43 protein-coding genes and 1 tRNA gene (2 of these 44 only partly in view) are annotated in these 57,671 nt (G+C 64.0%); 17 read left to right on the top strand and 27 right to left on the bottom strand.

The window, feature by feature from the left end; genetic code table 11:
• From ACFY5D_RS16055 to ACFY5D_RS16025, 7 genes are all read left to right on the top strand, one after another.
• Positions 1-1,314 carry the final stretch of an MMPL family transporter gene (locus ACFY5D_RS16055; protein WP_387531937.1) on the top strand. 2,304 nt of this gene lie to the left of the window's left edge, so the window shows 1,314 of its 3,618 coding nt (coding positions 2,305-3,618); the start codon falls outside the window, past its left edge; its stop codon occupies positions 1,312-1,314.
• A gap of 89 nt (positions 1,315-1,403) precedes the next feature.
• Entirely contained in the window at positions 1,404-2,087 is a 684-nt protein-coding gene (locus ACFY5D_RS16050; RefSeq protein ID WP_387532093.1) for a Maf family protein, read from the top strand.
• Positions 2,088-2,472: 385 nt separating this feature from the next.
• A complete protein-coding gene (locus ACFY5D_RS16045; RefSeq protein WP_387531934.1) occupies positions 2,473-2,679 on the top strand; it encodes a hypothetical protein in 207 nt (68 codons plus the stop codon).
• A complete protein-coding gene (locus ACFY5D_RS16040; RefSeq protein WP_387531931.1) occupies positions 2,676-3,119 on the top strand; it encodes a hypothetical protein in 444 nt (147 codons plus the stop codon). The genes ACFY5D_RS16045 and ACFY5D_RS16040 overlap by 4 nt, the downstream gene beginning before the upstream one ends.
• On the top strand, positions 3,116-3,424 hold the full coding sequence (locus ACFY5D_RS16035) for a winged helix-turn-helix domain-containing protein (RefSeq protein WP_387531928.1): 309 nt from the start codon (positions 3,116-3,118) through the stop codon (positions 3,422-3,424). The genes ACFY5D_RS16040 and ACFY5D_RS16035 overlap by 4 nt, the downstream gene beginning before the upstream one ends.
• A 172-nt stretch (positions 3,425-3,596) precedes the next feature.
• Positions 3,597-5,366, top strand: coding sequence for an acetyl/propionyl/methylcrotonyl-CoA carboxylase subunit alpha (locus ACFY5D_RS16030; RefSeq protein ID WP_387531927.1), 1,770 nt, complete (start codon positions 3,597-3,599; stop codon positions 5,364-5,366).
• A 147-nt stretch (positions 5,367-5,513) separates the two neighbouring features.
• Positions 5,514-6,050, top strand: coding sequence for a DinB family protein (locus tag ACFY5D_RS16025; protein WP_387531924.1), 537 nt, complete (start codon positions 5,514-5,516; stop codon positions 6,048-6,050).
• Positions 6,051-6,151: 101 nt separating this feature from the next.
• On the opposite strand, the gene ACFY5D_RS16020 is transcribed toward ACFY5D_RS16025, so the two are convergent.
• Both ACFY5D_RS16020 and ACFY5D_RS16015 read right to left on the bottom strand, forming a co-directional pair.
• Positions 6,152-7,549 (bottom strand): MFS transporter, encoded by a 1,398-nt coding sequence (locus ACFY5D_RS16020; RefSeq protein ID WP_387531921.1) that lies wholly within the window; start codon positions 7,547-7,549, stop codon positions 6,152-6,154.
• A 280-nt stretch (positions 7,550-7,829) separates the two neighbouring features.
• Positions 7,830-9,236: an NAD(P)H-quinone dehydrogenase gene (locus tag ACFY5D_RS16015; protein ID WP_387531918.1), complete on the bottom strand. Its 1,407-nt coding sequence runs from the start codon at positions 9,234-9,236 to the stop codon at positions 7,830-7,832.
• Between the two features lie 170 nt (positions 9,237-9,406).
• Between ACFY5D_RS16015 and ACFY5D_RS16010 the strand changes: the two genes are divergently transcribed.
• From ACFY5D_RS16010 to ACFY5D_RS15990, 5 genes are all read left to right on the top strand, one after another.
• A complete protein-coding gene (locus tag ACFY5D_RS16010; protein ID WP_387531915.1) occupies positions 9,407-10,216 on the top strand; it encodes a purine-nucleoside phosphorylase in 810 nt (269 codons plus the stop codon).
• Positions 10,217-10,322: 106 nt separating this feature from the next.
• A complete protein-coding gene (locus tag ACFY5D_RS16005) occupies positions 10,323-12,068 on the top strand; it encodes a phospho-sugar mutase (RefSeq protein WP_387531913.1) in 1,746 nt (581 codons plus the stop codon).
• 96 nt (positions 12,069-12,164) lie between these two features.
• The gene (deoC, locus tag ACFY5D_RS16000) at positions 12,165-12,854 is read left to right on the top strand and encodes a deoxyribose-phosphate aldolase (RefSeq protein ID WP_387531911.1); all 690 of its coding nucleotides are present in this window, start codon (positions 12,165-12,167) and stop codon (positions 12,852-12,854) included.
• A gap of 45 nt (positions 12,855-12,899) precedes the next feature.
• Entirely contained in the window at positions 12,900-13,145 is a 246-nt protein-coding gene (locus tag ACFY5D_RS15995; protein ID WP_387531909.1) for a hypothetical protein, read from the top strand.
• A 243-nt stretch (positions 13,146-13,388) separates the two neighbouring features.
• The gene (locus ACFY5D_RS15990) at positions 13,389-13,817 is read left to right on the top strand and encodes a universal stress protein (protein ID WP_387531906.1); all 429 of its coding nucleotides are present in this window, start codon (positions 13,389-13,391) and stop codon (positions 13,815-13,817) included.
• Between the two features lie 78 nt (positions 13,818-13,895).
• Here the strand turns inward: ACFY5D_RS15990 and mfd are convergent, their stop codons facing one another.
• Complete coding sequence (mfd, locus tag ACFY5D_RS15985) at positions 13,896-17,510, bottom strand: transcription-repair coupling factor (RefSeq protein WP_387531903.1); 3,615 nt, start codon at positions 17,508-17,510, stop codon at positions 13,896-13,898.
• A 172-nt stretch (positions 17,511-17,682) separates the two neighbouring features.
• Between mfd and ACFY5D_RS15980 the strand changes: the two genes are divergently transcribed.
• Positions 17,683-18,180 carry a DUF2505 domain-containing protein gene (locus tag ACFY5D_RS15980; RefSeq protein ID WP_387531900.1) on the top strand — a complete coding sequence of 166 codons (498 nt, stop codon included), beginning with the start codon at positions 17,683-17,685 and terminating at the stop codon, positions 18,178-18,180.
• Between the two features lie 272 nt (positions 18,181-18,452).
• Positions 18,453-19,784 (top strand): Na+/H+ antiporter NhaA, encoded by a 1,332-nt coding sequence (gene nhaA / locus ACFY5D_RS15975; protein WP_387531897.1) that lies wholly within the window; start codon positions 18,453-18,455, stop codon positions 19,782-19,784.
• 139 nt (positions 19,785-19,923) lie between these two features.
• Here the strand turns inward: nhaA and sufU are convergent, their stop codons facing one another.
• From sufU to ACFY5D_RS15940, 7 genes are all read right to left on the bottom strand, one after another.
• Positions 19,924-20,379, bottom strand: a complete 456-nt coding sequence (gene sufU, locus ACFY5D_RS15970) for a Fe-S cluster assembly sulfur transfer protein SufU (RefSeq protein WP_387531894.1) — start codon at positions 20,377-20,379, stop codon at positions 19,924-19,926.
• Complete coding sequence (locus ACFY5D_RS15965; RefSeq protein WP_387531892.1) at positions 20,376-21,692, bottom strand: SufS family cysteine desulfurase; 1,317 nt, start codon at positions 21,690-21,692, stop codon at positions 20,376-20,378. Before ACFY5D_RS15965 ends, sufU begins: the two co-directional genes overlap by 4 nt.
• A gap of 379 nt (positions 21,693-22,071) precedes the next feature.
• Positions 22,072-22,653, bottom strand: a complete 582-nt coding sequence (pth, locus tag ACFY5D_RS15960) for an aminoacyl-tRNA hydrolase (protein ID WP_387531889.1) — start codon at positions 22,651-22,653, stop codon at positions 22,072-22,074.
• Positions 22,654-22,674: 21 nt separating this feature from the next.
• Positions 22,675-23,235 (bottom strand): 50S ribosomal protein L25/general stress protein Ctc, encoded by a 561-nt coding sequence (locus ACFY5D_RS15955; RefSeq protein WP_387531886.1) that lies wholly within the window; start codon positions 23,233-23,235, stop codon positions 22,675-22,677.
• 297 nt (positions 23,236-23,532) lie between these two features.
• Complete coding sequence (locus ACFY5D_RS15950) at positions 23,533-24,513, bottom strand: ribose-phosphate diphosphokinase (protein WP_387531883.1); 981 nt, start codon at positions 24,511-24,513, stop codon at positions 23,533-23,535.
• A gap of 43 nt (positions 24,514-24,556) precedes the next feature.
• Positions 24,557-26,029, bottom strand: coding sequence for a bifunctional UDP-N-acetylglucosamine diphosphorylase/glucosamine-1-phosphate N-acetyltransferase GlmU (glmU, locus tag ACFY5D_RS15945; RefSeq protein WP_387531880.1), 1,473 nt, complete (start codon positions 26,027-26,029; stop codon positions 24,557-24,559).
• Between the two features lie 97 nt (positions 26,030-26,126).
• Positions 26,127-26,199, bottom strand: a tRNA-Gln gene (locus ACFY5D_RS15940).
• A gap of 126 nt (positions 26,200-26,325) precedes the next feature.
• Between ACFY5D_RS15940 and ACFY5D_RS15935 the strand changes: the two genes are divergently transcribed.
• From ACFY5D_RS15935 to ACFY5D_RS15925, 3 genes are all read left to right on the top strand, one after another.
• A complete protein-coding gene (locus ACFY5D_RS15935; RefSeq protein WP_387531878.1) occupies positions 26,326-26,985 on the top strand; it encodes a TetR/AcrR family transcriptional regulator in 660 nt (219 codons plus the stop codon).
• Between the two features lie 101 nt (positions 26,986-27,086).
• Positions 27,087-27,671, top strand: a complete 585-nt coding sequence (locus ACFY5D_RS15930) for an acyltransferase (protein WP_387531875.1) — start codon at positions 27,087-27,089, stop codon at positions 27,669-27,671.
• A 662-nt stretch (positions 27,672-28,333) separates the two neighbouring features.
• On the top strand, positions 28,334-30,874 hold the full coding sequence (locus ACFY5D_RS15925) for a WecB/TagA/CpsF family glycosyltransferase (RefSeq protein WP_387531872.1): 2,541 nt from the start codon (positions 28,334-28,336) through the stop codon (positions 30,872-30,874).
• A 54-nt stretch (positions 30,875-30,928) separates the two neighbouring features.
• Here ACFY5D_RS15925 and ACFY5D_RS15920 read toward each other — a convergent pair whose 3' ends face one another.
• The 17 genes from ACFY5D_RS15920 to rsmA form a co-directional block, all read right to left on the bottom strand.
• Positions 30,929-32,230, bottom strand: a complete 1,302-nt coding sequence (locus tag ACFY5D_RS15920; RefSeq protein ID WP_387531869.1) for a hypothetical protein — start codon at positions 32,228-32,230, stop codon at positions 30,929-30,931.
• Positions 32,231-32,238: 8 nt separating this feature from the next.
• Positions 32,239-34,152 carry an O-antigen ligase family protein gene (locus tag ACFY5D_RS15915; protein ID WP_387531866.1) on the bottom strand — a complete coding sequence of 638 codons (1,914 nt, stop codon included), beginning with the start codon at positions 34,150-34,152 and terminating at the stop codon, positions 32,239-32,241.
• Between the two features lie 51 nt (positions 34,153-34,203).
• Complete coding sequence (locus tag ACFY5D_RS15910) at positions 34,204-34,956, bottom strand: hypothetical protein (RefSeq protein WP_387531863.1); 753 nt, start codon at positions 34,954-34,956, stop codon at positions 34,204-34,206.
• A gap of 105 nt (positions 34,957-35,061) precedes the next feature.
• The gene (locus tag ACFY5D_RS15905; protein WP_387531860.1) at positions 35,062-37,434 is read right to left on the bottom strand and encodes a glycosyltransferase; all 2,373 of its coding nucleotides are present in this window, start codon (positions 37,432-37,434) and stop codon (positions 35,062-35,064) included.
• Positions 37,431-38,912: an oligosaccharide flippase family protein gene (locus tag ACFY5D_RS15900; RefSeq protein WP_387531857.1), complete on the bottom strand. Its 1,482-nt coding sequence runs from the start codon at positions 38,910-38,912 to the stop codon at positions 37,431-37,433. The genes ACFY5D_RS15905 and ACFY5D_RS15900 overlap by 4 nt, the downstream gene beginning before the upstream one ends.
• Entirely contained in the window at positions 38,912-40,042 is a 1,131-nt protein-coding gene (locus ACFY5D_RS15895) for a DegT/DnrJ/EryC1/StrS family aminotransferase (RefSeq protein ID WP_387531854.1), read from the bottom strand. Before ACFY5D_RS15895 ends, ACFY5D_RS15900 begins: the two co-directional genes overlap by 1 nt.
• Complete coding sequence (locus ACFY5D_RS15890; protein ID WP_387531851.1) at positions 40,042-40,719, bottom strand: acetyltransferase; 678 nt, start codon at positions 40,717-40,719, stop codon at positions 40,042-40,044. Before ACFY5D_RS15890 ends, ACFY5D_RS15895 begins: the two co-directional genes overlap by 1 nt.
• 4 nt (positions 40,720-40,723) lie before the next feature.
• Positions 40,724-41,890: a DegT/DnrJ/EryC1/StrS family aminotransferase gene (locus ACFY5D_RS15885; RefSeq protein ID WP_387531849.1), complete on the bottom strand. Its 1,167-nt coding sequence runs from the start codon at positions 41,888-41,890 to the stop codon at positions 40,724-40,726.
• A complete protein-coding gene (locus ACFY5D_RS15880; RefSeq protein ID WP_387531846.1) occupies positions 41,887-42,936 on the bottom strand; it encodes an NAD-dependent epimerase/dehydratase family protein in 1,050 nt (349 codons plus the stop codon). The genes ACFY5D_RS15885 and ACFY5D_RS15880 overlap by 4 nt, the downstream gene beginning before the upstream one ends.
• Before the next feature lie 33 nt (positions 42,937-42,969).
• A complete protein-coding gene (locus ACFY5D_RS15875) occupies positions 42,970-44,052 on the bottom strand; it encodes a Gfo/Idh/MocA family protein (RefSeq protein WP_387531844.1) in 1,083 nt (360 codons plus the stop codon).
• Positions 44,052-45,536 carry a sugar transferase gene (locus ACFY5D_RS15870; protein WP_387531841.1) on the bottom strand — a complete coding sequence of 495 codons (1,485 nt, stop codon included), beginning with the start codon at positions 45,534-45,536 and terminating at the stop codon, positions 44,052-44,054. The genes ACFY5D_RS15875 and ACFY5D_RS15870 overlap by 1 nt, the downstream gene beginning before the upstream one ends.
• A gap of 705 nt (positions 45,537-46,241) precedes the next feature.
• Positions 46,242-48,815, bottom strand: coding sequence for a LuxR C-terminal-related transcriptional regulator (locus ACFY5D_RS15865; protein WP_387531838.1), 2,574 nt, complete (start codon positions 48,813-48,815; stop codon positions 46,242-46,244).
• Positions 48,816-48,880: 65 nt separating this feature from the next.
• Positions 48,881-50,980, bottom strand: a complete 2,100-nt coding sequence (locus ACFY5D_RS15860) for a LuxR C-terminal-related transcriptional regulator (RefSeq protein ID WP_387531836.1) — start codon at positions 50,978-50,980, stop codon at positions 48,881-48,883.
• Positions 50,981-51,129: 149 nt separating this feature from the next.
• Positions 51,130-53,826 (bottom strand): LuxR C-terminal-related transcriptional regulator, encoded by a 2,697-nt coding sequence (locus tag ACFY5D_RS15855; protein WP_387531834.1) that lies wholly within the window; start codon positions 53,824-53,826, stop codon positions 51,130-51,132.
• 206 nt (positions 53,827-54,032) lie between these two features.
• A complete protein-coding gene (locus tag ACFY5D_RS15850; RefSeq protein ID WP_387531831.1) occupies positions 54,033-55,841 on the bottom strand; it encodes an ABC-F family ATP-binding cassette domain-containing protein in 1,809 nt (602 codons plus the stop codon).
• Between the two features lie 16 nt (positions 55,842-55,857).
• Positions 55,858-56,799, bottom strand: a complete 942-nt coding sequence (locus ACFY5D_RS15845) for a 4-(cytidine 5'-diphospho)-2-C-methyl-D-erythritol kinase (protein WP_387531829.1) — start codon at positions 56,797-56,799, stop codon at positions 55,858-55,860.
• Positions 56,796-57,671: the 3' portion of a 16S rRNA (adenine(1518)-N(6)/adenine(1519)-N(6))-dimethyltransferase RsmA gene (rsmA, locus tag ACFY5D_RS15840; protein ID WP_387531826.1), read on the bottom strand. Its footprint extends 6 nt past the window's final position; 876 of the gene's 882 nt are visible here — the last part of the coding sequence; its start codon lies off the right edge, out of view — the gene reads right to left on this strand; it ends in the stop codon at positions 56,796-56,798. The genes ACFY5D_RS15845 and rsmA overlap by 4 nt, the downstream gene beginning before the upstream one ends.

Here is a 57,671-nt window from a genome sequence, read left to right as displayed (position 1 = left end):
CTGACCCCGGCGCTGCTCGGCTTCATCGGCACCAGGCTGGTCTCCAAGCGCGCCTGGGCACGCAACGAGGCCGCGGGACGCGAACAGGCGGCCCCGAAGAACGACGCGGGCAACCGCGGCTGGGGCGCCATCGTCACCCGCAGGCCGTGGATCGCGACGATCGCGTCCATCGCGGTCCTGGCGATCGTGGCGCTGCCGGCGCTGCAGCTGCGCACGGCCCTGCCCGACGGCAGCGCCGAACCTGTGGATTCGGCCGCCTACAAGGCGTATGAGCAGATGAGCGACGCCTTCGGCGCGGGCTACAACGGCCCGCTGCTGGTCCTCGCGGACCTGCCGGCCGGGCTGGACGAGCGCGGGGCGGCGACCGCCAACCTGGACGTCGCGGACGAGCTGCGCAAGATCCCCGGCGTCGTGGCCGCGATCCCCGTGCAGACCAACGAGGCGCAGACCCTCGGCGCCATCCAGGTCATCCCGGTCGCCGGCCCCTCCAGCGCCGAGACCGAGGCGCTGGTGCACACGCTGCGCGATTCCGCGGGCGCCATCAAGGAGGCCACGGGCTCGCAGATCGCGGTGACCGGGCAGGTCGCCGCGCAGGTCGACGTCTCCGAGAAGCTCGCCGAGGCGCTGCCGCTGTACATCGGCATCGTCGTGGGCCTCTCGCTGATCCTGCTGCTGCTGGTCTTCCGCTCCGTCGTGGTGCCGCTGCTGGCCACCGCCGGGTTCCTGCTCTCCCTGGTCGCCGCGTTCGGCGCGACGGTCGCCGTGTACCAGTTCGGCTGGCTGGGCGACCTGTTCGACGTCAACGTGCCCGGCCCGATCATGAGTTTCCTCCCGATCCTGCTCACCGGCATCCTCTTCGGGCTGGCCATGGACTACCAGGTGTTCCTGGTTGCCGGCATGCGCGAGTCCTACGCGCACGGGCAGACGGCCCGCGCCGCGGTGCGCTCCGGCTTCGCCCACTCGGCACCCGTGGTCACCGCCGCGGCGCTGATCATGACCTCGGTCTTCGCCGGGTTCGTGTTCTCGCACCTGACGATGATCCGGGCGATCGGCTTCTCGCTGGCCATCGGCGTGCTCTTCGACGCGTTCATCGTCCGCATGACGCTGACCCCGGCGATCATGCACCTGCTGGGCCGGCACGCCTGGTACATCCCGCGCTGGCTGGACCGCATCCTGCCGGACGTCGACGTGGAGGGTTCGAAGATCGCCGCGCTCGCGGAGGCGGACGCCGCCCCGCTGCAGGACGGCGCCGACGGGGACGGCTACCCGCAGGATCCCCAGGGACCCGCGACCCGGGATACGGTGGATGCATGAGCGAGATGACGAGCAACACCGCCGACCTGTCGGAAGAGGCAACGGTTGAAGAGGCAACGGTTGAAGAAACGACGGTTGAAGAAACGACGATGGCAGAAGACCCGCGCGGGGAAATCGAGAACCCCGAGGAGCTCCCGCTGCTGGTGTTGGCCTCGGCCTCCCCCGGCCGCGCGAAGATCCTGAAGGATGCGGGGATCGACTTCGACGTGCAGGTTTCCACGGTTGACGAGGACGCAGCACTGGCCGCCGCCACCGAGCGCTTCGGCGCCCTGGGGCCGGCCGACACCGCCCTGCTGCTGGCCAAGGCCAAGGCGGAGGACGTGGCCGCGCTGGAGGAAACCGACGGGGCCGTGGTGCTGGGCTGCGATTCGGTCTTCGAGTTCGAGGGCGTCGCCTACGGCAAGCCGTACACCGCGCAGGTCGCCACCGAACGCTGGGAGGCTATGAGCGGGAAGTCGGGCATCCTGCACACCGGCCACTGGCTCATCGACAACCGCTCGGAGGACGAAGAGGACGGCGGCAGCGGCGCGACCATCGGCGCCGTCTCCTCGACGGTCGTGAACTTCGAGAAGGTCACCGCGGAGGAGATCGCGGCCTACGTCGCCACCGGCGAACCATTGCCGTGCGCCGGCGCGTTCACCATCGACGGCCGCGGGGCCGCGTTCATCCGCGGCATCGAGGGCAACCCGCACACCGTCGTCGGGCTGAACGTCTCGACACTGCGCGAGCTGCTGCACGAGGCAGGCCTGTCCATCACGGACGTCTGGGCCTAACCGAAACCAGCATTGTCCGGAGGCGGGGGGGGGGGGGGGGGGGGGGGGGGGGGGGGGGGGGGGGCGGCGGGGGGGGGGGGGGGGCGCGCCCCCCCCCCCCCCCCCGGGGGGGGGCGGGGGCGCGCCGCGGCGGGGGGCGGGGGGGTGGGCGGGGGTGGTGGGGTTTTTTTTGTTGTTGTTCTTCTCCCCCCCCCCCCCCCCCCCCCGGGGGGGGGGGGGGGGGGGCGGCCCCCCCCCCCCCCCCCCCCCCCCCCCCCCCCCCCCCCCGCCTCCGCGTTTAATCAGCCAGGCCGCGCGACCCTTGATCTGCATGCTTTCCGGAAAGTACTTGCCAAAGTGGAAAGTACTTTCTAGGCTGGGGACAACGACCACACGGGAGGCAAACGTGAACAACATCAAGCAGACCCAGTCCGGCGCGCGCTACGCATGGATCGGCTTCGCAATGGGCATCGCCTGCATGGCCGCGCTGTTCATCTACGGCCTGGTCATCCGCCAGCCCGGCCTGATTGTCATGAGCTCCTCCCTCGCGGCCGTCCTGGGTGCCACCTGGGGCGCCACCCGGGTTGTGTTGAAGAAGCGGGAAGCAAAATGAGCGAGGAACCCACGGGGCCTTCGGCCCAGACGGCCCGCGAGCTGCTGCAGGAGGCTGGAAGGCTCGGCGCGGCCTCCCGGGCGGGTGCCAGCTGGCCGCACATCGCCATGCTGCTCGGCCTCGGCGCCATCAGCTCACTGAGCCTGTTGTCCTTCTGGCTGGTCGGGCAGTTCAACAAATCCCTCATTGCGCTCCCGATGATGGCCATGCTGGTTTGGCTAGCAATCTTCATGGGTTTCATGCTTGCGAACGGGCGCACGACCAAGCTCGGCTTCACGCGCCGCTGGATGACCTTCATGGGAATCTGGGCGGGGCTCTGGATCGTGGGAACCGTCGTCGGACTCGTTTTCTTTCCGAGGTCCCTGTGGTTTTTCATCGCAGTCTCAACGGCCATCACCGCAAACTCGGTCATCGGCGCCTGGCGTGAGGTGCGCGCATGAACCATCCGGAGCACCCCAGGCACCAGCTCTGCGACGAGCTCGCCCATCCCGTCCGCTTCTCGCTGGTTGCCGCCATCGCGGGAACCGAGGAAAGCGAATTCGCCGCGGTGCGCGAACACCTGCAGGTTTCCGATTCGGTCCTCAGTCGCCAGGCCTCGGCACTGGAAGCGGCCGGAATCGTCGGGATCCGCAAGGGCTTTGTCGGGAAGCGCCCACGCACTTGGCTTTCCCTCACGGCCGAGGGCCGGGAAAAATGGGCCAAACACCTGGCCGCGCTGAACGCCATCGCGGGCGGCAACCCGTAGCCCGGCCCGCATCGACCCGGCCGCCAATACAGCGGCGCGGAAACCTGGCCCCATCTTGTAGGGTTCCTACAACAAAATCGCGACTTTCATCCGACACCGGGTGGTTTGTGGGTGCATATCCCACAACGACGGGTAGGCTCCACAAGAGCACATTTAAGGAGAAAACCCTGCCATGAGTCAGTTGACCAAGGTTCTCATCGCTAACCGCGGAGAAATCGCAGTACGCATCATTCGTGCAGCCCGAGACGAGGGCATCGGTTCGGTTGCCGTTTACGCCGAACCCGATCGCGACGCACTGCATTCACGCCTGGCCGATGAAGCCTACTCGTTGGGTGGCTCCACCGCGGCAGATTCCTACCTGAGCATCGAAAAGATCATCGAGGTAGCCAAGCGCGCCGGCGCCGACGCAGTCCACCCCGGCTACGGCTTCCTGGCCGAAAACGCAGTGTTCGCCCAGGCCGTCATCGACGCCGGGCTGACCTGGATCGGCCCGCCCCCGTCGGCCATCGACCAGCTGGGCGACAAGGTCCAGGCACGCCACCTGGCCGAAAAGGTCGGAGCCCCGCTGGTGCCCGGCACCAAGGACCCCGTGGAATCCACGGACGAGGTCCTGGCCTTTGCCGACGAGCACGGCCTACCGCTGGCCATCAAGGCCGCCTACGGCGGCGGCGGCCGCGGCATCAAGGTGGTGCGCAACCGCGAGGAAATCCCCGAGCTTTACGAATCCGCAGTGCGCGAGGCCATTGCCGCCTTCGGCCGCGGCGAGTGCTTCGTCGAACGCTTCCTGGACGCCCCGCGCCACGTCGAAACCCAGTGCCTGGCCGACGCGCACGGCAACGTCGTGGTGGTTTCCACCCGCGACTGCTCGCTGCAGCGCCGCAACCAGAAGCTCGTCGAAGAGGCTCCGGCCCCGTTCCTGACCGACGCGCAGAACGCGCGCCTCTACGAGGCGTCCAAGGCGATCATGCTCGAGGCCGGCTACGTCGGCGCCGGCACCTGCGAATTCCTGGTCGGCCAGGACGGCGTGATTTCCTTCCTGGAGGTCAACACCCGCCTGCAGGTCGAGCACACGATCTCCGAGGAGGTCACGGGCATCGACTTGGTGCGCGAGCAGTTCCGCTTGGCCCGCGGCGAGGAGCTCGGCTACACCGACCCGGAAATCCGCGGCCACTCCTTCGAGTTCCGCATCAACGGCGAGGACGCGGGACGCGGCTTCATGCCGGCCCCGGGCACCATCACCACCATGAAGCTTCCGTCCGGTCCCGGCGTCCGCCTGGACTCCGGCGTCGAGGCGGGGGAAACCGTCTCCGGCAACTTCGACTCGATGATCGCCAAGCTCATCGTCACCGGTTCCACCCGCCAGCAGGCGGCCCAGCGTGCCCGCCGCGCCCTGGAGGAATTCCAGATCGAGGGCATGCCGACCGTGCTTCCGTTCCACCGCGCGGTCATGGCCGACCCGGCGTTCACCCCGGCGGAGGGACCGTTCACGGTCCACACCCGCTGGATCGAAACCGAGTTCGCCAACGACATCCCCGCCTGGGATCCGTCCACCGCGGGAACCGCCGACGAGGATTCGGCCCGCAACGCCATCACCGTCGAGGTGGGAGGCAAGCGCCTTGAGGTGGTGCTCCCGGCATCGCTGGGTTCGTTCTCGGCCTCCGGCAACGGCTCGAAGTCCAAGAAGAAGAAGCGCGAGGCCCGCGGCGGCGCCGCCGCCGGCGCCTCGGGCGCGGACCTGGTCTCCCCCATGCAGGGCACCATCGTCAAGGTTGCCGTCGCCGACGGTGACACCGTGGCCGAGGGCGACCTGATCATGGTCCTCGAGGCCATGAAAATGGAACAGCCGCTGACCGCGCACTGCGCCGGCGTCGTTTCCGGACTCAGCGCCGTGGCCGGGGACACCGTCTCCGCCGGCACCGTGCTGGCCTCGATCGGCGAATAGCAACGCACCTTCACGCCTCCGACTTCGGAGGCCGGGGATGGCCGGGTTTCCCACGCGGGAAGCCCGGCCATCCCTTTGTGCGTCGATCCACAAGAACCGGCCGAACCCGTTGCCCTGCCAATGGGTCGTGTGCCTAAGCTGTAGCCCATGAGCACACCCATGTTTGCCTCCGCCGGGCAGGACCCGCGCGTGAACCCTCCGGCCTGCGGCAGCGAACGCGATACGCTGCTGGGCTTCCTGGCCTACCAACGGCAAACACTCGAGGCCAAGTGTGCGGGACTCGACCACGTGGCGATGTCCTCGCGCGCGGTGCCGCCCTCCACGCTTTCACTCCTGGGGCTGGTGCGGCACCTGACGGACGTGGAACGCTTCTGGGTCAGGTCGAACCTGCTGGGGCAACCCGATCCGCCGCTCTACTGGCATGAGGATGGCCGCGACACAGACTTCGAACACCCGGAAGCAACCGAGGCCCTGGTGCGCCGGTCCTGGAAGGCGTGGCGCAAGGAAACCGCGTTCAGCGACGCCGCACTGATCCAGGAGCCGCTCGAGCTGCGCGTGGGCGTTGCGCTCCACGGGGAGGTGTCGGTGCGCTGGATCATCACCCACCTCGTCGAGGAGTACTCCCGCCACAACGGGCACGCCGACCTGCTGCGCGAAAGCATAGACGGGGTCGTCGGGGAATAGCCCCCCTTAACGCACCGCGGCGCCCGCAACCCCTTGTGGGGGTGGCGGGCGCCGCGGCCTTGCCTCGCGAGCCGCTGGTCGGCGGCCGGGGCGTGTTCGAGCTACGAGACGTTGTTCTCGAAGTCGACGTTTGTGGTGTCCTTGGTCAGGAACAGGGCAAGCAGCGTCAGCACGGCGCCCAGGGCCAGGTAGGCGCCGACCCAGACGGTGTTTCCGCCGCCGAACTGCCACAGGGCGATTGCCACGAACGACGCGGGGGCCGCACCGATGACCGAGGACATGTTGTAGGCGATGGCCGAACCGGTGTAGCGCACGTTCGACGGGAAGAGCTCCGGCAGGTAGGCGGCCATCGGGCCGAAGGTCAGGCCCATCAGGGTGAACCCGAGGATCAGGCCGACCATGGCCGCGGCCTTGCCCGGGCCGAACATCAGGGTCCAGGCCAGGCCGAAGACCAGGATGCCGGCGGTGACGGCGATCAGGAACTTGCGGCGGCCGAACTTCTCGGCCAGCGGGCCCGAGACCACGGTGAAGATGCCGAAGAAGACGACGCCGATGATGAGCATGGTGAGGAACTCGGGACGGGCGATCCCCAGGCCGGGGGCGAATGCGGCCTCGGCGGCGGCATCGAAGACCTTGCCCTTGGCCTCGGCTGCGGCCCGCGCGGCCTCGACGGTGGCCGGGGCCGTGCCGTAGGTCAGCGTGAAGGAGGTCATCAGGTAGAAGAGCACGTAGGTGGCAAGCATGATGAACGTGCCGGCCAGCACCGGGCGCCAGTGGTACTGCATGGTCACCTTGAACGGCGACTTGGCGACCTTCTTCTGGTCGACGACCTTCTGGAAGGAGACGGATTCGACAAGCTTCAGGCGGACCCAGAGGCCGACGGCGACCATGACGGCCGAGAGCACGAACGGCACGCGCCAGCCCCACGCCATGAACTGTTCCTCGGTCAGCGTGGTCTGCAGGACCACGAAGATGACGTTGGCGATGATGAAGCCGATCGGCGCGCCCAGCTGCGGGAAGGTGCCGTAGATGGCGCGCTTGTTGGCCGGAGCGTTCTCGGTGGCCAGCAACGCGGCACCCGACCACTCGCCGCCCAGGGCCAGGCCCTGTGCGAAGCGCAGCAGCACCAGCATCAGCGGTGCAAGCACCACGAAGCTGCCCTGCGCCGGGGGCAGGAAGCCGATCAGGAAGGTGGCGATGCCCATCAGCAGCAGCGAGGCGACCAGGGTTCCCTTGCGGCCGATCCTGTCACCGAAGTGGCCAAAGAGAACCGAGCCGACCGGGCGGGCCACGAAGGCGACGCCGAAAATGGCAAACGACGAAAGGATCGCGTTGACGTTTGACGCGTTCGGGAAGAACAACGTCGGGAAAACCAGCACCGACGCGGTGGCGTAGGCGTAGAAATCGAAGAACTCGATGGTGGTGCCAATGAGGCTGGCGAACAGCACGCGTCCGCGAGTGTTCTCCTTTGGCGCTGTGACTGCTGACTTGGTAGACATGGCTTGCGACTCTCTTCGTGGAATAAAGCTGATAACAACTTTAGGCCGCTTGTTCACCAGATGGACGGTCGCGTCCAATATGTGGACACAATCCGTGGCTTGAATCGGAACTCTTGCCCAGCACTGAGGGGCAGGTCACAGGCCAGGTTCCCGAAAGGCCTGCACACCCGGAAAAGACTAAGGCGGGCCTGCCGCAAACGCAATGGTTTGCGGCAGGCCCGCCTTCGGGTTCCGGCACCTGCCTGCCTACGGCCTCACGGCTGCAGGCGGGCTTCGTCGATTAGAGGTGGACGTGCAGCCGGCGCGAGGCCTCGGAAATGGACCCGGACAGCGACGGGTAGACGGTGAACGTCTCGGCCACGTCGTCGACGTGCAGCTTGTTGTGTACGGCCAGCGCGATCGAGAAGATCAGCTCCGAGGCGCGCGGGGCGACCACGACACCGCCGATGACGGTCCCCGAGCCGCGGCGCGAAATGATCTTCACGAAGCCCTGGTCGATGTTCATCATCTTGGCGCGCGCGTTGGTGGCGAGGTCGAGCTTGATGATGTCGGCCTGGTACTTGCCCTCGGCGACCATCCGCTCGGTCACGCCGACGGTGGCGATCTCCGGGGAGGTGAAGATGTTGGAGGAGACCTCGGTGAGCTTCAGCGGCTTCACCGAGTCGCCCAACAGGTGGGCCATCGCAATGCGGCCCTGCATCGCGGCGACCGAGGCCAGCGCGAAGACGCCGGTGCAGTCGCCCGCGGCGTAGACGTTGGTGGCGGTGGTGCGCGAGACGCCGTCGACCTTGATGTGGCCGGATTCGGTGAGCTTCACGCCCGCTTCTTCCAGGCCGATGCCCGCGGTGTTCGGGATCGAGCCGACAGCCACCAGGCAGTGGCTTCCCTCGATGACCTGGCCGTCGGCCAGGGTCACGCGGACCACGTCGCCGTCGCGCTCAACGGCCTCGGCGCGCGCCTGGGCCACCACGTTGACGCCGTTGCGCTTGAAGGCTTCCTCCAGCACCTCGGCGGCGTCGGCATCCTCGCCGGGGAGCACGCGGTCTCGCGAGGAGACCAGGGTGACCTTGGTGCCCAGAAGGTTGTAGGCGGAGGCGAACTCGGCACCCGTGACACCGGAACCGATGACGATCAGGTGCTCAGGGATTTCCTTCAGGTTGTAGACCTGGGTCCAGTTGAAGATGCGCTCGCCATCCGGCTTGGCGGTGGGCAGCTCGCGCGGGTGGGCACCCACGGAGACCAGCACTGCATCGGCCTCGACGGTCTCGATACTGCCGTCCGCGCGGGTGACCTGCACGCTCTGTGCGTCGAGCAGCTTGCCCTCGCCGATGACCACGCGCACGCCGACGCGCTCGAGGCCCACGTGGATGTCCGAGGACTGGTCGCGTGCCAGCCCCAGAAGCCGGGCGTTGACCACCGAGAGGTCGGCCACGGCCGCGGTGGAGTCATCGCCGACCTTGATGCCGAACTCGCGTGCGCCGATCACGCGGCGCATGGCGTCGGCCGTGGCGATCAGCGTCTTGGACGGGACGACGTCGGTCAGGACGGCGGAGCCGCCCATGCCGGCGCGTTCGACGATGGTGACTTGCGCGCCAAGTTGAGCGCCAACCATGGCCGCCTCATAGCCGCCGGGGCCGCCACCTAGAATTACGAGCCTGTGGGAATTGAAATCGTGTTGTGCACTCACGATCACTTATTCTCCCCTACTGCGGCGCCAAGTGCACAACGGCCGGCGCAGTAGCCGTCAGGGGAACCGGAGATCCCAGTGAAGCCGCCGTTACGCGCTTGCCGCAGCTCACACCCGAAGACCGGCTTTGGCGGCTGACAAGCACGGTATCCGCCGGTAAGTTTAACCTCGTGATCGATAACGCCACTGACCCCTTTGCCCTGGCCTCAGCCGCCGCCGCCAAAATCGCCGAAATTACCGGCGTACCTGTCCACGACATCGCCCTGGTGCTTGGCTCCGGATGGGGCGAAGCCGCGAACCTGATCGGCGAAACCACCCACCGCATCCCCGCCACGGAACTGCCCGGCTTCCACGCCGCCGCGGTGCCCGGCCACGTCGGCACCATCTCTTCCGTGCTGACCAGCGACAACAAGCGCGTCCTGGTGCTCGGCGCGCGCACCCACTTCTACGAGGGCAAGGGCGTGCGCGCCGTGGTCCACGGCGTGCGCACCGCCGCCGCCGCGGGCGCCAAGACCCTGGTGCTCACCAACGGCTGCGGCGGGCTGAACCCCGCCTGGACCCCCGGCACCCCGGTGCTGATCTCCGACCACATCAACCTCACCGCCAGCTCGCCGCTCGAGGGCGCGACGTTCGTGGACCTCACCGACCTGTACTCTTCCCGCATCCGCGGCCTGGCCCGCGAGGTCGACCCGACCCTGGACGAGGGCGTGTACGCGCAGTTCACCGGCCCGCACTACGAGACCCCTGCCGAGGTGCAGTACGCCAAGGTGATCGGCGCCGACCTGGTGGGCATGTCCACCGCGCTGGAGGCCATCGCCGCACGCCACGCCGGCATGGAGGTCTTCGGCATCTCGCTGGTCACCAACCTGGCCGCGGGCATCTCCGCCACCGCCCTGAGCCACGAGGAAGTCATCGAGGCGGGCGCAGCGGCCGGCCCGCGCATCTCCGCGCTGCTGGCAGACATCGTCGCCAAGCTCTAGCAAAGACCGGAACCGGGTGGCCGGGTGCGCGCACGTGCGCCCCCCGGCCACCCGGGCCGCACCGCTTCCACTTCCCTCCTCCCCCATCCGACCTAAGGACACGCCCATGAGCCAGAACCTCCACCACACCGAGTTGCTGGATCGCGCAGCGGCCTGGGCGGACCAGGACCCCGATGCGCAGACGCAGGCACAATTGCGCGGCCTGTGCTGGCGCGTGCGCGCCGGGGAAGCCGAGGCGCTGGAGGAACTGGAAGACAGGTTCGCGGGCAACCTCGCCTTCGGCACGGCGGGCCTGCGCGCCGAGCTGGGTGCCGGCCCCAACCGGATGAACTCCATGGTGGTCCGCCGGACCGCCGCGGGCATCGGCCGCTTCCTGGTCGAACGCGCCGCCGGAAGCTACGTCCCCAGCGCCGTGGTCGGGTTCGACGCCCGGCACAACTCGGACAAGTTCGCCCGCGAATCCGCGGCGATCCTCACCGCCGCGGGCGTGCGGGTCTCGCTGATGCCGCTGCCGCTGCCCACCCCGGTGCTGGCCTGGGCCGTGCGCGAGCTGGACGCGGAGGCCGGCATCATGGTCACGGCCAGCCACAACCCGCCCGCCGACAACGGCTACAAGGTGTACCTGGGCGGACGCGTCGAGTCCGGTTGGGGCCGCGGCGCGCAGATCGTCACGCCCACCGACGCGCAGATCGCCGCGCAGATCGACCACGACGAGCCGATCACTGCCATCGCCCTGGCGGACTCCGGCTGGGACGTCCTGCCCGGCCGCGGCGAGGCCGGCGACGTCGAGGCCGCCTACCTGGGCAAGGTCACCGCGTTGCTCACCGCTCCCGGCGGCGAGACGACGGCGGACCTGGATGCGGCGCGCGCCGACCTGAAGATCGTGCTGACCCCGATGCACGGGGTCGGCGGGCACACCATGTCGCAGGGCTTCGCGTTCTCGGGCTTCACCCGGGTCTCGATCGTGCCCGAGCAGGAACACCCGGACCCGGAGTTCCCCACCGTCGCGTTCCCCAACCCCGAGGAACCAGGCGCCATCGACCTTGCCGTGGCGCTGGCCCGAGAAACCGGCGCCGACCTGGTCATCGCCAACGACCCGGACGCCGACCGCTGCGCCGCCGCCGTGGAATTCCCGGGCACCGGGTGGCGCATGCTGCGCGGCGACGAGGTCGGATGGCTGCTCGGCGCCCGCCTTGCCCCGGCCGCCGACGCGGACTCGGTCTTCGCCAATTCGATCGTCTCCTCCCGCATGCTGGCCTCCATCGCGGCGGCCAGCGGGCTGAAGCACGAGCAGACGCTGACCGGCTTCAAGTGGATTTCCCGCGCCCCGCACCTGGCCTTCGGCTACGAGGAAGCCCTGGGCTATTGCGTGGCCCCGGAACTGGTGCGCGACAAGGACGGCATTTCCGCGGCCCTGCTGCTGGCCGAATACGCCGCCGAACTCAAGGCCGCGGGATCAGGCTTTCCGCAGGTGCTGGACCGGCTGGCGCTGGACCACGGCCTGCACCAGACCGACCAGCTCTCGGTACGCGTCAAGGACCTCGGCCTGCTCTCGACCATGATGGATGCGCTGCGGGCCACCCCGCCGCGGACGCTCGCCGGGGAAGCCGTCGTCGACTTCGAGGACCTTGGCCTCGGCGCGCACCTGCCGCCGACCGACGGCCTGCTGTTCCTCACCGACGCCGGCACCCGGGTCATCGTGCGCCCCTCAGGCACCGAGCCCAAGCTCAAGTGCTACCTGGAGATCATCGCACCGGCCGCCGCCGGCGACGACCTGTCCGCCTTGCGCGCGCAGGGCCAGCGCCGGCTGGATGCGATCAAGGCCGAACTCTTGCTAATGTTGCGCGCCTAGCCCGTCGCGCGGATGCCTCCGGCGCCCGCGCCCCGCTCTTCACCCATTTCTTCACACCCGTTCCGCCACACCAGAACCACAGGAGTTGTCCCCCACATGAGCACCGAGACGAACATCGAGAACATCGCCTCCTACATCGACCACACCATACTGGCCGCCGACGCCTCCCGCGCAGACATCGAGCGCATCTGCGCCGAGGCCGCCAAGTACAACTTCAAGTCGGTCTGCGTGAACCCGCTCTGGGTTTCCACCGTGACAGCAGCGCTGGCCGGCTCCGGCGTGCTGACCTGCTCGGTGATCGGCTTCCCGTTCGGCGCCACCACCACCGCGTCGAAGGTCTTCGAGGCACGCGGCGCCATCGCCGACGGCGCCAACGAGATCGACATGGTCATCAACATCGCCGCGGCCAAGGCCGGGGACGAGGCCGCACTGGTTGCGGACATCGCCGCCATCGCCGACGCCGTGCACGAGGGCGGGGCCATCCTGAAGGTCATCATCGAGACCGCTCTGCTCACCGACGACGAAAAGGTGCTCGCCTGCCGCGCCTCCGTGGCCGCCGGGGCCGATTTCGTGAAGACCTCCACCGGCTTTGCCGGCGGCGGTGCGACCCTCGAGGACGTGGCCCTGATGCGCGCCACCGTGGGCCCGGATCTCGGTGTCAAGGCCTCCGGCGGGGTCCGCTCGCTGGAAACCGCCCGTGCCATGATCGCGGCCGGCGCCACGCGGCTCGGATCCAGCTCCGGAGTTGCTATTGTAGAGGGTGAACAAGGCACCGAGGGGTACTAAGACGTACTCTCCCGGGCACTGAAAACAGACTCAAGGAGAATCGCTGTGTACTCGAACGGCAAGAATGTGGCTCACTCGGGCCAGGGACGCTTCGTCGGCAACTTCATCGCAACCCTGGTGTTCCTGGCAATGTTCTGCGGCGCGATCTACGCACTGTCCTTCTGGACGCTGGACAACGCCTGGATCCCGGGCCTCTCATGCCTCGCGCTGACCGTCCTGGCCTTCGCCATCCCGCAGCACATCCTGGGCATGTCCGACCGCTCCCCGGCCAAGACCGCCTCGGAGCGCTAAACCAGGTCTTCAGCCAGGGCGCACGGTCCCCGGCACCCGCCACTGCGGCGGGTCCGGTAACCGCGCGCCCTGGTTTTTTTGTGCCCTCGCGCGGCCTCGGCCCGGGAACTCCGGTCCCGCGGCGACACGCTGCAACTTTTCTACGTGTTGTAGAAAAGACCATGTGGGAACCGGTACGATGGTGCATAACGGATCCCCGGAGATCCGAACAAGAGCCCCCGCTTGAAGAAATGAGAGCCGCACATGGAAAACGCCCCACGAACCAAGATCATCGTCGGAGTCGACGGATCCCCGCAGTCGATCGCAGCGCTTCGCTACGCGGCACCGCTGTCCAAGGCACTTGGCCATGAGCTGCAGGCATTCGCCTCGTGGCTGCCCCGCATCTCCCTCGAGGACTACACCCCCGAATGGGACCCGGAGGCAGACGCCCGCGCGGCCCTCGACGCGGCCATCGCCGAGGCCTTCGGCGACGACGTCCCGGACCACCTTGAACGCGAAGTCGTCATGGGCCCCGCGGCCCCCACGCTCATCGAGGCGTCCAAGGACGCGGCGATGCTCGTCATGGGCACCCGCGGCCGCGGCGGCTTCAAGGGCCTGCTGCTTGGCTCGGTCTCCAGCTCGCTGGCAGCCCACGCGCACTGCCCCGTGCTGATCCACCACGGCGAGAAATAGACGCAACAAACGCAAAATGCCCTTCCCGGTCCAACCGGGAAGGGCATTTTTCTTGCCGCCCGGGGCGGCTACCATCCGCTAGCTCTTCACCTTCAGCGGCTCGGATTCGAAGATGTTGGACAGCACCCCGGACACCCAGTCCAGGATCTCCTCGTCCACCAGGTCCCGCCCGCCCACGGCGGAGGTCTTCGGCTTGGGGACGAAGATGGCATCCAGCGCCGGCTTGTCCGCGGCACCCTTGTACATGCGGGCCAGGCGCAGCTGGCGCGAATCGGGCAGGTTCTCGATGGCGGCCGGGGCGAACTTGATGAAGTTGCCGACCATGCCCACGTCGGTGAGCCCCAGGGCGCGGGCGCGGATCCGGATGCGCGCGACCTCCAGCAGGTTCACCACCGCCGCCGGCGGCTGGCCGTAGCGGTCCACCAGCTCGGCGTGCACCTCGGCAAGCCCCTCGAAGTCGGTGGCGGCGGCGATCTTGCGGTAGGCCTCCAGGCGCAACCGCTCCCCCGGCACGTAGTCGTGCGGCAGGTGCGCGTTGACCGGGAGCTCGATCTTCATCTCCGCGGTCTTCTCGTCGGCATCGCCCTTGTATTCGGCCACCGCCTCGCCGACCAGCCGCAGGTACAGGTCAAACCCGACCCCGGCGATGTGCCCGGACTGCTCCCCGCCCAGCAGGTTGCCGGCGCCGCGGATCTCCAGGTCCTTCATGGCCAGCTGGTAGCCCGAGCCCAGCTCGTTGTGCGCGGCGACGGCCTTGAGGCGTTCCAGCGCCACCTCGCCCAGCGGCTTTTCCGCGTTCCACAGGAAGTAGGCGTAGGCGCGTTCGCGCCCGCGGCCCACGCGCCCGCGCAGCTGGTGCAGCTGGGACAGGCCGTAGTTGTCCGCCCGGTCGACGATCAGCGTGTTCGCGTTGGAGATGTCCAGGCCGGTCTCGATGATGGTGGTGGAGACCAGCACGTCGAACTTCTTCTCCCAGAAGTCCTGGATGATCTTCTCCAGCCGGGACTCGCTCATCTTGCCGTGCGCCACCTCCACGCGGGCCTCGGGCACCAGTTCGCGCAGCTCGGAGGCGATCTTGTCGATCGAGGAGACCCGGTTGTGCACGAAGAACACCTGGCCGTCGCGCATCAGCTCGCGGCGGATCGCCGCGGAGATCTGCTTGTCGGTGCGCGGGCCCACGTAGGTGAGCACCGGGTGGCGTTCCTCCGGCGGGGTCGCCAGCGTGGAGGTCTCGCGGATGCCGGTCAGCGACATCTCGAGGGTGCGCGGGATCGGGGTCGCGGACATGGACAGCACGTCCACGTTGGTGCGCATCTTCTTGAGCTGTTCCTTGTGCTCCACGCCGAAGCGCTGTTCCTCGTCGACGATCACCAGCCCCAGGTCCTTGAACTGCACGGTGTCCGAGAGCAGCCGGTGGGTGCCGATGACCACGTCCACGGACCCGTTCTTCAGCCCCTCGACGATGTCCTTGGATTCCTTCGCGGTCTGGAAGCGCGAGAGCGTCTTCACGCGCACCGGGAAGCCCGAGTAGCGGTCGGTGAAGGTCTGGTGGTGCTGGGAGGCCAGCAGCGTGGTGGGCACCAGCACGGCGACCTGCTTGGAATCCTGCACGGCCTTGAACGCGGCGCGCACCGCGATCTCGGTCTTGCCGAAGCCGACGTCGCCGGAGATCAGCCGGTCCATCGGGATCTCCCGCTCCATGTCCGCCTTGACCTCGTTGATGGTGGTCAGCTGGTCCGGGGTCTCCACGTAGGCGAAGGCCTCCTCCAGCTCCGACTGCCACGGTGTGTCCTTGGCGAAGGAGTGCCCGCGGCTGGCCATGCGCGCCGAGTAGAGCCGGATCAGGTCCCCGGCGATCTCCTTGACGGCCTTGCGCGCCTTGGACTTGGTGCTGGCCCAGTCCGAGCCGCCCATCTTGGACAGGCTCGGGGCCTCGCCGCCGACATAGCGGGTCACCTGGTCCAGCTGGTCGGTGGGGACAAAGAGCTTGTCCCCCGGCGCCCCGCGCTTGGACGGCGCGTACTCGAGCACCAGGTACTCGCGCTTGGCGTCCGCGCCGCCGGCGACCTTGCGGGCGATCAGCTCGACGAACCTGGCGATGCCGTGCTGCTCGTGCACCACGTAGTCGCCCTCGACCAGGGACAGCGGGTCAACCGCGTTGCGCCGCTTGACGGCCATGCGCTTGGCCCCGCGCGGGGCGTAGGCGCTGGAGCGGCCCAGCAGGTCGGCCTCGGTGAGCAGCCCGAGCTTCAGCGAATCGAGCACGAAGCCGCGGCCCGCCTGCGCCGTGGTGATCTCGATGAGCCCCTCGGTCGGCTCGCCCTCCAGGGAGTCGATCCGGTGCGTGGGGATGTCCGCGTCGTGGAAGAGCTCGGCCAGTCGCTGGGCCGGGCCGGGCCCGTCGGTGGCGACCACCAGGCGCCAGTTGTCCTTGATGCGCGAGGAGATGAACTGCATCATCTCGGCCACGTCGCCCTGGTAGCCGCGCGGCTCGCGGGCGTCGACGCGGATGGAGTCGACCTCCGGCAGCAGCTCGGCGTCGGTGCCCAGCGAGGTCAGCGTCCACCAGGACACACTTGCGGCCTGCGCGTCGAGCAGGGTCGTGGACAGGGAGGTGAAGTTGCCGGCCTCCAGCTCGTCGGCGGCGGCCTGCGCCTGCGCCTGGCTGAGGTCCAGCGGCGCGGCCCCGCCGTCTGAGGCCGTGGCCCAGGCCGCGGCGAGGAACTCGGCGTTTGTCGCCTCCAGGTCGTGGGCGCGGGCACGCACGCGTTCGGGCTCCATGACCAGGGCGATGGACTCGGCGGGCAGCTGGCTCAGCAGCGGAACCATGGAGTCGACCAGCAGCGGTGCGAGGGATTCCATGCCCTCCACCGCAACACCGCCGGCGATCTTGGCCAGCATGTCGCGGGCCGCCGGCATGTGCTCCTGCAGCTTCGCGGCCTTGGACATGACGGAGGGAGTGATCAGCAGCTCGCGGCAGGGCGGCGCCTGGATCTGCACGGGCGCCTCGGAGTCGAGTGAGCGCTGGTCGGCGATCGAGAAGAAGCGCATGGCCTCGATCTCGTCGCCAAAGAAGTCGATGCGCACCGGGTGGGCGTAGGTCGGCGGGAAGACATCGAGGATGCCGCCGCGGACCGCGAACTCCCCACGGTGGGTGACCATGTCGACCCGCGCATAGGCGGCATCAGCCAGGGCCCTGACCACCGAGGAGAACGGGTACTCGTCCCCCACCTTCAGGTCGACGGTCTCGAGCTTGCCGAGCCCCGCCACCAGGGGTTGGATGACGGCGCGGATCGGGGCGACGATGACCTTCAGTCCCGGGTCCTTCAGCTCGAGGCGGCGCAGCACTGCCAGGCGGCGTCCGACGGTGTCGGAGCGCGGCGAGAGCCGTTCGTGCGGAAGCGTCTCCCAGGACGGGAACTCGGCGATGGCGTCATCGGGCAGGTAGCTGCGCAGCCCGGCGCTGAGGTCCTCGGCCTCGCGGCCGGTGGCCGTGACGGCCAGCACCACGGCCCCCGGCACCTTGGACTGCAGGGCCTCGAGCGTTTCAGCCGTGATGACAGGTCGCATGCCCGTGGGCGCGGCGATCTCCAGCTGGTTGGCCCGCGTCGCGTAGCCGGTGGCCGCGTTGGAATGCACCCTGGAAAAAGACGTGTCGGCTCGCAGTGCACTGCGCAGACCATGAAGCGCCATCGACTAGCTACCTTTCGAAAAACCGGTTCCCGCGCACAACACAACTACCCGGAATTCCATGTGAATCCCGGGGTGCGCATATCCAAGCGTACAGCTCCTGTCAGGTGGCACGGGTACCCTTGGAGGCGCAAGAATGTTTGCTTCGGCCGATCTATTTTACGGAGTTTGCCTTATGGCACTTAATGCCACCACTGATTTGATGCACGCCCCCGAGGCTGTCATCGCCACGTTGACCGATCGCGCTTTCGCCGAACACCTGACCTCCATGGTCGGTGGCGAACTGAAGAGTTTTGAGCTGGCCGGGGATGTAGCAACAGCTTTCACCCTGACCACCGTCCGGTCCCTGCCGACCGATCGCGCACCCGAGATTGCCCGGAAGTTCGTCGGGCAGACCGTTGAGGTCACCCAGGTCGAGTCATGGTCGGCCCCGGCCGCCGATGGCTCGCGCGATGCAACCCTGAAGGTCACCGTCGGTTCCCTGCCGGTTTCGGTCGCCGGTTCCGAATCGCTGCGCGCAAACGCCGAGGGCTCCTCCCTGGGCCTCGAGGCAACGGTGTCCTCCTCGATCCCGTTCGTTGGCGGAAAAATCGCCGCTGCGGCCGAACCGTTCATCTCCAAGGCGCTTGCCTTGCAGGCCACCAGCGTCTCCTCATGGATCGAACGCGGCTAATCCAGCACCCGCTCGGCCCGGTGTGACCACCGGAGCCAGGCTCCCCGGACCCGTATCTTCCAGCCACTAGAAATAGGCGGGAAGATACGGGTCCGCTGTTTTTGGCACACCCCGATTTCTTTGACCGGCAAGGCCTGTACCCTGAGTCCGGCATAGGCCCCCATACAAAAAATGTGCGCTTGGCAGACTTTTTCCGATACTGTGGACTCTGGTGTGCCGGGAAGTCTGGTCGGCCATTATTCAACGTACCCGAAAAGAATTGGTATAAATCCATGACTCATTCACAGCCCCCCACACCTACGCCCAGGACGGTTCTGGGTCGCGGCAGTTACTCCGAATACCTGCGCATCGGTGAGATCCTCCGCAAGGAGACCGTCGGCGGCATGGTGCTCATTCTCGGAGCCGTCGTCGCCATTATCTGGGCAAACTCCCCCGCCTCGGCCAGCTACTTCGCGCTGCGCGACTTCCACATCGGCTTCGAGATCGCCGGCATCGACCTGAACCTTTCGCTCGGCCACTGGGCCGCGGACGGCCTGTTGGCCGTGTTCTTCTTCCTGGTCGGGCTCGAGCTGAAGAAGGAGTTCGTCGCCGGCGACCTGCGCGACTTCAAACGCGCCGTCGTTCCCGTTGCTGCTGCCTTTGGCGGCGTTTTGGTCCCGGCACTGATCTTCGTGGCCATAAATGCCTCCACCGGCGGGGAAACCCTCCGGGGCTGGGCGATTCCCACCGCCACCGACATCGCGTTTGCCGTGGCGGTCTTGGCCGTCATCGGCTCGAACCTGCCTTCCCCGCTGCGCATCTTCCTGCTGACCTTGGCAGTGGTCGACGACCTGATCGCCATTGTCATCATCGCCTTCGTCTTCACCGACGACCTGCGCCCTCCGTACCTGCTGATGGCCATCGCGCCGATCGCGTTCTACGCGTTCCTCACCCACAAGTGGCCCAAGTTCTTCGCTTCCAAGTGGTGGGCACCGTGGTTGATCCTGCTGCCGCTGGGTGCCGTCAGCTGGGCCCTGGTCTTCGGGTCCGGCGTCCACGCGACGATCGCCGGCGTTGTCCTTGGTTTCTGTGTTCCGGTGATCCGCAAGGACGCACCCGAGAAGCCGGGCCTGGCCGAGAAGTTCGAGCACCGTTTCCGCCCGCTTTCCAGCGGTTTCTGCGTTCCAGTCTTCGCCTTCTTCGCGGCAGGCGTCGCCATTGGCGGCGCGAACGGCATCGCCTCCGCATTCGGCGATCCGGTGCTCTGGGGCATCGTTTTCGGTCTGCTCTTCGGCAAGCCGCTGGGCATCATGGGCTCCACCTGGCTTGTGACCCGCAGCGTCCACGCGAACCTCGACCCAGACGTCAAGTGGGGCGACCTGCTCGGCGTCACCTTCCTGGCAGGCATCGGCTTCACGGTCTCGCTGCTGGTCTCGGAGTTGTCGTTCGGGCTCGAGTCCCCGCACTACGACCACGCCAAGGTCGCGATCCTTCTTGCCTCGCTGCTGGCCGCGATTCTCGGGTCGCTGTGGCTGCGTCCGCGCGACCGTCGTTACCGGCTGATTGCCGAACGCGACGCCGTGGACGAGAACCACGACGGAATCCCGGACGTCTACCAGCAGTAGCCGGGCGGCAAGCCTGCGGCACGGCAAAGGGCCATGGTCTGGTTTCCGATGAAGAATCGGGAACCAGACCATGGCCCTTTTTGAAAGCAGTAGACACCCTCCCGCAGGAGTCCCGGCCGCAACCGCGGCCGCAACCGGGTCAGGCTTGGGGGTTCGCCGCCAGCAACGCAGCCTCGGCAGCAACCCACGCGAGCATCGCGCACTTGACCCGAGCAGGGAACTTCGAGACTCCCGCAAACGCGGCCGCGTCACCGAGGATCTCCTCATCGGCCTCACGGGTTCCGCGGGATCGCATGAGTTCACGGAATTCCTCGAGAATCGCCAGGAATTCTTCGCGTTCCAGGCCAACCGCCATTTCAGCCAGCACCGATGCGGAAGCCATCGAGATGGAACATCCGTCACCTTCCCAGGAAACGTCTTTCAGCTTGGTTCCGTCCATCTGCACGCGCAGACGGATCTGGTCCCCGCAGACGGGGTTGTGCTGCATTGATTCGCCATGTGCGCCGGCAGGATCGGCTTCGATCAAGCCGTCCCCCTTGCGCGCCTTGGAGTGTTCCAGAATGATCTGTTGGTACAGCTGGTCTAGTTCGCTCATTTGCCGACTCCGAAATATCCTTGCACATCGGCAACCGCGTTCAGCAGTGCATCAATGTCGCTGGTGGTGTTGTAGATGTATGTACTGGCGCGGGTGCTCGAGTTCACGCCCAGCGCACGGTGCAACGGCTGCGCACAGTGGTGTCCCACTCGCACCTCGATTCCGCGGGCGTCCAGGAACTGCCCCACGTCGTGCGGGTGCACGCCCTCGACCGCAAAGGGTGCAACGCCGATTCGCGCGACGCCCCGCGCCGGACCCAGCAGGCGGACGCCCGGGATCTGCTGCAGGCCGACGAGCATGCGCTCGCCCAGGTGCTCCTCCCAGGCCGCGACGCGCTCCATTCCCACTTCCTGGAGGTATGACACGGCAGTGGCAAGTCCGTGGGCTTGGGCAATGCGTTGGGTGCCTGCCTCGAAGCGCATGGGGGCCGGCAGGAACTCGGCCTTCTCCATCGTGACAGAGGTGATCATGGAGCCGCCGGTGAGGAAGGGCGGCATTGCATCGAGCAATTCGCTTCGTCCGTAGAGGCCGCCGATTCCGGTGGGGCCCAGCATCTTGTGGCCGGAGAACGCCATGAAGTCCACGTCGAGCGCCTTGACGTCCACGGGCAGGTGCGGGACGGATTGGCAGCCGTCCAGGACCGTGAGCGCCCCGACGGTCCTGGCAAGTGAAACCATTTTCGGGACGTCCGTGACGGTTCCCAGCACGTTTGAAACGTGGGTGAACGCCAGCACACGGGTCCGTGGGGATACGATCTGCTCGGCGATGTCCATCCTCAGGACGCCGTGTTCGTCAACGGGAATGTACTTCAGCGTTGCCCCGGTGCGGAATGCCAGTTCCTGCCACGGAATCAGGTTTGCGTGGTGTTCGAGTTCCGTCACGACGATTTCGTCGCCCGGCCCCAGCGCAAAGCGCCGGGCAGCTTCTCCCCCGAGTCCCGCGCTCGCGTTGGCAAACGAGTAGGTGATGAGGTTCAGGGCCTCGGTGGCATTCGAGGTCCAGACGAGTTCGTTCTCGCCTGCTCCGATGAAGCCGGCAACCGTTGCACGTGCCTGCTCGAAAACGTCCGTCGCTTCAACGGATAGCGAGTGGGCACCGCGATGGACAGCTGCGTTGTAGCTCTCGTAGTAGTGCTGCTCGGCTTCGTAAACGCAAGTGGGTTTCTGGGAAGTCGCGCCGGAGTCCAGGTAGACCAGCGCAGAATCGTTGACCCTGCGTTCGAGGATGGGGAAATCCGCTCGAAGCCGGGATACCTCAACGTCGTCGAGGGGCTCGATGCGGGCATCTTGCGATTGGGGAGATGCACTGGACACTGTTGGATCCTCCGAAGTCTAATTTCATGCCGAAACGTCCCCGCGGGAGCTGCCAGTTTGGTTGGCTGCTTGGCCGGGACCGCGTCTTGATTACGGCATCAATTTCTTCGCTAATTGTCCCATGCCATGGCGACGTGGGCACCTAAGCCAAACCTTACCCAGGCTCCCAGGGCACAAAAAAGAGGCCGGTAGCAGGATGGGGGTGGCCCAGTCTCGGAGGCCGCCCGCTACCGGCCCCTAGTCTTTGGGGCCAAAAAGGCACTAGATCATTCTAGGAGCTACACGATGGTTGAACAAATTGATGAATCATCATTCTAGGTACTACTATTTCCGTCAACCGCTGTCAGCGCCGGGTACCGGTCCGCCCGGCCCGCTCTTGTTACGAAGTGTGAACCTTCAATTGGGCGGCTTCAAGGCCCAACCGCACGAGATATTCCACCGCATCCGCTGAGTTATCGACCAGGAACGGAAGATCCTTCTTCTCATCCTTGGAAAAATCCTTGAGCACGTAATCTGCGGTTTCCATGCGCCCAGGAGGACGCCCCACGCCGACTCTCACCCTCAGATAATCCTTGGTGCCAAGGGCCTTCGAAATATCCCGCAGCCCGTTGTGCCCACCTTCGCCACCACCGAGCTTCAGCTTGACGGTGTCGAAGGGTATGTCGATTTCATCGTGCACGGCGATGACGTGGGCGGCATCGATGCTGAAGAACTTGGCAAGGTTGCCCACCGGTCCCCCGGAAAGGTTCATGTACGTCATGGGCTTGGCCAAGATCAACTTCGGTCCGCCGATCCCCAGCCGGCCCTCAAGAATTTGGGAGCGCGAACTGTGGGTCTTGAATTTTCCGCCCATTCGGGAAGCCAATTCATCAACAACCATCTGTCCGACATTGTGCCTATTATGCGCGTAGCCGGGCCCGGGGTTCCCGAGCCCGGCTACGAGCCAGGTATCGCTAGTCATGCGATGAAGAATACCTGAAGACTACTCGGCAGAAGCTGCTTCGGCTTCAGCTGCATCGACGGTTGCGATGACAACGTCGCCCGGGATGGCCAGTGCGGTGCCTTCCGGCAGGATCAGGTCCGAGGCCAGGATGTGGGTGCCTGCAGCAACACCGGAAACGTTGGCAACAACGAACTCCGGAAGGGCAACTGCCTCGGCCTCAACGGCGATGACGGCGTGGTCCAGCGACAGGGAAGCGCCGGCGGCGAGGTCGCCTTCAACGTGAACGGAAACCTCAACGGTAACCTTTTCGCCCTTCTTGACGATCAGGAGGTCAAGGTGGTCAACGGTCTGGCGCAGTGCGTGGCGCTGGATGTCCTTCACCAGGGTGATGGTGTCTTCGCCGTCAACCGAGATGTTCAGCAGGGCGTTGGCGCCACGAACAGCAAGGGTGGTTGCTGCAGCCGGGAGGAGAACGCGTACAGCCTCGGTGCCGTGGCCGTAGATGACTGCCGGGATCTTGCCGGCGCGGCGGGCCTGGCGTGCAGCACCCTTACCGAAGTCGGTGCGCAGTTCGCCGTCAAGCGTGATGATCGTGCTCATGGTGTTTCTCCTTGTGGAAGATGATGAATTGGTTCTTGCCCCGCTCGGGCCTAGAAGCAATATCATCCGATTCCTTGTCAGGAGAAGGACGCTAAATGCGTTTCTAGCCTCGTCGATAACGGACCCCGCATTTGCATGCAGTTCCCTCGCCTGGGCACAAGCATTGATTTTAGCAGGAGTTGCGTTGCACAAGGTAATCGCGGAATTCCGCAGCAGCTAGCCACGAACCAAAAACAAGGACCTCCCGACACCGTGCAGGTGTCGGGAGGTCCTCGGAAAACCTATGAGGCGTTGGCCTTAGGCGTTGCCGTCAAACAGGCTGGTGACCGAGCCGTCTTCGAATACTTCCTTGATGGCACGGGCCAGCAAAGGGGCGATCGAAAGCACCTTGAGGGTGTCGAAGCGCTTCGATTCCGGGATCGGCAGGGTGTTGGTGACAACGACTTCACGCGCACCGCATTCGGCAAGGCGCTGGGCTGCCGGGTCGGAGAAGACCGCGTGGGTGGCCGCGATGATGACATCCTTGGCGCCTGCATCCTTCAGCACCTTCACGGCGCCGGCGATGGTTCCGCCGGTGTCGATCATGTCGTCGATCAGCACGCAGGTGCGACCCTCGATCTGACCGACAACGGTCTTGGAGACCGCCTGGTTCGGGACGGTGAGGTCGCGGGACTTGTGCACGAAGGCCAGCGGAGCGCCGCCCAGGCGTTCTGCCCACTGCTCGGCCACGCGGACACGTCCGGTGTCCGGGGAAACAACAGTGACCTGGTCGTCGCCGACGAGTTCACGGATGTAATCAGCCAACAGCGGGATGGCGAAGAGGTGGTCGACCGGGCCGTCGAAGAAGCCTTGGATCTGCGCGGTGTGCAGGTCAACGCTCATGATGCGGTCCGCGCCGGCTGCCTTGAACAGGTCGGCAACCAAGCGGGCCGAGATCGGCTCGCGGCCGCGGCCCTTCTTGTCCTGTCGGGCATACGGGTAGAACGGTGCCACAACGGTGATACGGCGGGCGGAGGCGCGCTTCATGGAGTCAACCATGATCAGCTGTTCCATCAACCAGTTGTTCAACGGAGCCGGGTGGGCCTGGATGACAAAGACATCCTTGCCGCGTACCGACTCGCCCGAACGAACATAGATCTCGCCGTTGGCGAAGTCATACGCACTCATCGGAAGCAATTCGGTGCCAAGCTCCGCTGCCACCTCTTCGGCTAGTTCCGGGTGGGCACGCCCTGAAGCTAGAACCAGCTTCTTATCGACGTTATGGCTCAATTCGCTCATGGGATCGCTTTCTCGCTCGAACGGGGATCGAAGGTGATTGGTTTTACTTTGCCGAATCCGCTGATTCGGTGGCTACACCGGAATCAAGGGCCGACTTGAAGGCAGCTTCTGCAGCGGGGGTGCCCGGGCGCTTGGAAAGCGTCCAGCCCTCGGCATTACGTTGCGGTGCCACGGAGAGGGCAAGCGCCCCCGCCGGAACGTTTTTGCGTACGATGGCGCCGGCCCCCGTGTATGCACCGTCGCCAATGGTCACCGGGGCGACAAAGACGGTGTTGGAGGCGGTGCGCACGTGCGAACCAATGACGGTGCGGTGCTTGTTGACACCGTCGTAGTTGGCGGTGATGTTTCCACAGCCAATGTTGGTGAATTCACCAATTTCAGCATCCCCGGCATAGCCAAGGTGCGAGAGCTTCGAGCCACGACCAACAACGACGTTCTTGGTTTCGTAGAAGGCGCCGATCTTGGCGTCCGGGCCAAGGATGGTCTTGGGGCGCAGGTAGGCAAACGGGCCGACCGTTGCGCCCTCGGAAATGTTCGAGTCGGTGACGTCCGAGCGTACGATCTTGGCGCCACGCCCCACGGAGGTATTGGTCAGCGTGGTGTCAGGGCCGATCACTGCATCGGTGCCGATCGCGGTGGTGCCATGGAGCTGGGTGCCCGGCTTGATGGTGACATCGTTGGAAAGTGCTACCTCGACGTCGATCCAGGTACTGTCCGGGTCGATGATGCTGACGCCGGCGCGCATCCATGCCTCGAGGATGCGGCGGTTCATTTCCTTGCCCAATGCTGCAAGCTGGACGCGGTCGTTCGCGCCTTCGACCTGCCAGCGATCCTCCGTGACAACTGCTGCCACGCGGCCGCCGTTTGCCCGGGCAATGCCCAGGACATCGGTAAGGTACATTTCGCCCTGGGCATTTTCCGTGGTCACTTCGTTCAATGCCGAGCGCAGGATCTCGGCGTCGAATGCGTAGATGCCCGAGTTAACTTCGCGGATGGCGCGTTCTTCGTCGCTGGCGTCCTTGTGTTCGCGGATGCCGGTGACGGTTCCGTCCTCGGCGCGAAGGATGCGGCCGTATCCGGTGGCGTCGTCAAGCAATGCGGTAAGCACGGTAACGGCGTTGCCCTCGCGGTCGTGGACTTCGACAAGTTCCGACAGCAGTTCGGTCGTCAGCAAGGGGACGTCGCCGTAGGTCACCACGACGGTGCCTTCAAGGCCTTCATCCAGCTTTTCCAGGCCAACCTGCACCGCACGTCCGGTGCCCGGGATTTCGTCTTGGTCGGCGATGACTGCATCAGGGTGAATCTGCAGGAGGTGCTCGACGACTCGGTCGCGTTCGTGGCGAACCACTGCCACAAGCTTCGCGGGCTCCAGTCCACGCGCGGCGGCAATTGCATGCCCGAGCATGGAACGGCCACCGATTTCGTGAAGGATCTTGGGCTTAGCCGATTTCATTCTGGTTCCCGCGCCTGCGGCTAGGACAATGACAGCAGCTGGTGCGTTGGCTTGAACGCTCAAGATTTGTACTCCCTGTACTTTGGCTAGCCGGACCGGCCCAGCCTGGCTTCACCATTCTATCTCGTGAATTTCACCAAGAATTTCATTGGGTGATGCGTTCCGCCCATAGGACTCGAACCTATACTCCACAGCTCCAAAGGCTGGGGTGCTGCCAATTACACCAGGGCGGATTGTGCTTCGAGACCTGCTCTGCGACACAGTCAACTATTCTGCCACGACTGGGACCTTTGATGCGACTTGGCGTGCATGCGTGTCCGGACCCTCGATAACCGTGCAACCGCCATTTCCTGCGTACGATGAAGTACATGAGCTCCATTCAACGCCCCCGCACACGTATGACCGGCGTTCAGCGCCGCCTGCAACTGCTCGATATCGCCCGCCAGTTGTTCTCCTTGCGCGGCGTTGACGGAACCACCATCGAAGAAATCGCCACCGCCGCAGGGGTTTCCAAACCTGTTGTCTACGAACATTTCAGCTCAAAAGAAGCCCTCTACATGGAGGTAGTGACCAACGAGTACAGGGAATTGCTGGCACGCATCACGGAGTCGCTTTCCGGCGACGATTCTTCGCGCTTGTTGCTCGAAAAGGCCGCGCTCGCTCTTTTGACCTACATAGAGGACTCCACCGAAGGCTTCCGCATCTTGGTGCGCGATGCTCCCCCGTCGCAGCCCGAAGGCACCTATTCAACGCTCCTCACCAAGGTCACCGAACAGGTTGAGCACATTCTGGCCGACGAATTCTCACGCCGAGGCTTCAGCGCCGAAGACGGCTCGATCTATGCCCAGATGCTGGTGGGCATGGTCGCCATGACCGCACAGTGGTGGCTCGATGCCCGCCATCCAGACAAGCGCACCGTCGCGGCTCACGTGGTCAACCTCGCATGGTACGGGCTCACGGGTCTTCGCAAGGAACCCGGGCTGCGCGATCAGACAGCAGTACCCGCCACCGAGCAGTAGCCCGCACGAATCCCCGGGCTGGCCCTTGTGCTGAGGCGACTCTTCCCCCAAGGTTAGGTGAGCATATGAATCTCGCTGGCTGATGATTTGGGGAATCAGTAATGACGCATGTTGAGGAATCTGCAGATGTCGCTTTCAGTGCCTTTTTGGGAGCCGAAACCAATATCTGGCATTTGGCGCAGGTACGTGAAGATGCCGTACTGGGTGAGCAGTGCAATGTGGGCCGGGGCGCATACATCGGGCCCGGCGTCCGGCTTGGCAATCGCTGCAAAATACAAAACTACGCACTTGTCTACGAGCCAGCAGTACTTGGCGACGGCGTGTTCATTGGCCCTGCGGTGGTGCTGACCAACGACCTCTTCCCGCGTGCAATCAACCCCGATGGCACGCTCAAGTCGGGCGACGACTGGGAAATGGTTGGTGTAACCGTTGGCCAGGGAGCGGCCATCGGGGCCAGGGCTGTTTGCATTGCCCCGTTGAACATTGGCAAATGGGCCACTGTGGCAGCCGGCGCAGTCGTGACAAAGGATGTACCAGACTTCGCCATTGTTGCGGGCGTACCGGCCAAGCGCGTGGGTTGGGTGGGGCAAGCAGGACACCCTCTAAAACAAGACGGCGACCATTGGGTTTGCCCGCTTACCCATGGCCGTTTTGTCGAAATGGACGGGCACCTCCAGCCCCTATGAGCAAGCCAATGGACAGGAAACGCTAGGCTCTTTTCGCACTAGCGGCCTATATGACGCTGGTCATCGTTTTCGTGCGCAAGGGTGGAGACATTCCTGCGCCCGAACCCGCAGGAAGGATTCTCCGCTAATTCCATGACCCCTACTGGCTCATCGGCGTCCGTTTCGGCCACGTTGAAGCCGCGGCGAACGCGCTTTTCTTCCTGCCGCTCGGTGCCCTGGGGCCACTGGTGTTCACTCCGCCTTGGTGGATTGCAGCTTGGATCCTCTGCACCGGAATCGCGGTTCCTTGAAACCGTTCAGTTCCATTTTCTCCCCGGGCGCCGGGACTAGGTACGTGACGTGATTTGCATTGGTCTTGGCGCCGGATTCGGGGTGCCACTTACGTTTACCTGGGCAAGAATTAGAGTATTGGCACTTGAGAAATCACCTGTTCACGAGGCAGATCTGCACATAGATTGGACACAAATGGGGAAGTTGCCGCAGCTGGGCAACGCTGAATAGTAGTGGCCTTGGGGGGCGTTATGCAGCGGGTGGACATTGCCGGTGTCGTCGTTGATCTGTTGGATCTTGAGGACGCCTTGGATCGCGTTACAGAACGTGCAAGCCATGTGCCGGGCCCGGGCTCCGCGAGCCCTCCGCCCCTGTCGGTCGTATCCGCGAATATGGACCACATCATCCATTTCGGTCACGGAGGACGCTGGGACAGCGTACTGGGTGACTCGCGAACCCCGAGCCCTGTGCTTCGCCGCCACGACGAGGAGGAATCCGTCGCCACGGCGCCGCGGATCAACTGGCTAACATTGCTGGACGGGGCACCGCTGGTGGCTCAGGCAAATCGCCTCACCGGGCGTCGTTGGCCCCGGCTGGCAGGCAGCGACCTGATCGGCCCGATTCTGGACGCCGCCGAACGCAACGGGCTGTCCGTAGGATTCCTCGGTGGTTCCCCGCAAGTGCAACAGCAACTGGCCCAGAGCCTGCCCACCGCGCGTCCAGCGCTGAAAATCAGCGGTTTCTGGGCCCCGGAACGCGCGCAAATCGAGAACTGCGCAGCTTCACGCGAATTGGCCGGGCAGGTGCGCCGGGCCGGAACCGACATCTTGGTAGTGGGGCTGGGCAAGCCCCGACAAGAATTATGGATGGCCAGCTACGGGGATCTGACAGGGGCCCGGGTGCTGCTGGCCTTCGGCGCGGTGGTCGATTTCCTGGCCGGCGCCGTGCAGCGTGCCCCGGAATGGGTCAGCAGCTACGGACTGGAATGGGCCTGGCGACTAGGGTTGGAGCCCAAGCGGCTCGCCCAACGCTACCTGGTCGACGACCCGCCCGGGCTACTGAAGATCCGCCGAGACAGCCAACTGCTGGACGGTGCCGTCGGGAGCACTGCAGGGGTTGAACCTGGGCGTGTGCCAGCTGCAGAGGACCCGAAGCATGCTCTCGGGGAATTCGTTCCCGACGGGCGGCTTTCGACCGTCTCGGTGCTGGCCGTCACGTATAACAATGCCGACTCCGTCGAGGCGCTCATCCAGAGTCTGCGCATCGAAGCGCGGGAGCACGCCTTGCGCGTGGTTATCTCCGACAACGGATCGCACGACGAGACCTTGGATCTGCTCCGGAAGCATCCGGATGTCATCGTACTGGCCAACGAGGCCAACCTTGGCTACGCCGGCGGCATCAACATGGCGCGTACCCGCACAGGGGAATGCGAGGCCGTTTTGGTGCTAAATCCGGACTTGACCGTGGCCCCGGGTGCCATCGGCGCGCTACTCGAACGGATGCGACAGTCGGGGGCCGGAGTGGTCGTGCCCAGGTTGCTGGATTCCGGCGGCGAGACCTACGAATCGTTGCGTCGCGAACCCTCCTTGAGCAGGGCGCTGGGCGACGCTGTGTTCGGCTCGAAACTGCCCTCGAGACCCGGGTGGATGAGCGAAATCGAATTCAACCCGGAGAGTTATGCCCACCCCCACCGGGTGGACTGGGCCACCGGCGCCGCCCTGATGATCCGGGCGGACGTCGAACGGGAGTTGGGGGCTTGGGACGAGCAATTCTTCCTCTACTCGGAGGAGACCGACTACTTCCGCCGGGCCCGACAGTCCGGACAGGATATCTGGTATGAGCCTTCAGCGGTGATGACCCACCAGATGGGCGGTTCCGGCTCCTCACCGGACCTGAACGCACTGATGGCTGTGAACCGGGTGCGTTATGTCCGCAAGCACCGAACCGCGCGGTACGCAGCTGCGTTCCACGGGCTGGTTGCCCTGCACCATGTCTTGCGCTTCCACATTCCGGGGCATCAGGGGCTCTTCGTCAGGGTCGCGAACGAGCCTTCTTGGGACCGGCTTCCGGCCGGGACGCAGCCCAAGGACGGCGGAGACGGATTCCCCCACGGTTCGGTGGTTATTCCAGCGCACAACGAGGCCGGGGTCATTGCCCGCACACTAGCACCACTGGCGCCCCTTGCGGAGGCGGGACTGATCGAGGTGGTTGTCGCGTGCAACGGATGCACTGATAACACCGCCCAAATTGTCCGCGACTTCGCCGGGATAAAGGTCATCGAATCGAAAATTCCCTCCAAAGTGGCGGCCCTGAATCTCGCCGACCAGCTTGCCGAGGTCTTCCCACGGCTGTACCTTGATGCGGACATCATCATCACCGTCTCAGCCTTGCGCATGACCTTCGACTATTTGTCCTCGCCCCAGGCACTTTCAGCCCGGCCCGCCTTCGACTACGACACCTCCGGCGCCTCATGGCCAGTGCGGGCGTTCTACCGGGCCAGGCGCCGCATCCCGTCCACCAACCAGGCGCTCTGGGGCGCAGGGGCCTACGGTATGAGCCACGCCGGTCGCGGGCGCTTCGCCGAGTTCCCGGACCTAACCGCGGATGACCTGTTCGTGGACCAGCAATTCGCGCGCGCGGAGAAAACCGTGCTGCCCAGCATTCCGGTGCGAGTCAAGACCCCGCGCACCGTCGGCGCGCTTTTGGCTGTCCTGCGCCGCACCTTCCGCGGGCAGGACGAGCTCGCAGCGGGTGAGCACCAGCCTTCCACCGGCCGCACCTTGCGCGAGCTGCTGGCCTCCGCCGCGGGACCTGTCACGGCGTTCGACGTATTGGTCTACGCCACGCTCGTCGCCGCAGCCCGGGCGCAGAACCGCACGACGGCCAAGGGCCTTGCCCGCGCCTGGGAACGCGACGATACCAGCCGTTCCTGAGCATCCGATACGCAGTCCGCCAGAGCCGTGGACCCGGGAAGGCGGCGTTTGCCGTTAGCAGGAGCCAGTGGGGATTCGATAGATGTGCACGGCGTTGCCGTCTTCGAACCGATCGCTGAAGACGTTCCCCTGGGCTTTGACAGTACGGTCTTCTCCGACAACTTCGATTTCGCCGGTAATCTCGCAGGCGAGCCGGAATTCCGCTTCCTGCGCCCCGAGACGCGCCGAACCGGCGATCACGACCATCGCGTCGTCGAGTTTCCTGACCGTGCTGCGAATAGTCCCGTGCACCGACAGCATGCTGTCCTTCACAAGCGGCGCATTGATGACATTGGCCATACCCCGCACCTCCTGGTTGATCTTTGTGACAGAGCCGCTTAACTCCTCGCCGCAATCACGAAGGACATGCTGCGAGGCGCAACTTCCGGCAAAACTATGGTTGAAGTACACGATGCCGCGGGCACCGGCGATGATGCTGTGCCACACCGCGGCGCGGATTTCCTCTGGCTTGATCGGCTGGGTAGTCTCGGCGAAAGGCATTCCGAGTTCCACCAATCCCCAGACCGGTTTCGCGCCGGCGGGTTGCACAAACCCGCGCATGCGCTCGACCGTCCATCCGTAGTTGGCGGCGAGGCGGCACTCGCTTGGTGTCAGGTCACGCGGTTCGTCTAGTTTCGTGCCGCCTTCGTACTTGCTGCAAATGTTCGGATCGGTGAACCAGTAGTTGTCCGCCGAAACGATATCCGCATATTCATTAACGAAGTACGTGCCCACAGTGTCCGGCTCCCAAAACGTGACCCCCTTGCCAAAGTTGGCGTAGACCACCAGCCCCTCGGGGGACTTGAGCAACGACTTCTCCATGACCGTGTACCCGCAGCGGCTCTCCTCGGGCTCGCAGATTGGTGCCTCTCCCGGCCAAGCACCCGTCCATACCCCGTGGCCGGACTTGCCCCACATGTCCACCTCGTCGGGGAGCACGAATCCGTTCAAAGCGCCATCCGGTGTACTTCCCAGCACATACATCCCAGCATCGCGGGCCATTTGGGGCACCGAATCGGGTGTCAGCTCAACGTAGGTATTGATGCCAAAGGACTTGTCCTTCTCCGCTAGGAAAGGGTCAGTAAGGCTCTCGTGCCACACGGCAAGGGGAAAGAATGACGCGTCGTCGGGGAGCGGATTTTTAAACTGCCCGTAGTATTGGCTTCTCGCATCCACAGGCAGGCTCTCCACCTCCACGGTTGGGGCAGGCCCGCTCATTGTGCAGGCCGACAGCGCCAGTGCCGCCACTGCGGCGCTCGTCACGACGAGCGCCCGGCGCATGGAAACAGCGGAGTGACAGTGTTTGACGTGGTTCACAAAACTCCCTAATGTTCGCCAGATTCTCGGAGCCCAGCAGGCCTGATTCGCCGGGTGATCTCGGTATAGGCCAGCATCGCGGCAACAACCGTGGCGAATCCCAAGAGCAGCAGGGCCCACTTCGCGCGAGGTTGGATTGCTGCCGGCACGACGTCCTGCGGGTAGGTGTCGGTCAGGATATAGGCGCTTGGAATGATCCGCATCGCGTCCTGCGGCTGGGCGGCCAAGGCCACCAGCTCGCTGGTGATGGAATTGAGCTGATCCCGCGCTTCCTCGCTGTTCGGGGCGACAACCTCCACGGTAATCACCGCGTTCTTCATGAAAGTTTCCCACTGTCCACCCGCATTGGGTACATAGGCCACGGCCCCCTGCTCGATCCCGGTCCCGTAGATCGGCGCCGACACGGTGCGCAGGGCTTGTTTGGCACTCTTGCCTGCAAACCGACGCTCCACCATCGCCGCATACGGGATCAAGTCCCTGGCATCGGAGCGCAAGGAATTGCCGCCCACCGCCGAGGCCGGAGGCAGGAACACGACCTCCTGCTGAACCCAGTAGACCGGCGGCAAGGAACGGATATTGAGCGCCAAGGGAACTGCCAGGGCGAAAACCAGCAGCACTGCACCAACCGAGATCACCTTGGCGCGCCGCTTACTCACGCCGCTCAGGCGGACGCTTGCGTTATCCAGCGATTGCTCGCGAGACAAACGCCAGTATCCTGCAGCCAAGCCGAGCACCAAGAAGAGCACGCCAGGTGCCTGCGGAAACGAAAAAGCATCGAAAAAGGCCAGAAGCGAGGCCCCGGCGGCAATCGAGGCGGCCAAACCCACCCCCAGCTGGTTCACGGCGTCGTCGAAATACTCCCTGCGGGCGACGACCGCGCAATACACGGCTGTTGCCATCACTCCGAAGAATGCCATTAACCCGATGATGCCGATCTCGATGAGCAGCTGCAGAAGTTGGTTGTCCAAAATCCGATAGCTCGGCAGGAAGGTCCCGAAGCCGCGCCCAAACCACGGGTTTGCCATAAACATCTCGAAGGCGACGTCCCAGCTGTCCGTCCTCGAATTCACGCTGGAGTCCGCGCCCGAGAACATGTCTGCGACCACACGCACGAGCTGGGGCATGGCCACGCCAACCACACCCGCGCCAAGGAAGAAGCAGGTGAGCACGATCTTGCGGATCCGGTTCTCCCAGAAGAGGAACATCGAGACGAATCCAAGCACGAGACCGACGAGCGCGGACCGCGTGAGGGACACTAGCGACGCCGTCACCAGGAACAGCACCGGCAGCAATCGGGCCATCAGCTTTCGTGTCCTGTCGCCCACCGCCAAGGCGAGGGCAATGGGCAGCAATGTCGAAAGGACTGCCGCGAATTCAAGGGCGTGCCGCGCGGTTCCTCGCGGGCGCATGTACCCGTTGCGGATATCGGTTCCGCCGTCGTTGCTGCTTAGTCCCGGGGTCGGTATCCGGTCGATCAGCAGGGTACCGGTCGCAAACTGGTAGATGCCCAACAATGCCACCGCTGTACCCGCCAGTACCAAGCGTCGGCACAGCACCAGCAGTCTCTCCTGTGAAGGGATCCCGTCGGCCGCCACAAAGAACACCCCTGCATAACTAGCCAGTCGAATCAGACCCATGTCTGCGGCGTTCTGGTCCGTCTTTGGAAGCGAGGACGCCGCGGCCACGATCTCGCTGATGAAGACGGCAGCGCAGAACAGAGCGAACGCAATGGTTACCGGATTCGAGAAACGCCGATGAGTTGCGGAGCGGACCCTGTACCAGAGCCACCACACCAGCAGGCCCATCGAAAAGATTGCCGCCGGGGTTCCTGCACCGCCCAGCTGCGCGAGCACCCGGTCACTGGGCACGAACAGGAGCAACAACACATAGACGGTGAGTCCCGTGACTGCATCGAACTGCACTGCCTTGGGCACACGCGGCGGGGACTTTCGGCTCAATCTCTGGAGCATGGCCTACGTCCCGCTGACCATCCCTGACCGGTGAACCTGGGCCAGCGACTTGTCCGGAACCACGTGCGTTTTCAGCGCGTCGGTGTCCCTAACCGTCGGTTTTTCCTGCTCGGCCCCGGTGCCGCCGCCTTTGCCTTTCTTAGGGCGTTTGCGCTTGCTTGCCCGCTTGGCCAGGAGCTTGTCGATAGCAGCCACGGCCAAGATGGTGCCCACCAGGCCTGCGGCACCGGCGACAGCCATCAGCTGAAGCTGGCGCTTGTTTTCAGTGTCGGCCACATGGGCCTGCGCAAGAGTCATCGAGCCGATCTTCGCGTTGCCGGGAACCTCTAGTTGCGATTGCAGGCCGTCGAGTGTCTGGGGAATCAGCTCCACCACCTGGTCCAGCAGGTCCAAGGCGTCGGTATTGGTTGGTGCCATGGTGGTGATGTTGATGATCGGACCGGTCGTCGTCGTGTCCTGTTCCAGTGCAAAACCGAGTCCAACGCGTTCCTTCAGCACCTCTTCCTGGGTATTGGCCGAGTTCATGGTGATGACCAGGACATTAAGTGCCTGGCCCAGGCCTCCCATGTACAGGTACGGGTTGTCCCCGTCGGCGACTGATTTCTTCGGCGGCAACAAGACGACGGCGGCGCTGGCCTTGTACGTTACCGGAGTGATCGAGTATGCGACAAAAACCATGCCCGCTGTGAGGCCCAATCCGATGAGCACGATGTACCAGCGGCGCAACAAGCTCTTGAGCAAATCGCTAACGATCATGGAACTTCCCCCAAAAAATTCGCTGCTCTGGCTGCGTCCCCAAACCACTTGTTCCGCATACTACGTCGTGATTTCAGGACCCATCACTTAGGTGGTTTCCCCACTCTACTGGCGCAATAGCGCATCGTCAGTACTTAATCTCAATAGTTCGTCTGTGCGTTTCTCCCAGCTGTTCGCAACGGCAAGGTCACGCCGCTCGGCTATGGCGCCCGCGTCCTCGGTGTTCCGCTGTGCTTCAGCGAGCAGCCCCACGATTTCCTGCCCCGACCGGCCGACCCGGACATGGACCGATTCGAACCACCGCGAAGCCGGAAGGTCGGTAGAAACCACGGGAATCCCAGCAGCAAGGTAATCCAGGGTCTTCAGCGGGAAGCTCGCCTCGTTAAACGGCGAGACAACGTAGGGGGTGAGTCCCACTGCGCATTCGGAGAGGAACCGGGAAATCTCGGTCTGCTCGATCTCGCCGACCCACTCGACACCTTCCGACTCGAGGAACGACATCATCCGCGTCTTCCAGGCGGTATCGTTTCCGCGCACGGGTCCCGCCACTTTCAACCGGATTCCGCTGTCACGGATCTTTTCCAGCAGTGGCAAGTCCAAGCGATCATTGAGCTGGCCCAGCAGTGCCACTGCCGTGCGGCCTGCTTGGGGGGGAAGCATCTCGCGCACATGGCACCCGTTGGGCAGCAACCGCACACGTGGTCGGGCTGGGGAGGCGCCCAGCGCATCGACCAGCCCCGGAGACACCGCCAGCAGGACATCGGCCGAGTCGATGTTCTCCGCCAAGCGGCGCTCCACACTTCCAGCGGGCAACCCCATCATTTGCTCACCGGCGACCCAGTCATCGGTGACGTAGAGCACCTTGGTTCCAGCCAAGCCCTTCGGAAAACCGGCGGTGGCGGAAGAGTGCACGATCAACGGATCAGCGAGGCCGCGCCGGGCCACGATCCGGCGCACTGCCGATGCCGAGAGCCTGTCATACAGGTTGCGCAAAGCGGGGATGCTCACCCCCGCAGGCACCTGGGTCCTGACCCTGGTGATTCCCGGCGCCGCTGAATCGACAGTCACAGGTCGCAGGGACGGCTTCGCCCCGGCCGCAAGCGCAGCCCTCAACGTCCGCGGCGGGTCGATCCATATGACGGGGCCCCTTTTGGACAAGGCCGTCGCGAGCATGTGGTCTGTGCCCTTGAGGTCGTTCCAGAACGTACCCGGCACATACACGATTGGCGGATGGGCCGCCCCTATTGGCCCGGCCGGCCCGCGGGCTGCCACCGTGTCCACATTGAAATCGTCGGTGGCTGCCTGTCGGCGAATCCGCTGCGCCATTCGGGAAGCCTGGTAACGTGCGAAATGCATAGAAGCCCTGAGGGCTTCCCGGGCATGCTGGCGGGTATCGGCCAACGCGCCGCAGTACAGCTTTTCCACGCCGGACACTGCAGCCGTGATGGAATACCGCTCCTCGATGACGCTCCGACCGAAGGCACCGAGCGCTTCCCGCCGTCCGGGGTCGGCCAGCAGCGGTTCAAGTGCCGCCGTGAAGTTCGCCGGGCCCTGCCCAGCGTCTGGGCCAACCCCGTACCATCCCTGCCAGAAGAACTCGCCCACGTTTTCGGGATCCGCCGCCTTCCAATAGCCACCCTCGCCCTGGACTATGAGCGGCTTGCCGAAGCTCAGGGACTTCAGCGCCGATCCCCCCATGCCCAGCATCACGTCTGCCGCGGAATAAGCGGAGCGTGGATCGGACATTGCGCCGGTCAGAACGACGCTGCCCGGGTACCGCAGGTTGACGAGCTGTGCCTCCCGCTCGACCTCACCACGCGCCGCGCCGTCCCCCACCACGACCAAGCGGATGTCACGGCTTTCACGCAGCAACCCCATCGCGCGGATGGCCGACAGGATCCCTTCCAGTTTCAGCTCCGGCACCAGCCTGCTGACAACGGCAACCAGCGGGACACTCTCAGGAATGCCGTGCTGCCTGCGGAACGCGGAGCCCGCCGCGGCATCTAGGGAGTTTTCGTCATCGTCGATGGGCGGTTCCAGCAGCGCGACCCGGCCATAGCCGCGGCGGATCCGCTCCTTCATGATCTGCTCCGTGCCCACGGTTAATGCCATGTCTCGGGGGATGAAATCCGCCACGGCCATGGACATGACCGTCGAGATGCTGGCCGTGGATTTAAGCCCCCGCGTCGCCCGCCGGCATTCGAGCGAAGGCGGCCACTCGAATCCGTGGAGAATGTCCAAGTCCCGTTCGATGGCCAACCGGCGCAAGTCGGCAACGATGCCCGGTGTCGGACGGTGGCTCGGGCGCGGCGATTCGATGTATTCAAGTCCAAGCTCGTGGATGCGTTCCACCAGCTCGCCCGGCTGTCCGTACACGATGACCTCGTGCCCCTTGTCACGCAACCCTGAAGCGATGTCCAGGGCGTTGAGCTGGCTGCCACCCATTTGCAGGTCGTGCGGGTAGATCAGGACTTTCATGGGGTTGCCTCTATGCTTTCATGCCGGGAAATCTGGAGAAGACTGCGGATGTCCCCGCGCCGGAGATATAGCAGGCCCGCCATGACCAGGAGGGAGAAAAGCGCCCCCGCGCTGAGCGCGAGAAGCGGGATCGGAATCAAGCGGGCGCACAGATAGCAGACCATACCCACCACCAGCCCGCTGATTGCCGGAAGCCAGAGCATACCCAGCATGGAGCCCAGCCCGATGCCGGCCCGGCGCAGCTGCCACAAGTACATGGGCATCAGTACTACGAATGCCACCGCTGCCTGCGCTGCCGCCAGACCGACCAGGCCCGCCACCGTGGCACCGAACCACAGGGCCGGGACTAGAACCACCAGTCCAGCAAGCTGGATCATCATGACTGTACCTGTTCGCCCCGCGACGACCAGGTAGTCATACACCAGCTCATAGAACACTTTGGACAGGGCGGCCACGACCAGCCAAGAAAGCACCTTCGCCGCGGGAATCCAAGGTTCACCATAGACCAGTCGAACCAGTGGCCCGGCCGCACCCGCAAGGGCCAGAAATGCCGGAAATGCGGCGCTGGCCAGAATCCCCAAAAGACCCCTAACAGCATGGTGGGAGCGCTCCGGGTCATGTTGGATGGCAGCGAAGACAGCCGGAGCGACCCTGCGCAACGGCTGCGACACAATGTTTAGCGGCCAGCTGGAGAGGTTGAACGCCAAGACGTAGAAGCCCAGGGCCGCGGCTCCCAAGATCGACCCGGCAACCAGCTGGTCCGCGTATCCAACTGCGAACATCACGATGCTGGCTCCGGCCAGGGGCAACCCGAACTTCGCCAGGGACATGGCCCTGCTCCGATCCCATCCGAAGCGGTACGGCATCGGCGAAGCCCTGAGAAACATGACGGCTGACAGCGCGCTGCCCACCAGCCGTCCCACGGCCAAAGCCATGGCCCCCATGCCGAGCAACGCGAGAGCGACCGAAATGACCGCCCCGGACCAGACATTGACTTGGTCAATACCCATCCGTGTCCGTTCCTGGAAAGTCCGTTGGAGCAGGGCGGCCGGAGCAGCCACAATTCCGTTAAGCAGAACCGAGAAGATCAGCAGCCGCACAACATCTGTCGCGCCGGAATCTCCCATGAGATGGGTGAACCGCGGGGCGGCCAACCAGCCCAGCACGCAGAATACAACGCTTCCGGCAGTGGACAACATGTTGACCGTCGGAAAGATCAGCGACGGATCTGTCGGCCAGCGCACGATGGCGAGGCTGACGCCCAGCTCGTTGAAGCTGAGCACCGCCATCAATGCCACCAGCGCAATGGCAAACGTGCCGAATTCCCCGGGCCCCAGCACACGGGCCAGCACAATGCCAATGCCCAAAGTTCCCAGTCTGGAGACCAAGGTATTGGCAAGGCTCCAGCCGAAGGCCCCGCCGGCGGTGGTCTCGGTGTGCGGTGGCGCCTCACGAATTGTGGACTTGCGCTCGGACATTACCGCAGCGCCTGCTTAAGTGCCTCGACAACGCGTTCCTGCTGCTCCTCGGTAATGTGCGGGTAGAGCGGCAAGGACAGGATCCGCCTGGCGGCACGCTCGGCCACCGGGAAATCCCCTGGCTTGTAGCCGAGGTCGGAGAACGCCTCGGTCAGGTGTACCGGGTACGGATAGTGGATCCCGGCCCCAATGCCCGCCTTGTTCAGCTCGGCCAGAACGCGGTCGCGCTCCTCGACCTGGATGACGTACAGGTGCCATACATCCTCGTTGCCTATGGCCTGCACGGGCCGCACGACCCCCGGAACCTCTGCCAACAGCTGCCAGTATCGTGCCGCGGCCTCACGACGCATTTGGTTCCAGCCAGCCAGACGTTCCAGCTTTGCACTGAGCACGACCGCTTGGACGGCGTCCATCCGGGAGTTGCGGCCAATTGCCTCGTGGACATACTTCACCTTGCTGCCGTGGGCCGAAAAAAGGCGCACCCGCTCGGCAAGCTGGGCGTCGCTGGTGAGCACGGCGCCGGCATCGCCGGCCGCGCCGAGGTTCTTGCCCGGGTAGAAGCTGGTCCCGGATAACTGTCCCAGGGTTCCGGCACCGCGACCGTGGCGGGTCGCACCTTGGGCCTGGGCGGCATCCTCGATGATCACCGCGCCGCACTTCGCTGCGATGGGTTCCAGCTGCTCCACAAAGGCCGTCTGCCCGTAAAGGTGCACCGGCATGATCGCCCGGGTCTTCCCCGTCACGGCCGCGGCCACGGCCACCGGATCGATCAGCAGGTGGTGGGGGTCCACGTCCACGAACACCGGGCGGGAGCCGACCAAGCTCACTGCCTCCGCCGTGGCCACGAAGGTATTAGCCGGAAGGATCACCTCGTCCCCCGCGCCGATGCCGCTCGCCCGGAGCGCAAGTTCCAGCGCATCGGTGCCGTTGCCCACGCCCACGCAGTGTGAGGTGCCCACGAAGTCCGCATAGGCGACTTCAAACTCCTGGACAGCGGCCCCGCCTATGAAGGCCGTGTCGCGGAAGATCTGCGCCAGTGCCGAATTCACCTGGGGCTGGACCTCGAGCTGCTGCGACTTGAGGTCTACCAGAGGGACCGAAGTTTTGGTCTTCATCGAATTATTGCTCATCAGTGGGCCTCTTTCAGGCGTGGACTTGCGGTAATTTTGGTGTGATCGTGGCCGCCCAGCGCGCGGGCCGGGTTCCCCGCCCACACGCTGTTAGCCGGCTGGTCCACGAGCAGCACGGCACCCATGCCCAACGTGGCGCCCTCCCCCACCGTGAGGCCCTGTCGAACGCTGGCGTTCATCCCCACGTAGGCGGTCGAACCAATGACGGTGTTGCCCCCAAGAGCGACACCGGCCGCCAGCGTTGCGTAGTCCCCCACCGCATTGTCATGCGTGAGGACCACTCGCGGCATCAGCACCGCGTGTTTTCCGACCGACACGTCGCAGGTCAGGACACAGCCGGGCAGGATGATGCTGCCCGGCCACACCGAGGCATTGCTGCCGATGCTGGCGGTGCCGCTGACATGCGTGGCATAGCGCCCGAGTCCCACCCCGAGTGCAGCCAAACGCCGGACGATTCGTGCGCGGGCCCTCCCCGGGCCCGCGCACACCAGGAGCAGCTCGCTGCGCTGTGCGGCCAGCTCGATCCCGCCGAGCACCGCCACCCCCGAAATCTCGCTGCCCCACATGCTTGCCGAGTCGTCAAGCATGCCCACGACGTGGTGGTCGCCGGTGGCGAGGATCGATGATGCGGTCTCGCGCGCCAGCCCGCCGGCGGCGAGCAGCAGCACCCGTGCCATGCCCTCAGCCCCGCGGATTCGCCAACGCGTCGATCACGCGCTGTTGGTCGCCGTCGGTGAGCAGGTGGTAGAGCGGCAGGATCAGCGTTGCATCGGTCAGCCGTTCGGTGACCGGCAGTCCGCCGGACGCGACGTGCGCATATGCGGGTTGCCGGTGGGCCGCCATGATGCCCCGCCTGGCGGAAATCCCCAGGGTGCCCAGGTGCTCCAGCAGGGCCTCGCGGCCAAGCGGGTACCCGGGCAGGACCTCGACCCAGCAGGACTGGAAGTTCGATGTCCCGTGCTCCGGGTCCGCAACCAGGCGCAGCCCGGGAACCCCGGCGAGCGCCGTGCGGTACTTCCCGGCGAGCAGGCGGCGCCGGGCCACCATTTCATCGAGCTTGGCCAGCTGGACCAGGCCCATGGCCGCCTGCAGATCGGTCATGCGGAAGTTGTAGCCGACCTCTGCGTAGCTTTCGGCCGGCGCAACGATCGCCGAGTGGCGTTCGGCCGCGGAGACGCCCATGGCATGTTCGCGCAGGGTCCGCGCGCGCCGCGCCCACTGCTCGTTGTCGGTGGTGAGCATCCCGCCCTCGCCGGTGGTGAGCACCTTGCGCGGGTGGAACGACCAGACGCTGACATCGGCCCCGCGTCCCACGGGTTCTCCCCCGTACGTCGAACCGGCAGCGCATGCCGCGTCCTCGATGAGCAACAGGCCGTGCAGGTCACACCACCGGCGGATGGGAGACAAATCGACCGGCGTGCCGCCCTGGTCCACGACGATGACGGCGCTCGTGGCCACCGTGAGCGCGCGGTCCAGGGTTTCCGCCGTGACGTTGCCGGTGGCCTCGTCGACGTCCGCAAAGACCGGGCAGGCGCCCACATACGTCGGCGCGTTCGCGGTGGCGATGAACGAGAAGGACGGGACAATCACGTCGTCCCCGGGCTTGACGCCCGCCACGATCAGCGCGAGGTGCAACGCCGTGGTGCAGCTTGAGGTCGCGACGGCATGTTCGACCCCTTGGTGCGCGGCGAAGGCGCTTTCAAAGGCCGCGGTCTTCGGCCCCTGCGCCACCCAACCGGAGGCGACGACCTCCGCCAGCGCGCGTGCCTCGTCCTCGCCCAGCCAGGGTTTCATGACGTTGATGCGATCGGGGGCGAACTTCGGGATCGACACCGGACTGGTGCTCATCGGGAACCTGCCCCGCTCCTGGCGGTCAGTCGGCGGCCGGCGGCCACCTCTTCACGCAGCGGTTCCCACCAGGTGACCAGCTTCTTCAGGCCTTCCTCCAACCCGACCCGCGCAGCGAACCCGAGGTCGCACTGCGCCGCCGAGGTGTCTGCCAGCCTGCGCAACACGCCGTTGACAGCGCGTTCCGGCCCGTGTTCGACGTCGAGGTCCGAACCCATCACCCTGAGCAGGGCCTGCGCCAGGTCAAGCAGGCTGGTCTCGGTGCCGCTGGCGATGTTGTAGGTGCCCTCGGTGATGGGGCCGACTGCGGCCAGCAGGTTGGCGCGGGCAATGTCCTCGGTGAACACGAAGTCCATGGTCTGGGACCCGTCGCCGAAGATCAGCGGCGGCTGGCCATCGGCGATCCGTTCCATCCAGCGCACCAACACCTCGGTGTATGCCCCGTGGACGTCCATGCGCGGCCCATACACGTTGAAGTAGCGCAGGGCCACATAGTTCAGGCCGTACATGGCCCGGAACGAACGCAACATGCCCTCGTTGAAGGTCTTGGCCGCCCCGTAGAACGTGTCGTTGTTGTACGGGTGGTGCGCTTCGTCCGTCGGAAAGGCCTCGGCCTGTCCGTAGACCGAGGCGCTGGAGGCCGCGACCACCTTGGGGACCCCCGCCGCGGCCGCGGCCTCAAGGACATTGAACGTCCCGTCGACCAGGACCTGAAGTGCCAGGCGCGGCTCCTCGGCGCATTGGGTGATTCGTATCGCGGCCTGGTGGAAGACGACGTCCTTTCCCCGGACGAGTTCGGCCACCAGCTTGCGGTCTGCAAGGTCGCCCTCGATCAGGGTGCACCGGCCGCTGTCCAAGGCGCTGCCAAGGTTGGCCCGCCGCCCGCGGACCAGGTTGTCCAACACCTGTACATGCGCGGCCCCCGATTCCAGGAGTTGGTCAACGATTTCCGAGCCAATGGTTCCGGCCCCACCGGTCACCAGGTAGTGCCCGCCAGCAAGTGCGGTCGGGTTGCGGTCCCGGCCGTCGTACGTGTTTTCCAGCATGATGCCCCCAAGCTTTCCTTGTACTTGTACCTGTTACTTCGCGACTTCCAGACGGAGTTCTTCGCCCATGACTCGTGCCCGGCGACCGCCCCTTTCCAGGCTTCTGCTGGTGGCTTCCAGGACCGAAAGCACACGCATCGCTGCCCGGCCGTCGGTGGGGGAAACAGCCTCCTCCTGGATGCTGGCGTGGAATTGGGAAACCATGCGTGCCAGCGGCTCGAACTCCTCAAGTGCCGGCGACCAGGTGTCGCCCAGCCGATACGACACCGAAGCGTTGCGCCGATCCTGGCTGTCCCCGTTGACGAGCTCTTGGCCCCGTAGGTCCACACCCCGGTCATAGATGCTCAGGCGCTGCTGTGGGTTCAGGTCATCCCACACCAGGGTCCGCTTGGAACCACCGATGACCATGCTGCGGATCTTGGTGGGGCTGAGCCAGTTCACATGGATGTGGGCCAGGGCCCCACCGGGAAGCGGCATCGAAAGGTACCCGACACAGGCCTTTCCCGCACCCAGCGGATCCGCGGACTGGGCGGTGACCGTAAGCGGCCGCAACCCATCGGGCAGAATGAAATCCAGGATCGAAAGGTCATGTGGGGCAAGGTCCCAGAACACATCAACGTCCGGTTGAATCAACCCCAAGTTGATCCGGACCGAGTCGATGTACAGGATTTCGCCCAGGTCCCCGGACGCAATCAGATCTCGGATCTTCGTGACCGCCGGCGTGTAGCAGTAGGTGTGGTCGGCCATGAGCACGAGGCCGAGGTCTTCCGCAGTATCCACCAGTTCCTGCCCGGCGCTGCCGCGATCGGCCAAGGGTTTTTCGACGAGTACGTGTTTGCCCGCCGACAGGGCCTGCATGGCGATCGGGTGGTGTGTGCGGGCGGGAGTGGCGATGGCCACCGCATCGATTTCGAAATCCGCCAGCAATTGCGAGACGCTGGGGACGACGGCCGGGTGACCGACCTTCACGGCCAACGCCTCGGCACGCTCGGTGTCGAGATCGCAGATGGCAACGAGGTCCCAAAGCGGCGACGTCGAGAAGTTCCTGGCCAGGTTCGGTCCCCAGTAGCCTGCACCGATGACTGCAACCTTGAGCGGTTGGGCTTGGTTCGGCATTAGTATGCACCTTCCGGTTTGATCATTACCTTCACGGTCCGCCACATGATCATGATGTCCCCGGTGACTGACCAGTTCTCGACGTAGTACAAGTCCAGGCGGATGCTCTCGTCCATGGGCAGGTCATTGCGGCCTCGGGTCTGCCAGAGCCCGGTGACACCGGGCTTGATGTACAGGCGGCGCACCGTTTCCTTCTCGTACTGGGCAACTTCGCTTGCAAGCGGTGGTCGCGGTCCGACCAAGGACATGTCCCCCTTCAGCACGTTGAGCAATTGGGGAAGCTCGTCCAGTGAGTACTTGCGCATCCACCGGCCGACATTGGTGACGCGGGGATCGTTCTTGAGCTTGAACAGGTGCCCGGCGCCCTCGTTTTGGTCCCGCAGCGCTTCAAGCCTCGCTTCGGCGTCAACCACCATGGAGCGAAACTTGTACATCTTGAAGGGCTCTCCACTGCGTCCGACGCGCTGCTGCGCAAAGAAGACCGGCCCGCGGCTGTCTTTCTTGACGATGATTGCAAGCACGGCAAACGCGGGGAGCAAGACGATCAGCGCCACGGCGGACAGGATGATGTCCATCATGCGTTTGACCACGTGGTGTCCCCCGTCAAAGTTCGGAAGGTCCACGTGCATCAGCGGCAAGCCCTCGACAGGCCGCATCCTGATGCGCGGTCCGGCAACGTTGGTCAGGCTTGAGACCAGGATGATCTGTGTCCGTGATTCCTCCAGGCGCCAGCCCAGGTTCTTGACGGCCTCGCTTCCTTCACGCAGGCTTCCGGCAACGATGACTGCATCGGCGCCGGTACTGGCAACGACGTTCTCCAAGGTTGTCAGGCCTGCCCGCTGTGGATACGGGGCGCCATGCCCTGGGACGACGTCTTCGTCGTAAACGGCGCCCACCACCTTGTATGCGGCACCTGAATGTTGGGAGAGCCTCTCGGTTACGTAGCGGATGTCGGGGCTGCGGCCAACCACCACCACTCGTGAAAGATAGTGCCCCGATTCTGAACTTTGCCGGGTCAGCCAACGACGCCATAGCCAACGTGCGGATAGCAACGCCGCCAGACCAACGGGAAAGACAATGATGACCATCCATCGCGCGTGCAATGAGCCGGTGACGACTATTGCCATGGCGGTCCAGCCGGCTGTGACGACGGTGGCGTCTACGACTCGCTTGTACTCCATGGAACCTGCGCCTATGCGCTGTGGTGAGCGGGTGCGGTACAGCGCCAACAGGATCATCCAGAAGATCGCGACGTCGACGACTTCAATCGTGGTCGAGGAGTTTCTGTCCGGCAATGTAAGTGCGCCGGCAGAACAGACGACAAGAATGACCGCCGAGTCCGTGGCCGCCAACCGCCAGGTGAACCTGCGACGCCATTCCCTGGCAGGAGCATGAACGGTGGTGTCGGCCGTGCGGGCTTGCGAGTTGCTCCGCACCGGCCACCATCGTGATGCTGCATCGAATGAATCATTGATGTCGGTCATTTGCTGAAACTTTCGCAATGACCCGGTCCTGAAAAAACGACCGGCGCATGCGGACGCAATGCAGTAATCATCGTTCCCCAAATCCCCAAGCAGTGTTGCGTAAATGTCGCCGGCTTCCCATGCCGACTTGTTTTGAGCCTAATTCTGCAGAAACTGGGGTACACGCGTAACCGCATACTCGATTCGCAGTCACCCCTACATAGGTAGTTGCTCTCAAGCACTCGTCCGAGTAGATATCGTGGCTCGAAGTGGCCGCGACGAACCTGCCTCTGCTTTGTGGAGGCGATTGGTTGGTGTCTTGTCGGGAAACGATCCGACTTTTGGGTAGCGACCGTTGCAGCGAATATCCCGGGGATGATTCGGTCCGTGGGGCTGTGCGCTCTGCGCCAACCCGGAAGGAGCCGGCGGCTGCTGGGGGGTCGATCGCTCGTTAAGAGGATCGCCAGCCGCCGGCTCCAGTCCTTTGTGTTCAAGTGGTCCCGTATCTTGGGTCCACTTGCCACCAGATAATCCATGCCCGGGAATCGTGAATCATGTGCACCGGATTCACACCATCAACCAAACGAGGCTTACTGGGGTATCTCAAACATTAGACAATGCAACGAACTATGCTCACGCGTAGCAGCTACCTAATTCTTCCCTGTCCATTACGTGAAATCGGATCCGTGCTACTCGAAGAAAACGCGACACGGTAGAGGCATTCGTTTACAGCTGGCTGTCGAGTTCTTCACGTCCGCTGATCCCAAGTTTGGCGAAGACCCTGTAAAGGTGGCCTTCAACCGTTCGCTGGGAAACCACCAGAACCCGTGCGATCTCTTTGTTGCTCAGGCCTTGGCTAACCAGAGAGATTATCTCTTTCTCGCGGTTCGTCAGGACCCTTTCATTCATGGCTTCCGTCAGGGTGCCCCACGTTTTTCCGCCCAGTTCCTTGATCCAGGAATCCAGCCTGCGCAGCACGACACCGCGCTGGCGCTCGTTCTTCGTCCCGTCCAGATGCTGCAGGGAAACGGCAAGGAGTTCGGTTCCCAGGCCGGTTTCACCGCTGGAAAACAGCTCGTCTGCCGCATTCACCAACCTTGTCTGGTCTGTTGAGGTCGCGGTCGCGACTGCAGCGGCCAACGCACCATTTCGACGTCCCACGCCGGCTGCTGAAAGGTCTTGAAGTCTTGCCATTTCCTCTTTGTTCTTCGATGCTCCGGGCGCAGTTTTCCACAGCAGGAGCAGCAGCTGCTGCTCCGTATGAAAACGTTCTTCGATATGTGCTCTATCGATGAGGTTCCGCAGAGGACGGTCGTTCTGCGGGTCTCGCGAAAGATGCCGGTAAGCGGCAGCAAGCAAAGCCGCATCGAAGTTCTCCATGCCCGCATACCCGCGGTTCGTCGGGTTGTCACGAAACGCGCGGTCAACGCTTGCAGGGTCACGGCTGGATTCGGATAGTTCATAGTCGTGCAAGGCCTCGGCGAGGACCAAGAGCCTATCAGGGTCATGTACGGCAAGCTCCGCCCTGGCTTCGCCCAAGAGTTTGCTGGCAAGTTGCCAGCGCCCTTCCTGGACCGCGGCAAATGCTGCCCAGAAGTGCAACGTTCCGCTCCAGGCCAGATGCAGTTCAGGCGACTCGGGTTCATGTGAAACCGCCAATGCCCGTATCTTGGCATAGTCCCCTACTGCAAAAAGTGCGCGCAATGCGGTGGAAAGGACCTGATAGCCTGCAACGTATTCGTTGATCGAAGTTGACGGTATGGCCTTGAGCGACTCCACCGCAGTGTCGGCGGCCTCCACGAAACGCCCGAGGGCCATCATTATTCCACTGCTCATATCTCGGCAAAGAAGATACTCAAGGCTTCCGTGTTCGCTTCTCGCCGCATATTGCTGGGCCTGCGCCAAGATTGTCCGTAGGTCTTTCCCGACTGCCAGATCGACCCAAAGTCCCAATACCTCGATCGCCCGCCTGTTGAGCGAAACCTCGGCGATGTCGGCCGAGGCATCCCTGGCTTGAATGTGCTCGGTGCGGTTTTTCCAGTCCTGCAGCAACGCCCCGATCTCTTCATCGGAGTCCCCGCCATGCCACAGGGCGGTTGCTCTCAACGATTTGAGTTCTCTCAGGAGTGTGAGATCGTCGCACTGGCCTAGGGACCGATCAACGATCCCAACGACTGTCTGAAAGCGCTTCAGCCCCGCCATTGCCCTGGCGCCGTGCAGGGCAATGGCGGAATTGGTATCCAGCGCCCCGGTGAGCTGGCACAACCTCCACGCGTTGTGAAAGTCCAGGCTGTCGTTTGCCTTCGAGATGGCATCAATGAATCGTTCGGTTGGGACGCTGTCTCCACTTTCACAAGCCCACAGCAGGGAATATGGCAGGCTCCCGTAGGTCGGCATCAGCTTCGATATGTGTCCCCATAGTTGCGCACTTCGTCCAGGAGGTACGAGGTCTCGAAGAACCTGCGCGTACAAAGGTGCGGCGATTTCTACCCTGGATTCGGCCACGTAATTCACCAGTCCAGTGCCCAGCAGCCGTCCAATGTCCGCACCAGAGACTTCCTCCAGGATTGTGACTTCTTCGGCCCCCCCTAGCGCCAGCACCTCGAGCGCCTTTGCATCTGCTACATTCAAACGCTTTTGGATTTCCGACACCGCAGTGGACAAATGCAAGTCATTGTCTACGTGCGACTGGGTAAGGACGTACCAGCCCTTCGATTCAACAAGGATCTCCTGCTCGCAGGCAGAACGCAGGAATGCGTTTATGAGCAAGGGGTTTCCGGCGCAGGCAACAGCGATCGAATGCGTGGTTGCGCTGGTTGGCGGCCCGCCAAGAAAACGCTGTGAATAGTCCGCCACCTCATGCAGGGACAAGGCGGAAAGAGATACTCGCCCCAAGCGGGCACCGAGTTCCGTGCTTGCAACGACGGGTTCCGTATGCCCCTGCCCGACGGCCAGCAGCACCAATTTGATGCTACCGGCCAAGGCCAATTGCGACAGGACAAATGCGCTTGCCTGGTCCAGGAAATGTGCCTCCTCGACCACGACAAGCGGCTTGGGTCCGTTGCTCGTGGTTGCGAATCGATGCGAAAGGTACCTTAGAACGCTGATTTCGGACAGCTGCGCCTCAAAGTCGATCAACAACGGCGACAGTGCCCCAAACACGTTTCCGCCCAAAACCGGCGAACAAAGTAGATGAACCGCTCCCACGAATTCCCCAGCGAGCACTTCTGTCAGCAACGCAGTCTTCTCGCTGCCAATCGGTCCGGATATAACGGCTCCGTTCGATGTCTGATCACTCATCAATTTGAGGAGCTCGGAACGTGCATCGTGACCGGCTAGATCGGTTACGACGTGTCCAAGGGTTCTCATACTTCGACGCTACTGACGATATCCAGCGAAGCAACCATTGAGCTCAATTCCCTTCGTCCGCCAATCGCCAGCTTTGAGTAGATCTGGTAGAGGTGGCCTTCCACCGTACGAATCGAAACGCCTGCGTCCTTGGCAATTTGTTGGTTGTTGAGCCCTTGCGCAGCTGCTGCGGCCACAAACTTCTCGCGCCGGGTCAGGACTTCGAGAAGCGGGGATTCCCCATCCAGAACGTCTTCTCGCGTCGCCCTCGAACGCGAAACGATGCTCTTACGACGGCGATTGACGCAGCTGGCAACCAACGTTTGGCCGGACGGCGAAAGCTTTTCAAGCGCGCGATTGGCACCAGGCAGGGCAAAAACTACCATGCCAGCGTCAATCATTGCTTCCAGCCCCGCCAGCAGCTCCGACTCGAGATCTCGTTCTGAGCTGGAAGCCATGAGTGCCAGCGCGGTTCCCAGCTTTGAAGATCCACATTCGACCATCTGATTCGAGAGCCGGTCCGGGAGCTGATATCCATGCCGCAGTCCAACAATCATCTCGAGAAGTTCTCGCTGGCTGACGTTTTTCTGGCTTTCGCTGGTGGTTAACGGGTCGTGTCCCGCAGTAGTCTCAGGTGAGGCCAGCAACTCCGAAAACCACCATCGCGCCGGACCCCAGTGTTCGGTGAAAGGCAATGGGGCATGGCGCGACGGGTCGTCGATGTCTTTAATAAAGTTCTGCATGGATCGCACGAGCCATAAATCGTATGTTGCCTCGGAGTCTTCCAACTGGGCGAACATGGAGTCCAGAATTGGCTGTGCCTGGTGAAATCGGTCGGAGACGACATGCAGGATAGCCTGTGCCACGGCGACGACCTCGAAAAGTTCCGCCGGAAGTTCTTCAACGTACTCGGGGATTATCCGGTGAATGGCCTGCTCGGTGTCTTCCACCTCTCCGTCCAGGAGACTCGTTCGCAGTTCACCGAGCAACTGGCACAATTCCAATGAACGGGGGGTCCCGCTGCTTGCCAATTCTAGGTACTCGTTGGATTGCTCAGAGATGAAAGCAAAGAAATTTCCTTCACCGGCTTCGGTAACCGAGTCCAGGTTTATCGGTTCCACATGCATTTCACTTCTGAGAACGTCTTCGAGAAGTTTTGAATTGAGGATGATGGCTTCCCGATTGCTGCCGATGCGTTCTACGAACCCCCACCCAATCAGATGGTCGACATCGGCAAGATCGTTTTCCTTCAACTGCGAAATTCTCATGGATCTTGAAGCGGCAAGACGTTGAATGAGCCCGCGCTCGGAGTCGCTCAGGATGGAAATTTGAGAGAGTGCCATCGACTCGACTCTGGCTCCGTGCGGCCACACCCCGTGTTCCGTGCACAAGAAGTGCCCGTCACGAATCGCGAGTTTTCCGCTGGCAATGGCGTCAAGTGCGAGGGCTTCCAACCACCCGGGGTTTCCCTGGCTCCGGTGCCACATTTCTGCAGTGGTCACAGGTGTGGGCACAGCACCAAACTCCTCAATGAGCGCCTGGTGCACCTCATCCACGGTAAACGGATCAACGTTTACTTCGTGGTATCCCGGGCCACCGCAAAGCGGAACGAACTCGGCCGGAAGGAATTCTGCATGGACTGCCAAGATGACCAGCAGAATGCTGCGGCTGTAGGCCATTTGCGACAGTACCGCACGTGATTGTGCATCAAGGAGTTGTGGATACTGAACCACGACCACGGGCCGGCAGCCCGTACGACGCCTCATCTTCGAAAAGGAGCGAACGACATCGGCAGGACCAACTGAATCGTTTGGTCCAACATCGGTCAGTAGGAAAACAAGCGCCCCATAGTTAAGTCTTTGGGCGTAAGTCGTTCCGACGATGTAGATGAACTCGTTCGTATCCGCCAGCTGTGCCTGCGCAAGTAGAGCACCCCTGTCGTCGCCGTGCTCACCGAGCATGAGCAGCGCCATTGCAGAGTCGTCCTGGAGCACAGTTTTCAGTTTGCCCAAGTAGGTTTCACGAGGTTTTCCCCCCAAGGAACCCTCAACGTACTTTTCCCCATTTGCATTGGCATTTCCCCCAAAATTAGGACGCCAAGCATTGTTTTCATTCATCGTCACCCGTTCCCCAAATCCGGATAAATCAACGAAAGACCGTCCCCCAAGGAGGCCTTTTGCTACTTCGTCCTCATCCTACGGCTGTTCCGTGACCTAATCATCAGTTACGGGAATATTTGATTCACTCGTTTGCCCTTTCTCGGTACTTAAGTATCCTCGGTCCGGATGCCAGTGCCTCCGGCGGAACCAGTGGTTGCGTCTAAATACAGCCTCCCCAGTTCGAGACGAGAACCGACATCGAGGCGCTGATAGATCTGATACAGGTGTCCCTCAACGGTCCGTACCTTGACTTGCAAGCGCTTTGAGATCTCCTTGTTGCTGGCACCGGTGGCGACTTCGGCGACAATCATTCTTTGCCGATATGTCAGTGACGAAACACGTGCAGCCGCAGATCCGTTGGAGGCTGCAATTTCGCGGGTATCCGATTCATGCAGGACCAAGGGCGTTTCCGGAGACAAGATGTCCGGGCCTTGATGTTGCGCGGTCTCCACTTGCAAGTCGACGGCCATTGCGAAGGACTTATGGCCCATCGCCCATGCCTCCGACACTGCTTGTGCGCGCTCGGAGCTTTCCGTTTCGTCGAAATGCCTTATCAGCGATTCGACGGTGGCCGCCAGCGAGCCATCAATTCTTTCCGAGCAAAAAAGCAGCTTGTCGAGCCCCTTCCGATCGCCACAGCGCAACAACATCATGCGGTTGATCAGTTCCGGGGTAAGAGCTCCGCGTGAAAGATTCTTTTCCGCCTGGTCTTGCAGCATCCGAATGGCTTTTTCACCAGCGCCCAGATTGAAATGGACTATAGCGGTGAGCACTGCCACTGCTTGCGAAGTCTCCCAGTCGTTTGTGATCGGCATCAGCTCCAATTCCGCAAGGTATCCCTCGGCTGCCACCTCGTCGAAACTCGACGCCGCCAATGCGGCGGCAGCGATTGCCAGCTGCAGTTGGCAATCGGGATCCACGGCTCGAAGCTGTTCTATCTCAACCCGAATCTGCTGCAACGCATCCTCCGAGTGGCCCATGAAAACATTCACAAGCGATGCGTACAGACCCTTGATCTCGGTGATCCTAGGGGATTCTTCGCCCCCGGTCCACGCAGCCTCAATCAAGGCGAAGGCCTTGCTCCACTCTCCCGACATCAAGTACAAATCGGCCAGATGCTGACGAATTCGCTGACTCGTGGATAGCGGCAAAAGGTCTTGCTGAAGCAGGAGAACTAATTCTTCACCCCGTCTAAGGGCGGATCTAACGTTCCCGGCGCGCAGCGAACGCAGGTTGTGGAAGAACTGCCAACGCAGCAGGTCACCTGCCTTCAAACTCGGATGCGTATAGGGTGAATTGATGACCCCAGGCTTTTCACCGAGACGATAAAGAACCTCGGATTCTACGAGGTCGAGCTTTCCCGCTAGTTCCGGCAATCGTTCACAACCTGGGCAACCGGCATCGATCCATACAGCAATGGCGTTGCGTGTCGCGGCAAAGATTTCGCCTAGAGGGACTTCTGCAGAATGCGACTGAACGGCAACCAGTTGAGTCGCTGCTATTTCCAGACGAATCATGTACGTCAAGTTGTCCGGCGCCGGACTAGAACCCGGCACCGGTATTCCCACACCGAACCGTGCCCGTAGTCGACCCAGGATTTCGCCGGCAAGTTCCAGGTATCCCCCGCAAATGAGGGCTTCAAGCCGAACCAATTCGGTTTCCGGGGAAACGTCGTACCCCTCACTGAGAATTTCCAGGCAGAGATCGGGTTTCCCTCCGGAGAGCGCTTCCAGTGCCGCATCATGAATCAGCCCGTGGCTGGAGTGCATGCCAGCTATTTGTTGCCATTTGAGCAATACCGAGGGCTTCAGCAATGCTTCATTGCCCGGAACGCTCAGAAAGATGTCCAGCAACTCACGGGCTTTCCCCGGCGGCGTGGCAGCTGCAACAACCTGATGACTGAGAGTCCCCTGCAGGCTCACCTTTCGCGCGTACTTTCCACGAATTTCCAACAGTCCTTGGGCATGCACGGAATCAACGACAGCGGCATCGCTGACACTCATCAAGGCACTCAGTGGGATTTCCTCGGAAAGGGCCAACAACTGAAGGAGCTCGTGTTCCTTGCCATGGACCCGTCGTGCCGTTGTCGTATGGATTGCTCGGCTACGTGGCCCAATCGGGCCCATCGTGCCGTTGACAACCCAGACGTTTCCCGAACGAACCAAGTAGCCCTGTTCGTACCAGTCCTGGACAAGCGCCGCGATTAGATGCAGCTGCCCTGAAGAGGACCGCCACAGTTGATATGACGTAGAGCGGCTGACGTCGCCTCCCAACGCCAGGCCCAATCTGCGATGGGTTTCGGCCAGAGTCAAGGGCATTAGCCGTACGCGCTGCAAGCGCACGACGCCAAGAAGATCGTCGCGTTCTTGGTGGTCTGCGGAGGGCAACGTTGTTGTCAAGCACAACAACGCAACGGCATTGGCAAGTGCCAGGGCAGAGAGGAAGGAAATGGCATGGGGGCCAAGCCGCAAGGACTCGGGGACAAAGACCACAATTGGTCGCCCCCCGGATTCTCTTTCCAGCATCTCGTGAGCACCACTGAGCTCTTGGAACTTTGTTTCTTCATCCTGCTGCTCCACGCGATCCAGGACTCGGCTGAAAGCCAATGTCACGCGTTGCTGCTCGGGAAAGCCCAAATCGAGAATGAGGGCCTTGCCATGCAATCTGCGCAAAACCGCAGCGGCCATCGTTCGTTTGCCCGAGCCCGCGGGTCCCTCAAGTAGCGTGCCAGGTCCGTTGAGCAATGCGTCGACGGCTTGATTGACTATCCCGTCGTTCTCAAAGACGTCCCAGTTGAAATCCAAGCTGCTCTGCGAAGCGAAGAACCTATCAGCCGACGACGACTGTGACTCGGCGAGCGTCCCAAACCTCTCCACGTATACCTACCCCTTCCCCCCATGGGGGCAATCTTGTCATCGAAAAAGAAGATTGGATAGACCGCCTGCGGAAATGCGCTTGGTGGGTTGGCCGGCCGTGTGGTTTGGGACAGTCGCCGGGGAAGGTCGGGCTCTTACTCGCCGAGAATCTCGGCGGCCTCCAGCCACGCCATTTCCAGTTCTTCCTTTTCCGCTTCGACGCTCTGCAAGGTGGCGTTGAACTTGTTCACCTCGTCAAACTTCATGGCCTCCGAGGCTGCTGCCATTTGGGCATGAAGCTTGTCGATCTGTGACTCCAACTTGCCCATCTGTCGCTCCACCCGGTTCAGTTCCTTGCGGGCCTCGCGCTTTTCGGCCTCGCTTGGGCCAGTGGTCTCCGCGGCCGCCGAGGACCCGGACTTGTCGGTGGGAGCCCCCGAGCTTCCACCGCCCTGAACACCCGATCGAAGTTCCAGGTACTGGTCCACGCCTCCCGGCAAGCCGCGGATCTTGCCGTCGCCAAGCAGTGCCACCTGGTGGTCTGTGACGCGTTCAAGAAGGTAGCGGTCGTGGCTGACAACGACGAGGGTGCCCGGCCAGCCGTCGAGCATGTCCTCGATCGCCGCGAGGGTATCCGTGTCCAGGTCGTTGGTGGGCTCGTCGAGCATCAACACGTTGGGTTCGCCGATGAGAAGGCGCAGCAGCTGCAGCCGGCGGCGCTCACCGCCGGAAAGCTCCTTGACGGGGGTCCACTGCTTGTCGGTTCCGAAGCCCAGCTGTTCCGCGAGCTGGCCGGCGGAAACCTCCTTGCCGCCGACCTCGAAGGACATGCGTTCGGACTTGATGACCTCGATCAGGCGCATGTCGGCGACCTCGTCCAGCTCCTTGACCTCCTGGGTCAGGATCGCGGTCTTGACGGTCTTGCCGCGCTTGATCTTGCCCGAGGTGGGCTCGATCTCGCCGTTGAGCAGGCGCATCAAGGTCGATTTGCCGGCGCCGTTGACACCGACAATGCCGACACGCTCACCCGGGGCCAGGCGCAGGGTGATGTTGTTGAACAGCGGCTTGCCGGTGCCGAAATCGAGGGTCACGTGCTCGAGGTCGAGCACGTCCTTGCCCAGGCGGGCGGTGGCCATCTTGTTCAGGGCGACGGTGTCGCGAGCCACCGGGACATCCGCGATGAGGGTGTTTGCGGCCTCGATGCGGAACTTCGGCTTGGACGTGCGAGCCGGGGCGCCGCGGCGCAACCAGGCAAGTTCCTTCTTGACGAGCTGCTGGCGCTTGCTCTCGACAACCGAAGCGGTGCGGTCGCGCTCGGCACGGGCCAGCACGTAGGCCGCGTAGCCGCCGTCGAACGGGTCGACGATGCCGTCGTGGACCTCCCAGGTGCGGGTGCAGATTTCGTCGAGGAACCAGCGGTCGTGGGTGACCACGAGCAGGCCGTTGGCGTTGGCGCGCCAGCGGTTCTTCAGGTGCTTGGCCAGCCAGGCCACGCCCTCCACGTCAAGGTGGTTGGTCGGCTCGTCGAGCATGATCACCTCGTGCTCGCCGATGAGCAGCTTGGCCAGCGCGACACGGCGCTTCTGGCCGCCGGAGAGCGAGGAGACCTCGGCATGCCAGTCGACCTCGCCGACCAGGCCGCCCATGACCTCGCGCACCAGCGGGTTCGAGGCCCACTCGTGGTCCGCGGCCTCGCCGACGATTGCCTCGCCCACCGAAAGGTGACCCTCGAGCACGTCGGACTGGTCGAGGTAGGCAACACGCACGTCGCCGCGCTTGGTGACGCGTCCCTCGTCAGGGGTGATGCGCCCGGCCAGCAGGCGCATGAGCGTGGACTTGCCGTCGCCGTTGCGACCGACCATGCCGATGCGGTCGCCGTCCTCGAGCCCCAGCGACAGGGAATCGAGAACGGTACGGGTGCCGAAGGCCATGGAAATGTTTTCGGCGCCGAGCAAATGTGCCACGGGTGGGGGCTCCTAGCTAGAGGGTGTGTTCGATGGTGGGCAGGATGCTGGCTCCGGGAACCGGGCCGTGCACGGCGATCGTCGCCACGCCTGCCTCGTCCGAGAGCTGGGTCATGATTTCTTCCGCGTGCGACTCATCCGTCGCCAGGAGGGCCAGGGTGGGGCCCGATCCGGAGACCAGCGCGTGCAGGGCGCCCGCGGCCTCGCCGAGGTCGCGCACCACGCCGAGTTCCGGGGCAAGTGCCAGCGCGGCACGCGTCATGTCGTTGACCAGCAGGCCTGACAATGCCTCGAGGTCCGCGTCCATCAGGGCCCCGACCATGTCCGGGTCCACCTCGGTGGGGGTCGGCACGTCTTCGGCGGCGCGCAGCCGGTCCAGCATGCCGTAGACCCGCGGCGTGGACAGGCCGTAGGAGGCGGGAACCAGCACCCAGTCGGTGCGCTCGCGCAGGAGCAGCGGGGCCAGCAGGTCCCCGACGCCCAGGCCGACTGCGGCTCCGCCGTGCAGGGCGAAGGGCACGTCGGCACCCAGCCGGGCACCGAGCCTGGCCAGTTCCTCGCGGTTCAGCCCGGTTCCCCAGAGCGCGTTGCAGGCCACCAGGGTGGCTGCGGCGTCGGCCGATCCCCCGCCCATGCCGCCGGCGATGGGCACTCGCTTGGTGATGCAGAGGTCCACCCCGGCGTAGTGGCCGGTGTGCTCGCGCAGCATCATCGCGGCCTTGACCACCAGGTTTTCGGGCCCTAAGGGGAACGAATCGGGGTCCGAGACCGCGGTCGAGTCGGGGTGCAGGGAGACGTGGATTTCCTCGTCGTCGCGGCCGGTTGCAGAGACGTCCTCGTAGAGCGACACCGCCAGGTAAAGGCTGGCCACCGAGTGGTAGCCGTCTTCGCGGGGTGGACCAACCTTGAAGTAGCAGTTGATTTTTCCCGGTGCCCGGGCGGTGATGGTGCGGCTCATTCGGTACCGGATTCCAGCTTTTGTTTGGCCTCCGCAATGGCCGTGAATTCGAGAATGCCGAGCTTCTCGCCGCGGGCCTGCGGGTCGATGCCCGCTTCGACCAGGGCAGCTTCGGCCTTCGCGGGGGACCCTGCCCATCCGGCCAGTGCCGCGCGCAGCGTCTTGCGGCGCTGGGCGAAGGCCGCGTCGATGACGGCAAAAACCTCTTGGCGGCTGGCGGTTGTCACCGGCGGCTCGCTGCGTTCGAAGCCGACGAGGCCCGAGTTGATCTTCGGTGCGGGCCAGAAAACGTTCATGCCGATGACGCCGGCCTTGCGCATGGTGCCGTACCAGGCACCCTTGACGCTGGGGACCCCGTAGGTCTTGTTGCCTGGTCCGGCCGCCATGCGGTCGGCGACCTCGTCCTGCACCATGACCAGGCCATGGCGCAGCGACGGGAAGTGCTCAAGCAGGTGCAGCACCACGGGCACCGCCACGTTGTACGGCAGGTTTGCAACAAGCGCCGTGGGCGGGTGCGGAAGCTCCGTGATCTTCATGGCGTCGGAGAGGACGACCGTCAGGTTCTCTGCCTTGTCCGGGCGGAATTCGGCAACTGTCTGCGGCAGGCGTGCGGCCAGCTTCGGATCAATCTCGACGGCGACCACGCGGGCAGCGGCGTCGAGCAGGCCAAGGGTCAGCGAACCCAGACCGGGTCCGACCTCGAGCACGGTTTCGCTTGGATCCAGGCGCGCGGTCGAAACGATGCGGCGGATGGTGTTTCCGTCGATGACGAAGTTTTGCCCCAACGTCTTGGTCGGGCGTACGTCGAGTTCACCGGCAAGGCGGCGAATGTCGGTGGCGCCGAGCAACGGCGGCGGGGTTGATTCTACGGA

Origin of the sequence: Paeniglutamicibacter sp. NPDC012692 (genome assembly GCF_042901625.1) — a bacterium.
GTDB lineage: Bacteria > Actinomycetota > Actinomycetes > Actinomycetales > Micrococcaceae > Paeniglutamicibacter.
The sequence above is the reverse complement of the archived record's forward strand: the minus strand, read 5'-3'. Positions and strand labels throughout refer to the sequence as shown.

Excerpts from the sequence above, each read along its gene's own strand:
- ACFY5D_RS15910 (WP_387531863.1), bottom strand. The coding sequence starts at position 34,956 with ATGATCGTTAGCGATTTGCTCAAGAGCTTGTTGCGCCGCTGGTACATC.
- ACFY5D_RS15880 (WP_387531846.1), bottom strand. The coding sequence starts at position 42,936 with ATGCTGGAAAACACGTACGACGGCCGGGACCGCAACCCGACCGCACTT.
- ACFY5D_RS16050 (WP_387532093.1), top strand. The coding sequence starts at position 1,404 with ATGGCAGAAGACCCGCGCGGGGAAATCGAGAACCCCGAGGAGCTCCCG.
- ACFY5D_RS16040 (WP_387531931.1), top strand. The coding sequence starts at position 2,676 with ATGAGCGAGGAACCCACGGGGCCTTCGGCCCAGACGGCCCGCGAGCTG.
- ACFY5D_RS15905 (WP_387531860.1), bottom strand. The coding sequence starts at position 37,434 with ATGAAAGTCCTGATCTACCCGCACGACCTGCAAATGGGTGGCAGCCAG.
- mfd (WP_387531903.1), bottom strand. The coding sequence starts at position 17,510 with ATGGCGCTTCATGGTCTGCGCAGTGCACTGCGAGCCGACACGTCTTTT.
- ACFY5D_RS16035 (WP_387531928.1), top strand. The coding sequence starts at position 3,116 with ATGAACCATCCGGAGCACCCCAGGCACCAGCTCTGCGACGAGCTCGCC.
- pth (WP_387531889.1), bottom strand. The coding sequence starts at position 22,653 with ATGACTAGCGATACCTGGCTCGTAGCCGGGCTCGGGAACCCCGGGCCC.
- ACFY5D_RS15935 (WP_387531878.1), top strand. The coding sequence starts at position 26,326 with ATGAAGTACATGAGCTCCATTCAACGCCCCCGCACACGTATGACCGGC.
- ACFY5D_RS15925 (WP_387531872.1), top strand. The coding sequence starts at position 28,334 with ATGGACCACATCATCCATTTCGGTCACGGAGGACGCTGGGACAGCGTA.
- ACFY5D_RS15980 (WP_387531900.1), top strand. The coding sequence starts at position 17,683 with ATGGCACTTAATGCCACCACTGATTTGATGCACGCCCCCGAGGCTGTC.
- ACFY5D_RS15900 (WP_387531857.1), bottom strand. The coding sequence starts at position 38,912 with ATGTCCGAGCGCAAGTCCACAATTCGTGAGGCGCCACCGCACACCGAG.
- ACFY5D_RS15885 (WP_387531849.1), bottom strand. The coding sequence starts at position 41,890 with ATGAGCACCAGTCCGGTGTCGATCCCGAAGTTCGCCCCCGATCGCATC.
- ACFY5D_RS15955 (WP_387531886.1), bottom strand. The coding sequence starts at position 23,235 with ATGAGCACGATCATCACGCTTGACGGCGAACTGCGCACCGACTTCGGT.
- sufU (WP_387531894.1), bottom strand. The coding sequence starts at position 20,379 with ATGAGCGAACTAGACCAGCTGTACCAACAGATCATTCTGGAACACTCC.
- ACFY5D_RS15990 (WP_387531906.1), top strand. The coding sequence starts at position 13,389 with ATGGAAAACGCCCCACGAACCAAGATCATCGTCGGAGTCGACGGATCC.
- ACFY5D_RS15895 (WP_387531854.1), bottom strand. The coding sequence starts at position 40,042 with ATGAGCAATAATTCGATGAAGACCAAAACTTCGGTCCCTCTGGTAGAC.
- ACFY5D_RS16020 (WP_387531921.1), bottom strand. The coding sequence starts at position 7,549 with ATGTCTACCAAGTCAGCAGTCACAGCGCCAAAGGAGAACACTCGCGGA.
- ACFY5D_RS16005 (WP_387531913.1), top strand. The coding sequence starts at position 10,323 with ATGAGCCAGAACCTCCACCACACCGAGTTGCTGGATCGCGCAGCGGCC.
- ACFY5D_RS15950 (WP_387531883.1), bottom strand. The coding sequence starts at position 24,513 with ATGAGCGAATTGAGCCATAACGTCGATAAGAAGCTGGTTCTAGCTTCA.
- ACFY5D_RS16025 (WP_387531924.1), top strand. The coding sequence starts at position 5,514 with ATGAGCACACCCATGTTTGCCTCCGCCGGGCAGGACCCGCGCGTGAAC.
- deoC (WP_387531911.1), top strand. The coding sequence starts at position 12,165 with ATGAGCACCGAGACGAACATCGAGAACATCGCCTCCTACATCGACCAC.
- ACFY5D_RS15875 (WP_387531844.1), bottom strand. The coding sequence starts at position 44,052 with ATGCCGAACCAAGCCCAACCGCTCAAGGTTGCAGTCATCGGTGCAGGC.
- ACFY5D_RS15865 (WP_387531838.1), bottom strand. The coding sequence starts at position 48,815 with ATGAGTGATCAGACATCGAACGGAGCCGTTATATCCGGACCGATTGGC.
- ACFY5D_RS16030 (WP_387531927.1), top strand. The coding sequence starts at position 3,597 with ATGAGTCAGTTGACCAAGGTTCTCATCGCTAACCGCGGAGAAATCGCA.
- ACFY5D_RS15845 (WP_387531829.1), bottom strand. The coding sequence starts at position 56,799 with ATGAGCCGCACCATCACCGCCCGGGCACCGGGAAAAATCAACTGCTAC.
- ACFY5D_RS15890 (WP_387531851.1), bottom strand. The coding sequence starts at position 40,719 with ATGGCACGGGTGCTGCTGCTCGCCGCCGGCGGGCTGGCGCGCGAGACC.
- ACFY5D_RS15930 (WP_387531875.1), top strand. The coding sequence starts at position 27,087 with ATGACGCATGTTGAGGAATCTGCAGATGTCGCTTTCAGTGCCTTTTTG.
- nhaA (WP_387531897.1), top strand. The coding sequence starts at position 18,453 with ATGACTCATTCACAGCCCCCCACACCTACGCCCAGGACGGTTCTGGGT.
- ACFY5D_RS15870 (WP_387531841.1), bottom strand. The coding sequence starts at position 45,536 with ATGACCGACATCAATGATTCATTCGATGCAGCATCACGATGGTGGCCG.
- ACFY5D_RS15860 (WP_387531836.1), bottom strand. The coding sequence starts at position 50,980 with ATGAATGAAAACAATGCTTGGCGTCCTAATTTTGGGGGAAATGCCAAT.